The sequence below is a fragment of the Streptomyces sp. NBC_01198 genome (assembly GCF_036010485.1).
Lineage (GTDB): Bacteria > Actinomycetota > Actinomycetes > Streptomycetales > Streptomycetaceae > Actinacidiphila.
This window is the reverse complement of the sequence record NZ_CP108568.1, coordinates 1-56,565: the sequence shown is the minus strand read 5'-3', so window position 1 is coordinate 56,565 and position 56,565 is coordinate 1. Positions and strand designations below refer to the sequence as shown.

The 56,565-nt window shown below is 67.6% G+C and carries 56 protein-coding genes and 3 pseudogenes (1 of these 59 only partly in view); 32 read left to right on the top strand and 27 right to left on the bottom strand.

All coding sequences use genetic code 11. The features are described 5' to 3' along the window. From trpS to OG702_RS00280, 3 genes are all read left to right on the top strand, one after another. On the top strand, positions 1-895 hold the 3' portion of the coding sequence (gene trpS, locus OG702_RS00290; RefSeq protein ID WP_442814682.1) for a tryptophan--tRNA ligase. 206 nt of this gene lie to the left of the window's left edge; 895 of the gene's 1,101 nt are visible here — the last part of the coding sequence; its start codon lies off the left edge, out of view; its stop codon occupies positions 893-895. A gap of 757 nt (positions 896-1,652) precedes the next feature. After that, positions 1,653-2,042 (top strand): hypothetical protein, encoded by a 390-nt coding sequence (locus OG702_RS00285; protein ID WP_327286783.1) that lies wholly within the window; start codon positions 1,653-1,655, stop codon positions 2,040-2,042. Between the two features lie 292 nt (positions 2,043-2,334). Next, complete coding sequence (locus OG702_RS00280) at positions 2,335-3,540, top strand: IS256 family transposase (protein ID WP_327293037.1); 1,206 nt, start codon at positions 2,335-2,337, stop codon at positions 3,538-3,540. Between the two features lie 59 nt (positions 3,541-3,599). Here the strand turns inward: OG702_RS00280 and OG702_RS00275 are convergent, their stop codons facing one another. Both OG702_RS00275 and OG702_RS00270 read right to left on the bottom strand, forming a co-directional pair. After that, positions 3,600-4,364 carry an IS5 family transposase gene (locus OG702_RS00275; RefSeq protein ID WP_327286782.1) on the bottom strand — a complete coding sequence of 255 codons (765 nt, stop codon included), beginning with the start codon at positions 4,362-4,364 and terminating at the stop codon, positions 3,600-3,602. A gap of 174 nt (positions 4,365-4,538) precedes the next feature. Then, positions 4,539-4,651, bottom strand: a pseudogene (locus OG702_RS00270) (ATP-binding protein); the annotation flags it as partial. Here OG702_RS00270 and OG702_RS00265 point away from each other — a divergent pair. Further along, the gene (locus OG702_RS00265; protein ID WP_327286781.1) at positions 4,616-4,903 is read left to right on the top strand and encodes a hypothetical protein; all 288 of its coding nucleotides are present in this window, start codon (positions 4,616-4,618) and stop codon (positions 4,901-4,903) included. The pseudogene OG702_RS00270 and the gene OG702_RS00265 overlap by 36 nt on opposite strands. Here the strand turns inward: OG702_RS00265 and OG702_RS35325 are convergent. Further along, positions 4,815-5,129 carry a CPCC family cysteine-rich protein gene (locus OG702_RS35325; protein ID WP_442814263.1) on the bottom strand — a complete coding sequence of 105 codons (315 nt, stop codon included), beginning with the start codon at positions 5,127-5,129 and terminating at the stop codon, positions 4,815-4,817. The genes OG702_RS00265 and OG702_RS35325 overlap by 89 nt on opposite strands. Before the next feature lie 46 nt (positions 5,130-5,175). Beyond that, on the bottom strand, positions 5,176-5,490 hold the full coding sequence (locus tag OG702_RS00260) for a tyrosine-type recombinase/integrase (RefSeq protein WP_327286780.1): 315 nt from the start codon (positions 5,488-5,490) through the stop codon (positions 5,176-5,178). A gap of 166 nt (positions 5,491-5,656) precedes the next feature. Here OG702_RS00260 and OG702_RS00255 point away from each other — a divergent pair, with 166 nt between their 5' ends. Both OG702_RS00255 and OG702_RS00250 read left to right on the top strand, forming a co-directional pair. Further along, positions 5,657-6,220: a GNAT family N-acetyltransferase gene (locus OG702_RS00255; protein WP_327286779.1), complete on the top strand. Its 564-nt coding sequence runs from the start codon at positions 5,657-5,659 to the stop codon at positions 6,218-6,220. A gap of 222 nt (positions 6,221-6,442) precedes the next feature. After that, positions 6,443-7,236, top strand: a protein-coding gene (locus tag OG702_RS00250; protein ID WP_442814681.1) for an IS5 family transposase whose coding sequence is annotated in 2 segments (ribosomal slippage) — positions 6,443-6,772 and positions 6,775-7,236 — 792 coding nt in all. Because the reading frame shifts where the segments join, the coding sequence is not laid out codon by codon here. Here the strand turns inward: OG702_RS00250 and OG702_RS00245 are convergent. After that, positions 7,215-7,568, bottom strand: coding sequence for a DUF4158 domain-containing protein (locus OG702_RS00245; RefSeq protein ID WP_327286778.1), 354 nt, complete (start codon positions 7,566-7,568; stop codon positions 7,215-7,217). The genes OG702_RS00250 and OG702_RS00245 overlap by 22 nt on opposite strands. A gap of 534 nt (positions 7,569-8,102) precedes the next feature. Between OG702_RS00245 and OG702_RS00240 the strand changes: the two genes are divergently transcribed. Beyond that, positions 8,103-9,563 (top strand): aminopeptidase P family protein, encoded by a 1,461-nt coding sequence (locus OG702_RS00240; RefSeq protein WP_327286777.1) that lies wholly within the window; start codon positions 8,103-8,105, stop codon positions 9,561-9,563. A gap of 258 nt (positions 9,564-9,821) precedes the next feature. After that, positions 9,822-11,009: an aminotransferase class V-fold PLP-dependent enzyme gene (locus tag OG702_RS00235; RefSeq protein ID WP_327286776.1), complete on the top strand. Its 1,188-nt coding sequence runs from the start codon at positions 9,822-9,824 to the stop codon at positions 11,007-11,009. A 129-nt stretch (positions 11,010-11,138) separates the two neighbouring features. Here OG702_RS00235 and OG702_RS00230 read toward each other — a convergent pair whose 3' ends face one another. Further along, on the bottom strand, positions 11,139-11,744 hold the full coding sequence (locus OG702_RS00230) for a recombinase family protein (protein ID WP_327286775.1): 606 nt from the start codon (positions 11,742-11,744) through the stop codon (positions 11,139-11,141). Between the two features lie 358 nt (positions 11,745-12,102). Here OG702_RS00230 and OG702_RS00225 point away from each other — a divergent pair, with 358 nt between their 5' ends. Continuing rightward, complete coding sequence (locus OG702_RS00225; protein ID WP_327286774.1) at positions 12,103-12,606, top strand: hypothetical protein; 504 nt, start codon at positions 12,103-12,105, stop codon at positions 12,604-12,606. On the opposite strand, the gene OG702_RS00220 is transcribed toward OG702_RS00225, so the two are convergent. Next, entirely contained in the window at positions 12,563-13,354 is a 792-nt protein-coding gene (locus OG702_RS00220) for an IS5 family transposase (protein WP_327286773.1), read from the bottom strand. The genes OG702_RS00225 and OG702_RS00220 overlap by 44 nt on opposite strands. Positions 13,355-13,709: 355 nt before the next feature. Here OG702_RS00220 and OG702_RS00215 point away from each other — a divergent pair. Continuing rightward, positions 13,710-13,796: pseudogene (locus tag OG702_RS00215) on the top strand (hypothetical protein); the annotation flags it as partial. Between the two features lie 126 nt (positions 13,797-13,922). Here the strand turns inward: OG702_RS00215 and OG702_RS00210 are convergent. Further along, positions 13,923-13,997: pseudogene (locus OG702_RS00210) on the bottom strand (hypothetical protein); the annotation flags it as partial. A gap of 227 nt (positions 13,998-14,224) precedes the next feature. Here OG702_RS00210 and OG702_RS00205 point away from each other — a divergent pair. The 3 genes from OG702_RS00205 to OG702_RS00195 are packed head-to-tail and all read left to right on the top strand — an operon-like array spanning position 14,225 to position 16,602. Further along, positions 14,225-15,034 carry an ABC transporter ATP-binding protein gene (locus tag OG702_RS00205; protein WP_327286772.1) on the top strand — a complete coding sequence of 270 codons (810 nt, stop codon included), beginning with the start codon at positions 14,225-14,227 and terminating at the stop codon, positions 15,032-15,034. Then, positions 15,031-15,792, top strand: a complete 762-nt coding sequence (locus OG702_RS00200; RefSeq protein WP_327286771.1) for an ABC transporter permease — start codon at positions 15,031-15,033, stop codon at positions 15,790-15,792. Before OG702_RS00205 ends, OG702_RS00200 begins: the two co-directional genes overlap by 4 nt. Before the next feature lie 15 nt (positions 15,793-15,807). Then, a complete protein-coding gene (locus tag OG702_RS00195; RefSeq protein WP_327286770.1) occupies positions 15,808-16,602 on the top strand; it encodes a MerR family transcriptional regulator in 795 nt (264 codons plus the stop codon). Positions 16,603-16,778: 176 nt separating this feature from the next. Here OG702_RS00195 and OG702_RS00190 read toward each other — a convergent pair whose 3' ends face one another. The 6 genes from OG702_RS00190 to OG702_RS00165 all read right to left on the bottom strand — a co-directional run bounded on the left by OG702_RS00190 (position 16,779) and on the right by OG702_RS00165 (position 21,561). Further along, positions 16,779-17,576 (bottom strand): PAS domain-containing protein, encoded by a 798-nt coding sequence (locus tag OG702_RS00190; RefSeq protein ID WP_327286769.1) that lies wholly within the window; start codon positions 17,574-17,576, stop codon positions 16,779-16,781. 110 nt (positions 17,577-17,686) lie between these two features. Beyond that, a complete protein-coding gene (locus tag OG702_RS00185) occupies positions 17,687-18,082 on the bottom strand; it encodes a tautomerase (protein WP_327286768.1) in 396 nt (131 codons plus the stop codon). A gap of 35 nt (positions 18,083-18,117) precedes the next feature. After that, positions 18,118-19,473, bottom strand: a complete 1,356-nt coding sequence (locus OG702_RS00180; protein WP_327286767.1) for an amidase — start codon at positions 19,471-19,473, stop codon at positions 18,118-18,120. Continuing rightward, the gene (locus OG702_RS00175; protein ID WP_327286766.1) at positions 19,473-19,793 is read right to left on the bottom strand and encodes a hypothetical protein; all 321 of its coding nucleotides are present in this window, start codon (positions 19,791-19,793) and stop codon (positions 19,473-19,475) included. The genes OG702_RS00180 and OG702_RS00175 overlap by 1 nt, the downstream gene beginning before the upstream one ends. Positions 19,794-19,880: 87 nt before the next feature. Next, entirely contained in the window at positions 19,881-20,645 is a 765-nt protein-coding gene (locus OG702_RS00170) for a hypothetical protein (protein ID WP_327286765.1), read from the bottom strand. Between the two features lie 4 nt (positions 20,646-20,649). Continuing rightward, complete coding sequence (locus OG702_RS00165; protein ID WP_327286764.1) at positions 20,650-21,561, bottom strand: nitrilase family protein; 912 nt, start codon at positions 21,559-21,561, stop codon at positions 20,650-20,652. Positions 21,562-21,682: 121 nt separating this feature from the next. Between OG702_RS00165 and OG702_RS00160 the strand changes: the two genes are divergently transcribed. From OG702_RS00160 to OG702_RS00145, 4 genes are all read left to right on the top strand, one after another. Then, on the top strand, positions 21,683-22,171 hold the full coding sequence (locus OG702_RS00160) for a winged helix-turn-helix transcriptional regulator (protein ID WP_327286763.1): 489 nt from the start codon (positions 21,683-21,685) through the stop codon (positions 22,169-22,171). A gap of 185 nt (positions 22,172-22,356) precedes the next feature. Beyond that, positions 22,357-22,788 (top strand): MerR family transcriptional regulator, encoded by a 432-nt coding sequence (locus OG702_RS00155; protein ID WP_327293034.1) that lies wholly within the window; start codon positions 22,357-22,359, stop codon positions 22,786-22,788. A 7-nt stretch (positions 22,789-22,795) separates the two neighbouring features. Further along, positions 22,796-24,031: an ATP-binding protein gene (locus tag OG702_RS00150; RefSeq protein WP_327286762.1), complete on the top strand. Its 1,236-nt coding sequence runs from the start codon at positions 22,796-22,798 to the stop codon at positions 24,029-24,031. A 191-nt stretch (positions 24,032-24,222) separates the two neighbouring features. Next, positions 24,223-25,272 (top strand): integrase catalytic domain-containing protein, encoded by a 1,050-nt coding sequence (locus OG702_RS00145; protein ID WP_327286761.1) that lies wholly within the window; start codon positions 24,223-24,225, stop codon positions 25,270-25,272. 30 nt (positions 25,273-25,302) lie between these two features. Here OG702_RS00145 and OG702_RS00140 read toward each other — a convergent pair whose 3' ends face one another. From OG702_RS00140 to OG702_RS00130, 3 genes are all read right to left on the bottom strand, one after another. Beyond that, positions 25,303-26,205, bottom strand: coding sequence for an IS3 family transposase (locus OG702_RS00140; RefSeq protein ID WP_327286760.1), 903 nt, complete (start codon positions 26,203-26,205; stop codon positions 25,303-25,305). Between the two features lie 5 nt (positions 26,206-26,210). After that, positions 26,211-26,519 (bottom strand): transposase, encoded by a 309-nt coding sequence (locus OG702_RS00135; RefSeq protein WP_327286743.1) that lies wholly within the window; start codon positions 26,517-26,519, stop codon positions 26,211-26,213. Positions 26,520-26,677: 158 nt separating this feature from the next. Next, positions 26,678-27,064: a hypothetical protein gene (locus tag OG702_RS00130; RefSeq protein WP_327286759.1), complete on the bottom strand. Its 387-nt coding sequence runs from the start codon at positions 27,062-27,064 to the stop codon at positions 26,678-26,680. A gap of 1,032 nt (positions 27,065-28,096) precedes the next feature. Here OG702_RS00130 and OG702_RS00125 point away from each other — a divergent pair. After that, a complete protein-coding gene (locus tag OG702_RS00125) occupies positions 28,097-28,261 on the top strand; it encodes a hypothetical protein (RefSeq protein WP_327286758.1) in 165 nt (54 codons plus the stop codon). Positions 28,262-28,434: 173 nt separating this feature from the next. On the opposite strand, the gene OG702_RS00120 is transcribed toward OG702_RS00125, so the two are convergent. Then, positions 28,435-29,322, bottom strand: a complete 888-nt coding sequence (locus tag OG702_RS00120; RefSeq protein ID WP_327286757.1) for a DUF3800 domain-containing protein — start codon at positions 29,320-29,322, stop codon at positions 28,435-28,437. 545 nt (positions 29,323-29,867) lie between these two features. On the opposite strand from OG702_RS00120, the gene OG702_RS00115 reads away from it, so the two are divergent. Continuing rightward, a complete protein-coding gene (locus tag OG702_RS00115) occupies positions 29,868-30,659 on the top strand; it encodes an IS5 family transposase (protein ID WP_327286756.1) in 792 nt (263 codons plus the stop codon). Here OG702_RS00115 and OG702_RS00110 read toward each other — a convergent pair. Continuing rightward, positions 30,616-31,119: a hypothetical protein gene (locus tag OG702_RS00110; RefSeq protein ID WP_327286755.1), complete on the bottom strand. Its 504-nt coding sequence runs from the start codon at positions 31,117-31,119 to the stop codon at positions 30,616-30,618. The genes OG702_RS00115 and OG702_RS00110 overlap by 44 nt on opposite strands. A gap of 65 nt (positions 31,120-31,184) precedes the next feature. Here OG702_RS00110 and OG702_RS00105 point away from each other — a divergent pair, with 65 nt between their 5' ends. Further along, positions 31,185-33,221 (top strand): ATP-binding protein, encoded by a 2,037-nt coding sequence (locus OG702_RS00105; RefSeq protein WP_327293033.1) that lies wholly within the window; start codon positions 31,185-31,187, stop codon positions 33,219-33,221. A 284-nt stretch (positions 33,222-33,505) separates the two neighbouring features. On the opposite strand, the gene OG702_RS35320 is transcribed toward OG702_RS00105, so the two are convergent. Further along, entirely contained in the window at positions 33,506-34,255 is a 750-nt protein-coding gene (locus OG702_RS35320; protein WP_327293028.1) for an NUDIX hydrolase, read from the bottom strand. Here OG702_RS35320 and OG702_RS00095 point away from each other — a divergent pair. From OG702_RS00095 to yczR, 3 genes are all read left to right on the top strand, one after another. Then, on the top strand, positions 34,226-35,089 hold the full coding sequence (locus tag OG702_RS00095; protein ID WP_442814261.1) for a glutamate racemase: 864 nt from the start codon (positions 34,226-34,228) through the stop codon (positions 35,087-35,089). The two genes, OG702_RS35320 and OG702_RS00095, sit on opposite strands and share 30 nt — an antisense overlap. A 97-nt stretch (positions 35,090-35,186) precedes the next feature. Beyond that, a complete protein-coding gene (locus OG702_RS00090; protein WP_327286754.1) occupies positions 35,187-36,425 on the top strand; it encodes an MFS transporter in 1,239 nt (412 codons plus the stop codon). Positions 36,426-36,444: 19 nt separating this feature from the next. Then, positions 36,445-37,974, top strand: coding sequence for a MocR-like transcription factor YczR (gene yczR, locus OG702_RS00085; protein WP_327286753.1), 1,530 nt, complete (start codon positions 36,445-36,447; stop codon positions 37,972-37,974). Here the strand turns inward: yczR and OG702_RS00080 are convergent. Beyond that, positions 37,971-38,228 carry a hypothetical protein gene (locus OG702_RS00080; protein ID WP_327286752.1) on the bottom strand — a complete coding sequence of 86 codons (258 nt, stop codon included), beginning with the start codon at positions 38,226-38,228 and terminating at the stop codon, positions 37,971-37,973. The two genes, yczR and OG702_RS00080, sit on opposite strands and share 4 nt — an antisense overlap. 198 nt (positions 38,229-38,426) lie before the next feature. Here OG702_RS00080 and OG702_RS00075 point away from each other — a divergent pair, with 198 nt between their 5' ends. Continuing rightward, the gene (locus tag OG702_RS00075; RefSeq protein ID WP_327286751.1) at positions 38,427-38,930 is read left to right on the top strand and encodes a hypothetical protein; all 504 of its coding nucleotides are present in this window, start codon (positions 38,427-38,429) and stop codon (positions 38,928-38,930) included. Here the strand turns inward: OG702_RS00075 and OG702_RS00070 are convergent. Further along, on the bottom strand, positions 38,881-39,837 hold the full coding sequence (locus tag OG702_RS00070; protein WP_442814260.1) for an IS5 family transposase: 957 nt from the start codon (positions 39,835-39,837) through the stop codon (positions 38,881-38,883). The genes OG702_RS00075 and OG702_RS00070 overlap by 50 nt on opposite strands. 354 nt (positions 39,838-40,191) lie before the next feature. Between OG702_RS00070 and OG702_RS00065 the strand changes: the two genes are divergently transcribed. After that, positions 40,192-40,992, top strand: coding sequence for a hypothetical protein (locus tag OG702_RS00065; protein WP_327286750.1), 801 nt, complete (start codon positions 40,192-40,194; stop codon positions 40,990-40,992). Between the two features lie 562 nt (positions 40,993-41,554). Here OG702_RS00065 and OG702_RS00060 read toward each other — a convergent pair. Further along, positions 41,555-42,934: a hypothetical protein gene (locus tag OG702_RS00060; RefSeq protein ID WP_327286749.1), complete on the bottom strand. Its 1,380-nt coding sequence runs from the start codon at positions 42,932-42,934 to the stop codon at positions 41,555-41,557. A gap of 431 nt (positions 42,935-43,365) precedes the next feature. Continuing rightward, positions 43,366-43,572 carry a hypothetical protein gene (locus OG702_RS00055; RefSeq protein WP_327286748.1) on the bottom strand — a complete coding sequence of 69 codons (207 nt, stop codon included), beginning with the start codon at positions 43,570-43,572 and terminating at the stop codon, positions 43,366-43,368. Positions 43,573-43,722: 150 nt separating this feature from the next. Between OG702_RS00055 and OG702_RS00050 the strand changes: the two genes are divergently transcribed. Further along, entirely contained in the window at positions 43,723-44,502 is a 780-nt protein-coding gene (locus OG702_RS00050; RefSeq protein ID WP_327286747.1) for a hypothetical protein, read from the top strand. 144 nt (positions 44,503-44,646) lie between these two features. On the opposite strand, the gene OG702_RS00045 is transcribed toward OG702_RS00050, so the two are convergent. Beyond that, positions 44,647-45,309, bottom strand: a complete 663-nt coding sequence (locus OG702_RS00045) for a hypothetical protein (RefSeq protein ID WP_327286746.1) — start codon at positions 45,307-45,309, stop codon at positions 44,647-44,649. Positions 45,310-45,589: 280 nt separating this feature from the next. Between OG702_RS00045 and OG702_RS00040 the strand changes: the two genes are divergently transcribed. From OG702_RS00040 to OG702_RS00015, 6 genes are all read left to right on the top strand, one after another. After that, positions 45,590-46,666 carry an IS630 family transposase gene (locus tag OG702_RS00040; protein WP_327286745.1) on the top strand — a complete coding sequence of 359 codons (1,077 nt, stop codon included), beginning with the start codon at positions 45,590-45,592 and terminating at the stop codon, positions 46,664-46,666. 46 nt (positions 46,667-46,712) lie between these two features. Next, a complete protein-coding gene (locus OG702_RS00035; protein ID WP_327286744.1) occupies positions 46,713-47,039 on the top strand; it encodes a hypothetical protein in 327 nt (108 codons plus the stop codon). A 64-nt stretch (positions 47,040-47,103) separates the two neighbouring features. Then, positions 47,104-47,412, top strand: a complete 309-nt coding sequence (locus OG702_RS00030) for a transposase (protein ID WP_327286743.1) — start codon at positions 47,104-47,106, stop codon at positions 47,410-47,412. A 5-nt stretch (positions 47,413-47,417) separates the two neighbouring features. Then, positions 47,418-48,320, top strand: coding sequence for an IS3 family transposase (locus OG702_RS00025; RefSeq protein ID WP_327286742.1), 903 nt, complete (start codon positions 47,418-47,420; stop codon positions 48,318-48,320). A 153-nt stretch (positions 48,321-48,473) separates the two neighbouring features. Continuing rightward, positions 48,474-49,169: a DUF6308 family protein gene (locus OG702_RS00020; RefSeq protein ID WP_327286741.1), complete on the top strand. Its 696-nt coding sequence runs from the start codon at positions 48,474-48,476 to the stop codon at positions 49,167-49,169. A gap of 401 nt (positions 49,170-49,570) precedes the next feature. Further along, positions 49,571-52,864 (top strand): hypothetical protein, encoded by a 3,294-nt coding sequence (locus tag OG702_RS00015; RefSeq protein WP_327286740.1) that lies wholly within the window; start codon positions 49,571-49,573, stop codon positions 52,862-52,864. 289 nt (positions 52,865-53,153) lie between these two features. Here OG702_RS00015 and OG702_RS00010 read toward each other — a convergent pair whose 3' ends face one another. Further along, the gene (locus tag OG702_RS00010) at positions 53,154-55,604 is read right to left on the bottom strand and encodes a DEAD/DEAH box helicase (RefSeq protein WP_327286739.1); all 2,451 of its coding nucleotides are present in this window, start codon (positions 55,602-55,604) and stop codon (positions 53,154-53,156) included. A gap of 246 nt (positions 55,605-55,850) precedes the next feature. After that, positions 55,851-56,312 carry a hypothetical protein gene (locus OG702_RS00005; RefSeq protein WP_327286738.1) on the bottom strand — a complete coding sequence of 154 codons (462 nt, stop codon included), beginning with the start codon at positions 56,310-56,312 and terminating at the stop codon, positions 55,851-55,853. Positions 56,313-56,565: the final 253 nt, after the last annotated feature.

The window sequence follows — 56,565 nt, the reverse complement described above, 5'->3', positions numbered from 1 at the left end:
AGACCTGGGAGTGGAGATGTTCGTGCTCATCGCTGACTACCAGGTGCTGACCGACCGCGACGTCGCCGACCACCTGGTCGAGCACGTCGAGGGGTTGGTGCTGGACTACCTGGCCATCGGCATCGACCCCGACCAGAGCACTGTCTTCGCCCACAGTGCGATCCCGGCCCTCAACCAGCTGCTGCTGCCGTTCCTCAGCCTGGTCTCTGTCGCGGAGCTGGGCCGCAACCCCACCGTCAAGGACGAGATCGCGCATTCGCGGCAGTCCGCCGTCAGCGGTCTGATGTTCACCTACCCCGCCCACCAGGCTGCGGACATCCTGTTCTGCAAGGCCAACCTCGTCCCCGTCGGACAGGACCAGCTGCCCCACCTCGAACTCACCCGCTCCATCGCCCGCCGTTTCAACGACCGCTACGGTACCGGAGCGGGTCTCTTTCCCGAGCCCGACGCCCTGCTGTCGGACGCACCGCTGCTGCTGGGCACCGACGGCACCAAGATGAGCAAGAGCCGGGGCAATGCCATCGCCCTCGCCGCCAGCGCCGACGAGACCGCCCGGCTGATCCGCGGCGCCAAGACCGACGCCGACCGGCACATCACCTACGACCCGGTCAACCGCCCCGAGGTCTCCAGCCTGGTCCTCCTGGCCGCACTCTGCCTGGGCCGCGACCCCCACCAGATCGCTGACGACATCGGCAACGCAGGGGCAGCGACCCTCAAGAACACAGTGAGCGAGGCCGTCAACGAATACCTGGCCCCGATCCGGGCCCGCCGCAAGCAACTCGCACAAGACCGCGGCCTTATCCGCCAGGTCCTGCGCGAGGGAAACGAACGCGCCACCGCCGTCGCCGACGCCACCCTTACCGATGTCCGAGCTGCCATGAACAGCGTCTACTGAAGCCGGTTCGACAGCGCCGCCAGCCACAAGGCCACCATCTGGACCCTCACCTGGTCCACCGCAACGCCCTCGGGGCCCGACCGTCCACCGGCGGTCGAGCCCCCAGGGCGGCTTCAAGTTACCCGTAGGGGCGGGCTGTCGGAGATGCCCCAGATCCAGAGGGCGTGTTCGTGGGTCACTCCAGCTGCGGCCGGCCCGGTCGGGGTGGATCGGGCCGCTGTACGCGGGGTGGCGGAGGTCGCGCATGCCTTGGTCAACGGGCTCGCGGCCACCGTGACGGGGACCCCAGCGGCTGTCAACGTACCCGATGTGAACACCGCTTCGGTGCGGTTGATGGAACGCCTCGGCCTCAAACCGGGCCTTCGAGTGCGCCCGGATGTACACCGGTCCGGTGCCCGGCATCGACACGGCCGGCATCTTCGCCACGACCACCCTGGAACTCGGCTGACCACGAGCGGCCGGGAGCAGCCCGGGGGCCGCGGCCGGGCATCGGCCTTCCGGTGCTCGCCGGGTCTTCCGCTGCTCCCCGTTGGCCGTCGGATGTCCTGGGTATTCAACTCGACCTGGGAGGATGCTTGTTGACGACCGGGCGGGGGGAGCGGCCGGACCGTGCCGACCGTCGGTGCCCTCCCCGACGCAGCAGCAAGGGTGGGCCTGGTGGTCATCTGGCGGCTCGACCAGTTGGCCGGGTATCTCTGTAGGCTGCCGACTTGTCGTGATCACCGCACGGCTTGCTGCTGTAGGGAGGGTTTGGCGGGTGGCGGAGAAGGCCGTGCGGAACTCAGCGTCGCTGAATGTGTTTCTGGCTGTGGCAGCTCACCCCGGGATGCCGTTCGGCATCGTCGAACTGGCGGGTCGCGGTATCACCGCGGACGCGGCAGCGAGCCGTTGGGTGCTTGAGGTCGGGAAGCTTTCTCTGGACGGCTTCGCACTCGCCGACAAGTTGATCGACTTCGGCGAGCGGGAGCATCATCTCGTCGGACTGTGGCAGGAATCCAGAGCTGGCGAGATCGGTGTGGTGACCTTCGAGTCCCGGCTGGCGGAGATCGTGGCGGCCACGGAGACGTGGGCGCCGGTCCCGGAGGGGCCTGTGGAGGACTTCTCAGGCCGGCTTCGCCGGGTACTGGGTCCAGGCACGGATGGGTGACTCGGGAGCGAACGCTGTTTTCGGTTCGGCTCGGGCGTTGCGCCAGCGTATGTAGGCGGCGATGGCGGCGTTCTGCTCACCGTGCCTGCGGTGGTCGGTGCCGTTGAGCGCGAAGTAGCGTAAGGCGGCGAACTCGGACTCGATCCAGTTCAGCCATGATCCATAGGTGGGAGTGTCTAATAAACGGCGGATCTGTTGATCATGGAGACGCCAAGTGAGTGAGATGACGATCGAGCACGAGTCCGCGCCTGAGCTGGCCGGTGTGGCCTCGTCGGACGAGCAGTTGATCGCGATGCTGGTCGACCGGGCCCGGAGCGAGGGCGTGCAGTTGACCGGTGCCGGCGGACTGCTGCAGCAGTTGACCAAGCGGGTGCTGGAGTCCGCGCTGGAGGGCGAGATCACCGACCACCTCGGCTATGACAAGCACGATCCGGCCGGGAAGAACAGTGGCAACAGCCGTAACGGGAGCCGGGCGAAGACCGTGCTGACGGACGTCGGGCCGGTCGAGGTGAAGGTGCCACGGGACGTGGAGGGCAGCTTCGAGCCGCAGATCGTCAAGAAGCGGCAGCGTCGGCTGACGGGCGTGGACGAGATGGTGCTGTCGCTGTCCGCGAAGGGCCTGACCCATGGGGAGATCTCCGCGCACCTGGCCGAGATCTACGGCGCGGAGGTCTCCAGGCAGACCATCTCCACGATCACCGACCAGGTGATGGACGGGATGGCCGAATGGTCCAACCGGCCGCTGGACCGTGTCTATCCGGTCCTGTTCGTCGACGCCATCAATGTCAAGGTCAGAGACGGCAAGGTCGCCAACCGGCCGATCTATGTCGTGATGGCAGTCACCGTCGAGGGCACCCGGGACATCCTGGGCATCTGGGCCGGCGACGGCGGCGAGGGCGCGAAGTACTGGCTGCAGGTGTTCACCGAGTTGAAGAACCGGGGCCTGGACGACGTGCTGATGCTGGTCTGCGACGGGCTGAAAGGCCTGCCCGACGCGGTCGAAGCGGTCTGGCCTCGAACAATTGTTCAGACGTGCATCGTTCACCTCCTGCGCAACAGCTTCCGCTACGCGGCCCGTCAGGACTGGGACAAGATCGCCAAGGCGCTCAAGCCCGTCTACACCGCGCCGAGCGAGAGCGCCGCAGCCGAACGCTTCGGAGAATTCCAGGACGCCTGGGGGAGGAAGTACCCGGCGATCATCAGGCTCTGGGAGAGCGCCTGGGCCGAGATCGTACCCTTCCTCTCCTTCGACGTCGAGATCCGCACAGTCATCTGCTCGACCAACGCCATCGAGTCCGTCAACGCACGGATACGCAAGGCCGTCCGGGCCCGCGGACACTTCCCCACCGAGGCCGCCGCCCTCAAGTGTGTCTACATGGCGCTGACGAGCCTCGACCCGACCGGCAAGGGCCGCAAACGCTGGACCATGCGCTGGAAGGCACCCCTGAACGCCTTCCAGATCGCCTTCGAGGGCCGGCTCACCCCGACCAACAACTGAACCCCAACAACCAAGATCAGCCGTTAACTGGACACACCCTCACTGAGCCTTTTCCAACCTCAGTTTGAGCAGGTGAGGTGGAGGGTGAGGACAGCTTGGACGAGGCTGGTGATGCGGGTGGTCGAGCAGCGGAGCTTGCGCAGGAGCCGCCAGGTTTTGAGGGTGGCGATGGCGGGTTCGACCAGGGCTCGGATCTTGGCCTGTGAGCGGTTCACGGCCTGCTGGCCCTCGGAGAGGGTCTCCCATCGGCCTCGGTACGGCACGCGGACAGCAGGTCCGGCGCCCTGGTAGCCCTTGTCGGCCCAGCAGTGGATCTTTGCTGAGGTCAGGGCGTCGAGGATGCCGTGTTCGCGTGCGGCGCGGATGTCATGGACGGCTCCGGGCAGGGCGGGGGAGGCCCAGAGAAGACGTCCGGCCGGGTCGGCGAGGACTTGGACGTTCATGCCGTGCTTCTTGTGTTTGCCCGAGTAGAACGGTCGGTCGGCAGCGATCCGGTCGATGGGCAGGACAGTGCCGTCGAGCAAGACGAACGCCTTCGCTGACGCTTGGCGGACGGCTTGTTCGAGCGTGGGTGCCAGGGCGGCCAGGAGGTCGACGACTTCGGTGATGTACCGATACGCCGTCGTCGTGCCGATGCCGAACCCGGCTGCGAGCTGGGCGTAGGTGTGTCCCATGCGCAAGTGGGCGAGGGCAAGCAGCGCCTGTCGGCCGGCGCTCAACCGGCGCCACCGGCTGCCGATCGCACGGCGACGCTCGCGCAGACGGGCGGTGAGGAAGCGAAGATGCGAGCTGGACAGGTCCAGCCCGGACGGGTAAACAAACACGTGAAGCCTCTGGCAGCGCGGGTGATCTTGGTCGTGAACCCGTCTACCAAAGGCTTCACTCGTCTGTCACGCCAACTACCAGACCGGCAGGGCAGGTTGGAAAAGGCTCACTGCAGAACCTGGTGAGTTCCGGCACCGCCTGGCATAGGTTCGCCGGAACATGTGCGCTTTGCCGAAGGACTCGTTGGAGGCGATGGCGACGCTGTTCTTTCCTCGCGTTCCGTCAGGACCTGGAAGAGGAGTTCGGCGCCGTGGCGGTCGAGTTCCATGTAGCCGAGTTCGTCGACCTATGCGGATATCCGCATAGGTGGACCTATGCCGAGGCTGTGACTATGCCGAGTGTGCTGGCGTTGCACGAGGCTGTAGCTCCCGCGACGGCTGTTCTGTTCTGCATAGTTGCGGTGCCGGAGAGGGCAGAGAAAGAATTCCGGTGCGGTCTGAGATCTGCGCTCAGCCGCGACGACGCCTGGGGCGTGAGCGCCACCTGCCCGGCCCGCCGTTCGCTGCTGATCTCGGATCTGTTGTCCTCGTTGTCGTGACGTATTGCGCGTAGCGAAGACGGGCGTCCCTCAGGCTTTCCGACCCGTTGGGGCCGCCCCAGACCTCGTCGGCGTTCGGGTCGTCCTGGCCATCGTCTTCCCAACTGCACTCGTCACAGATCTGGAAGTGTCCGCGGGCTTCCAGCGTCAGGAGCTTGCAGCAGGGACAGGCATACGGGCTGGCGCCGGGCGGGCTTGCTGCGGGCGCTTCCTCGGGCGTTGTCACGCGTTGAGTGTGGCATGACCTGGAAGGAAGCTCTGGTCTGGTCGCGTCAGAGGCTGTCGAGGAACGCGAGGGTGGAGTCGGTGGGACGATAACGACCGGGCCGGGCTGTCGCGGGGGTCGTGAGGGCCAGGGCCTTCTCTTTGATGGTCATGTCGGCGTGGACGTAGGCGTCGGTGGATCGGACGCCGGCGTGGCCGAGCCAGAGCGCGATGACGGTTGTGTCGACTCCGGCTTGCAGCAGTGCCATGGCGCAACCGTGCCTTGTGTCCACAGAGGCCGTGTGCGGATGACTTCGTGTTGCGATTGAGCAGGCGCGTCGGCGGGAACAGTTTCGCGATGCAGTCCGGTGCGCGTGTTGCATTCCAAGAGCAACGATGCGGTGCAGATCACCTCTTCCTTGGCCCTGTGTCGGCCCCTGGTACGTATTGCGCAGATCGGTTCCTCGCGTCAGCGTTCTGTCGACCGTGCGACGCGCGGATCACAGCTCACGGGATGATGATCAGGTGAACCGTTCGGGGAGGACCTTGATGAGCATCACCTTGCAGGTGGACGCGACGCCGTCTGCCTCTGCGCTCTTCCTGCGCCCTTGGAATGATGACGACGTCGAGCCACTGGTCGAGGCGTATCGCGATCCCACATTGCGTCGTTGGACGAGGCTTCCTGTAGAGAGCATCGAGAATGCAGTAGAGCGGCTGGAGCTTCAGAGACGCGGCTGGGAGAGTGGAGACCGGCTGAGCTTCGCCGTGCATGAAGTTCAATCCGGCACCGGCGAAGGCCGGTTGGTTGGTGAAGTGGCCATGAAGCGGACCGGTCCCAGCCACGAATCCGCAGAAGTCGGCTACTGGACCGCAGCCCATGCCCGAGGCCAGGGTGTGGCCCCTCGCGCCCTCGAAGCTCTCACCAGCTGGGCCTTCGAGGTTTTCGCGGTCGAAGGGATGAAACGTCTCGACCTGCTCCATCAGGTGGATAACCTCGCCTCGTGCCGGGTTGCGGAGAAGGCCCGATACGGGTTTCACCAGGTCCTTCCGGCTCGGCCGCCTTTCCCCAGGGACGGCCACTTGCATATACGACGGGCCGACGCCCCGGCCTGATGCCGGGGAGCCGCCGCCGGCCCGCCCGCGTTGTCAGCTGCATGATCCGATCGCGGCGGTGCGGGCGCCAGGAAGGCGAGTCACGGATGCTGTCTCAGCGGCCCTGGTCCGGAGGTGGACGATCTCTTCGTGCTGGGCGGTGAGCCGGGCGAGGGCCTGTGCGCGGAAGTCCTTAAGAAGTCGTCTCATTTGGAAGTTCGGTAATCTGCGGTCGTGGGGATCGTGGAGCGCCTGGTGCCAGATGAACTGTGGGAGTTTTTCCAGAGGGTCGTGCCGCCTGCGCCGTCGCGGCCGCAGGGTGGCGGCCGGCGTCGGTACGGAGACCGCGAGGTGCTGGCGGCCATCGTGTTCGTCGCCACCTCCGGCTGTACCTGGAGGCAGTTGCCGCCTTCCTTCGGACCATCGGGACCCACGGCCCACCGCCGGTTCACCGAATGGAGCAAGGCCCGGGTGTGGGCCAAGCTTCACCGCCTGGTCCTGGACGAACTCGGCGCACGCGGCGGGCTGGACTGGAGTCGCTGCGCGATCGACTCGGTGAACATGCGGGCTCTGAAAAGGGGGACCTGACAGGTCCGAATCCTGTCGATCGGGGCAAGTACGGCTCGAAGATCCACTTGATCACCGAGCGGACCGGTCTGCCCATATCCGTCGGGATCTCGGGGGCGAACCTGCACGACAGCCAGGCCCTCATCCCACTGGTCTGCGGCATTCCGCCGATCCGCTCCCAGCGCGGTCCGCGTCGCCGGCATCCCGCCAAACTGCACGCGGACAAGGGCTACGACTACAACCACCTGCGCAGATGGCTCGCCTTACGCGGGATCACGCACCGCATTGCCCGCAAAGGCATCGAGTCCTCCCAACGCCTCGGTCGTCATCGCTGGACCGTCGAACGCACCATGGCCTGGCTGGCCGGATGCCGCCGTCTGCACCGCCGGTACGAACGCAAAGCCGAGCACTTCCTCGCCTTCGCCAGCATCGCCTGCACTCTCATCTGCTACCGCAGACTCACCAAATGAGACGACTTTTTAATGGCGTTCTGGTGGTCCCAGCGGGTCCGCTCGGACCCGTACCCGGCCAGCGCGCGCGGATCAAGGCCGAACTGTCCAGCCACATAGTCGACGACGACGGCAGGGGCCCGCTCCGGGTCGTCCAGAAAGGCGCCCAGAAACCGGACTGTGCCGAGCTGCACGCCGTAGCCCAGTTGTGAGCGGGCACCGCGGCAGGTCATCGCCCGGCGGCGGGCGTCCCGGTCCAGCAGGAAGTACCCGGCCAGCTGTCCATCATCGGGTGACGCACTGAACGTGCCGTAGCTGCGGCGTTGTTCTTCGGTCAGGAACGCGACAGGCACCTGTCCCTCCCCCTGGATCTTCCTGTGGTGTGACCGCGCTCACGATAGGTCACATGATCGGGCGACCGGATGCCAGGGGCAGGCGGGTGATCGGTCTTGGCTGAGCAGCCCAGCACACCTGCTCGAGAGATTCCTGACGCTCGCTGGGAAGGGGGGCCCGGCCGGCCCTCCCCTCGTGGATGCAGGTAAGTGCTGCTGCCGTATCCCTGCGCTCCTGACCTGCCCATCATGCGACGCCTACCGGCACCGCGCCCGCCGCAGACACAGCCCTGGTGCGCCTGCGCCAAGATTACTTGTCGTGATCATGATCTGCAGTTGCGGTATCGACGGGTGGGCAGGATAGTCTGCGACTGATGTGTTATTGCAAATGATGTGCAATAGAGGAATACTGCGCATCGTGAAACCCTGCTTCAAGGTCAGCTGTTCAGCGATGCTGCTGTCGTGCCCTCTTTGTATGGGATCGTCGGCGGCGTCCGTCTTCGCGTTCGGCGCTGGGGAAGCAGGTCACGCAGGCGGGCCGAGAGGGAGCAGATTGTGAACCAGGTTGGTGGGCAGAGTGAGACGCGTACGGCGTCGCATGACCCGGACTTCCCCGAAAAGTTGATGGAGTTCATGCGGATCGGCTGGCGAGATGATGCACTCGGCGTGCTGCCGCGGCCGGCGGTCCCCAACTACGCCCGGCGCCGCGCCGCTCTGTCGGCTGCGTTCCCCGGGGAGACGCTGGTGGTCCCCACCGGGACGGCCAAGGTACGTGCGAACGACACGCTCTACCCTTTCCGGCCAGGGAGCGACTTCGCCTACCTCACTGGCGACCATGACCCAGACGGTGTGTTGATCATGCGGCCGAGCGGGGAGGGTCACGACGCAGTCCTCTACACCCGGCCCTGGTCGCCCCGTGACACTGATGAGTTCTTCCGCAGCCGGGATGGGGAGCTGTGGGTCGGCCGTCGGCACACCCTGAAGGAGAAGGCCACCGAACTGGGCGTCGAGACGGCTGCGCTCGCCGATGTCGATGCCGCCCTCGCCGATTGCGCACCCGGCCGCACCCGGGTACTGCGCGGCTTGGACCGGCGTGTCGACTCCGCTGTACCGCCGCACGACCGGCAGTCGCGCGCCCGTGACCGGGAGCTGACTGCGTCGGTCTCCGAGCTGAAGCTGGTCAAGGACGAGTGGGAGCTGGCCCAGCTTCAGGACGCCATCGACGCCACCATCCGCGGCTTCGAGGATGTAGCCCGGGTGGTGCCGGCCGACCGCGGAGTGTCCGAGCGCCTGATCGAAGGGGTCTTCGGCCTGCGCGCCCGGCATGACGGCAACGATGTCGGGTACGGTTCGATTATCGGCGCCGGCGCACACGCCACGATTCTGTGCTGGAAGCGAAACCATGGCACCACCGTGCCCGGCGAGTTGCTGCTGATGGACATGGGGGTGGAGAACAACCATCTCTACACCGCCGACGTGACCCGCACCGTGCCGGTCTCCGGCTCTTTCACCCCGCTCCAGCGTCAGGTCTACGACATCGTGTACGCCTCGCAGCAGGCCGGCATGGACCTGATCAAGCCGGGCGTCAAATTCAAGGATGTTGACCTGACCTGCATGCGCGTCCTCGCAGAGGGCCTGGAGGAACTGGGCATCCTGCCGGTCAGCGTCGACGAGGCCATGGACCCGCAGTCCCTGGTCTACCGGCGTTGGACGTTGCACAGCTTCGGCCACATGCTCGGCATCGACGTGCACGACTGTGCCGGAGCCCGCGCGGAGAAATACCGCGAGGGAGAACTCCGCGAAGGCTACGTGCTCACCGTCGAGCCAGGGTTGTACTTCCAGCCCGAAGACGAACTAGTCCCCGCCGAGCTACGGGGGATGGGCATCCGGATCGAAGACGACATACTCGTCAGTGCCGAGGGCGCGGTCAACCTGTCCGCGGACCTGCCACGACAAGCAGACGAGATCGAGTCCTGGCTTGCCGTCCAGCGGGAAGCCGGACCGCGGCTGCCTTGAAGCAAGGAAGTCTCTGCTGGAGTACCGGCCATGTTCACCCCGCCGAACAGCACAAGGCCCCGCCGCACCCAGGCTTGACCAGCGAAGGCGCCTTGCACGCAGACAAGTAGCCGGTCGGTCCCGAACATGCCCCTGCCGACCGGCACGAGACCCTCTGGTGGACCTGGACCGCGCGTCCCCGATTGCCGGAGCGGGGATGGCAATGGCTCATCACGCCAGTGGTCCACAACCAGAAAGATGAACAGGAAGGCTGCGCCGATGACGCTGGATGTGGATCGCGCCCGCAAGGACACCCCCGGATGCACAAACGTCGTGCACTTCAACAACGCCGGCGCGGCGCTTGCACCCGCCGCGGTGACCGACGCCGTCATCGATCACCTGCGTCTGGAAGAGCAGATCGGCGGATACGAGGCCGCCGCTGCGGCGGCCTCCGAGATGAACAACGTCTATGACGCAATCGCCCGTCTGATCGGTTGTGGTCCGCACGAGGTCGCGGTGGTCGAAAACGCCACCCGCGCCTGGGACATGGCCTTCTACGCAATGCGCTTCGGCCCCGGCGACCGGATCCTCACCGCCCGTGCCGAGTACGCCAGCAACGTCATAGCCTTCCTGCAGGTCGCAGCGCAAACCGGCGCCCGAGTCGAAGTAGTCGACAACGACGAATACGGCCAACTGTCCGTGCAAGACCTGCAGCGTCGGCTTGACGACGACGTAAAGCTAGTCGCCGTCACACATGTGCCCACCCAAAGCGGCCTGGTCAACCCTGCGGCCGAGATCGGACGACTGACCCGTGCCGCCGGTGTTCCATTTCTGCTCGACGCGTGTCAATCCATCGGGCAGTTGCCCGTCGACGTCGAGGAAATCGGCTGCGATCTGCTGTCCGCCACCGGACGTAAGTTCCTGCGCGGGCCCCGCGGCACCGGCTTCCTCTACGTTTCAGACCGGCTCATCGAACAGCTAGAGCCGCCCTTCCTCGACCTGCACGCGGCGACCTGGACAGCCCCAGACCAGTACACAATACGGACTGACGCCCGCCGGTTCGAGAACTGGGAGACCAACTGCGCGGCCAAGATCGGTCTCGGAGTCGCAGTTGACTATGCGCTGGAGTGGGGCATCGAAGCGATCGAGGAACGGGTCACCGCACTCGCCAGGCAGCTACGGCAGCGTCTCTGGGATCTACCCAGAGTGACCGTCCAGGACCAGGGCCAGCGCCTCTGCGGGATCGTCACCTTCACCGTCAACGGCGTGCCCGCCGCCGAAGCGCAAAGCCGCCTGAGCGCAGCGGGCATTAACACGACAGTCTCCGCAGTGAGCTCGGCCCGCTTCGATCTGGCCCCCCGAGGCCTGCCCGACGTAGTTCGAGCATCGGTGCACTACTACAACACCGCCGATGAGATCGACAAGCTGTGCGCAACAGTGCAGTCATTCGGCATCACCCGCCCTTGAAGGACCTCTGACTTGGATAGGCGCAAATCGGTGCCTTGATGGGTGGGCAAGTAGGGCGACAATGCGGCCATGAAGGGGCCGCGGTATATGCCGCAAAACATCCTGGGGCGATGCACGTTGAACCGCTGGTCAGCCTTCTCTTCCGCAGTGTTCCGCGACAGTTCCCTCGCGGTGCTTGCGTAGTTCCCGGTACAGCGTGGAGCGGCTTACCCCGAGTTCGGCGGCGACCTGTTCGGGGATCGCGCCGTCCTTGATGCGCTGGGCGGCTCCGGCACGGGTGGTTGCGTTGAGCTTCGCCGGCCGCCCGGTCGGCAACCCGCGGGCTTCTTTGGACGCGCGGGCGCCGGCTGCCCGCTCCAGCATGTAGATCCGCTCCATCTGGGCGAACATCGCCAGCAGCGCGATTGCCATGTCCGTTCCGGGTCCCGACTCGCTGGTGTCCACGGCGAGTTTGTCGCCGAGCGTGCGCAGGAAGATGCTGCGCTCGGTGAGGTCGTGTACGAGGTTCAGGGTCTCGCGCATGTTGCGGCCCAGCCGGTCCAGGGTGAGTACGTTGATGCGGTCGCCGGGCCGCGCGAAGCCGAGCAGTGCGGTCAGGCCCTCGCGGTCCATGTTGGCGCCGGTGCGCTTGTCGACGTAGATGTGTTCCTCGGCGACACCGGCGGCGCGCATCGCGTCGATCTGCCGCGCGAGGTCCTGTGCGGTCGTACTTACCCTGCAATACGCCAAGTCCATGCGCGCCACTGTCCCATAACTTGACGCTGCAGCACGGGTTCTGACACGATGTTGTGAAACCATCTTTTGACACAGGTCGACCTGTGTCGACGTGGTCACCTCGCAGTCACCGGGTCCTGTGTCAAATTCATGCTTATGACACAACGAGAGGCAGGGCCCCGATCCGCCCCGACGGAGACGACCCAAGCAGGTGTCAACTCATGTGACACCAAACTGCACTCTCTGCGCGGTTCCTACTCGACCTGAGTCGCTGTTGTCGTTCCGAATTTGAGGGCGGCGTTTTCGCTGGTCAGGCATGGGTTGGGTGGTTCGGTGGGAGGTGTGGCCTGTCGGGTTGTCGCTCGCTGGGGAGGCCGGGATGGCGTCGGTTGTCGGACTGCTGGAACGGCACGAGGTTGCTGCTCGTCGTCGGGTCGACGGGCTGCGGGAGGAGGCCGACCGGATCCACGCCGAGTTGGCCGAGGCCGAGCAGGAATGGCGGGAGTGGTCGGTCGCCCGCAGGCGGGTCGACGCGGTGCTGGCTTCCGGCGGCGATGACCAGGCGGAAGCCTCCCCAAGCTCGCGGGATGCGGTGCAATCGAGGTCACAGGTGCCTGTGTGGCGCGAAGGGCTTGCCCGGTCGGTCCTGTCGGTGGACTACCAGCGGATCGTGCAGGCACTCGCCGACCGGTCCCGGCTTCGTCAAGGGCCCTTGACCTGCCAGGAGATGGCCGCGGTGTTCGGGATGGACGTGGTGCCGGCTCGGGTGGAGGCCTTGCGGGCGAAGGCGAAACGCCTGGTCGCGCGGGGATGGCTGACCGAGCCCTCACCAGGCCGGTTCACGCTGGCGAAGGGTGTTGCCGGGCCAGCCGGCGGGTCATGAGCAGGGTCATCGACCAGTAGACGATCGCCTCCGCGCTGGTGGTGCGGCGTTCGTAGTCGCGTGCCAGCCGGCGGGTGCGCATCAGCCAGGCGTTGGTGCGCTCAACGATCCACCGCTTGGGCAGGACCACGAAGCCGCGTCGGTCGTCGCTGCGTTTGACGATCTGCAGGACCAGCGCGAGGACGGCCAGGCAGTGCTTGACGAGGCTGCCGGTGTATCCGCCGTCTGCCCGGACCAGGACCAGACGGTGATGCGCCTCGGTCACCCGCTGGAGCAGGACCTTCGCGGCGGTGCGGTCTCCGACGTCCGCAGCGGTGACCATCACGCCCAGCAGCAGGCCGAGACTGTCGACGACGAGGTGCCTTTTGCGGCCGTTGATCAGTTTCCCGCCGTCGAAGCCGCGGCTGTCGGAGCCGACGACCGCGTCCGCCTTGACCGACTGGGAGTCGATCACGGCGGCCGTCGGCTCGATGTCCCGCCCGGCACGGGTGCGGACCCGGTCGCGCAGCCGGTCGTGGAACTCCCCGATCAGGCCGCGGTCGCGCCAGCGGCGGAAGAACGCGTAGACCCGGTCCCATGGCGGGAAATCGGCCGGCATCGCGCGCCACTTGATCCCGTTGTCGACCAGATACCGCACCGCGTCCAGTATGGCCCGGTGGCAGTATGCCTCCGGCTGACCGCCGCGGCCCCGCATCCAGCCCGGCAGCGGCAGCAGCGGCCGGACCACCGCCCACTCCGTGTCCGTCATGTCCGACGGATACCGAGGCCGGCGCGTGCCGTGGTCGGCGGCGTTTCCGAACCGGTGTGCCAGGCAGTCACACCCCGGAGTGACCGAACTGGACGGCCCAGCCATCGACACGGAACACTCCAACACCGGGGCCTCCTGACGTTGCTCGTTGATTCGACACCATCGAACTGTTCAGAAGGCCCCACCCTTATGCACCGACCATGCCGTCACCACCCAAACGGGAACCCCGGTTCGAAGCCCACTCCCCAAGGCCGGAACGACAACAGCGACTGAAGTTCCCCCAGTGAGTTGGACAGCCTGATACTGGGACGGTTCGTCCCGGAGGAAGCAGTCCAAGTTGAGTGGCAAGAGCAACATGAGCAAGCGGTACACGGCCGAGTTCAAGCGGGACGCGGTCGCGCTCGTCCGGTCGTCGCCGCATCGGAACGTCACCGAGATCGCCCGGGAACTGGGAGTGAGCCCCGAGGGGTTGCGTGGCTGGGTCAAGCAGGCGGACAGCTGCGGGCTGAGGAAGGAGTTCGGTTCTGATGCCCGTCTCCTCGAACAGCTCACGGGACGCCGCCTCACGCGGTGTCTCGCCTGCGTCGACCTTCCCCCCGGGCGAAGCAGGCGGGTTCGTCGATTTCTGGCCGGTGAGTCGCAGGAACCGACGCGTGAGTGGTTCACCGACAGCTATGAGTATGGCGGGTTCGCGGCCGAACGAGCTCGGGGCGAGCGGCCCGTCATCGCTGCAGTGTGTCTGGCCGGTCGGCGATCTGAGTGCCGTGGTCGGAACGGGCTTGACCTTGACGCTAGGTCAACCCTCCATCCTCCCGGGAGGAGCTTCCGCGCAGTCGCCTGGAACAACTCCGCGAAGGAGGCAGATGACCCATGACAGCCCAATCGATCGCCGGTCCGGCGATTCGCATGCAAGGTCTCAAGAAGTCGTACGGGAAGCTCGAAGTGCTGCGCGGTGTGGACTTCGACGTGGTGCCGGGCAGCATCTTCGCCCTGCTCGGTTCCAACGGGGCGGGCAAGACCACGACCGTGAGGATCCTCGCCACGCTCCTGAAAGCCGACGCGGGGGCGGCGAGCGTCCATGGCTTCGACGTCGCCACGCAAGCGGCGAACGTGCGGGAGTCCATCAGTCTCACCGGGCAGTTCGCGGCCGTCGACGAGATCCTCAGCGGTCGGGAGAATCTCGCCCTGGTCGCCAGGCTGCGCCACATCAAGGACCCTGGCGCGACTGCGGATGACCTGCTGAGGCGTTTCTCGCTGAGCGAGGCGGGCGCGCGGAGAGTGTCCACGTATTCGGGTGGGATGCGCCGCCGGCTGGACATCGCGATGAGCCTCATCGGGAATTCGCCGGTGATTTTCCTGGACGAGCCGACGGCCGGACTCGACCCCGAGGCGCGCATCGAGGTGTGGGAGGCGGTCAAGGAGCTCGCCGGCCACGGAACTACGGTGCTGCTCACCACGCAGTACCTGGACGAGGCCGAGCAGCTGGCCGACCGAATCGCGATCCTCCACCAGGGACGGATCATCGTGAACGGCACCCTCACCGAGCTCAAGCAACTCTTCCCACCAGCCAAGGTCGAGTACGTCGAGAAGCAGCCGACTCTCGAGGAGATCTTCCTCGCAGTCATCGGGGGCACCGACAAGAGCGACGTCACTGGCACGACAACTGGGGGACAAGGATGACCACGTACTTCTTCAGCGACGCTGCCGCGCTCACGGGGCGGACCCTGCGCCATGTCACACGCAGCATGGACACCATCATCACGACCGCCATCACGCCGGTCGCCATGATGCTGATGTTCGTCTACGTGTTCGGCGGCGCCATCGATACCGGGTCGGTTCCGTACGTGAACTACATGCTGCCCGGCATCCTGCTCATGACCATCGCCTCAGGCATCTCCTACACCGCGTACCGGCTGTTCACCGATGTGAAGAGCGGGATCTTCGAACGATTCCAGTCCATGCCGATCGCGCGGTCGGGTGTGCTGTGGGCCCACGTCGTCACCTCCCTGGTCGCCAACCTGATCGCCCTCGTGCTCGTCGTGGGCGTCGCTGTGCTCATGGGCTTCCGCTCAGGGGCAGGAGTGTCAGCATGGCTCGCGGTCACTGGCATCCTGCTCCTGTTCACCCTGGCGCTGACCTGGCTCGCCGTGATCCCCGGGCTCTCCGCGTCGTCGGTCGAGGGAGCTGGCGCGTTCGCCTACCCCCTCATCTTCCTGCCCTTCGTCAGCTCGGCGTTCGTGCCCACAAAGACGATGCCCGGCCCGGTGCGCTGGTTCGCCGAACATCAGCCGGTTACGTCGATCGTCAACACGATCCGCAACCTGTTCGCCCAGCAGCCGGTCGGCGACGACATCTGGACCGCCCTCGCATGGTGCATCGGCATCCTCGTCGTGGCGTACATCTTCGCGATGACCGCCTATCGCCGGAAGATCGCCTGAGGCAGGCTGAGACCCATGCTCACCATCAGCCAGCTTGCGGCGTACGCCGGGGTGACGGTGCGGGCCGTACGCCACTACCACCGGATCGGGTTGCTGCCGGAGCCCGAGCGCGACCGGTCCGGATACCGGACCTACGACGCTGCCGCGGTCGTGCGACTGATCCGGATCCGCACCCTCGCAGACGCCGGCGTGCCGCTGGCCCGGGTACAGGAACTCCTCGCCGCCGGCCCGGAGGACTTCGCCGGCGGCGTCCAGGAGATCGACAAGACCCTGCATGCCGAGATCCGGCGGCTGCAGGACACTCGCAGCCGACTCGCCAGGCTTGCCGCCGGAGAGCACCTGGCGCTTCCGCAGAGCGTCGTGGACTACCTCGACCGGCTGCGCGGTCTCGGAGTTGAGGAGCGGTACATCGAGATGGAGCGGGACGCCTGGATCATGATCGCCGCCCAGTTGCCGCACTCGATCGACGCCGTGATCGCCCAAAAGCACGTGGAGCTGGACGACCCCGACATGGTGAAGCTCTACAGCCTTCTCAGCGGGGCACTCGACTGGCCGACCGACGATCCGCAGATCGTCGAGGTCGCCGACATCATGGAGCGCTTGATGATTCGCGCTGAGGAGGCCGGCGAAGTGGGTGCCGACGACGGCATCGACGACCAGTTCGTCGACCTGCTGGACTCGACCACGGCCAACTCCTCACCGGTCGCCGAGCGACTCCGGGCGATCCTGGAGGAGCGGGGCTGGAGGGGCTGGATCCGCATCGAGCGAGTGCCTACCAAGGGACTAAACACTGAGCAGCCGCCATCGTGAAGGCATGTCAGGGTCCTGGAATGACGCTATTTGGGGGTGGACGTGCTTTCCGGGGGCGGGCCCCAGGGGGCCCGATCCGAGGACTTCGGGTGCGAGCGTGACAGCCTTACACCCGCCTGGATCTCACCGACCGTGGCAACGCGCCGGGTCTCCGGCCGACTGATCACATGGTCACCTCAGCTGAGAGCCTGCCGCCCCGTAACCGACGCGGGCCGGGCTCGTTGAGCACGGCAGCCCCCCCACGATGAAGCCCGGTGCCGGCGGCCCGGGCTTCGTGCTGTACCCGTCCCGTCAAGGCGGCCCGGGCGGCCCCGGGGCGGCGCTACCGTGGCATCCGGCCACGCATGATCCGGCCGGGTGACCATAGCTGCGCGCACCAGTCCCACATCCCCGGCAGCCCGTTCACGGGCAGGGGTGACCCCGAGGAACAGACCGGCATCCAGGTTCACCGTCACCATGTCGCCGAAGACCGGGGCGGAGGGCCCCAGCGCCTCGGCGAGCTGCTGCGCGATGGTGAGGAGATCGAGCGACGCCCCCAGCCGGGCCGCCCCTGTCAGCGCCACATCCATCCGCTGGCGGGCCCGCAGCTGCGTCCGGCGCGCCCCCCACCGCTCGGTGACGTCCGACATCACGAGCAGCAGTTGAGCGGCCTCGCCCGCACTCCCGCTGTCCAGGCGCAGCGCGGTCAGCTCGACCGCCTCCGCGCCACCGTCCTGCACCACGGCTTGCTCCAGATCGAAGAGCGGCTCACCACCGGCGAGCACGCCCTCCAGCATGTCCCGTGTGCTGTCCGCGTCCTCCAGGAAACTGTCCGTGACCGGCTTGCCCGTGGTGACGTGCAGCGTCCCCAGCTCGGAGATCACCTGCTCTACCCGCAGGTCCTCGTCCAGGACCAGCACGCCGACGTGTCGCTGCCGGGTCAGCGCCTCCACCAGCGCTGCGCCTACGCCCCCCGCGTCCGAGGCACCAGCCATGCCACCAGGCTATGCCTCCTGAACCTGCGGTGAAGACACAAGTGGCTCATCATCGAATGGACGGAAGGATCGCCCTCGGCGATGTCGGCGCTGCGCCCCCGGCGTCTCGGTCAGTCGCGCTCGTCACTTGTCCAGTCCTTGTTGAAGCCTCCGAGATGCGGGTGGTACATCTCGTCACCTGAGTGTTGCGTGAACTCGACCTTGATCCACAAGGTGTCGAGCGGGAGCAGGCCGGCGCAGGCGTCGATCAGTGACTGTGCGAGCGCTGCTCGGGTCTCGCGGGGACGTCCGCTCCGGATGTCGCACATGATGAGGGCGGACGGTGTGGGTGGGCCGTCCTCATGGCATCGCCAGACGCCGCCCTGTCCGAGATCGTGGACGGAGACGGTGAGCAGGTCGGCGTTCACCTTCATGAGGTCGGCGTAGATCTTTCCCACACGCCCCGCGAGTTCCTGCTTGGCGGGTGCCGGCACGTCGAGCGGCAGGTCGATCTGGATGGATGGCATGGGTGGTGTGCCTTTCGCTGGTGGTCCGGCGGGCGTCAGCCATGAACGGCTGCGGAGTGGTCCTCGATCATCGAGGCGATCCCGAAGAGCCGCTTCTCCTCACCTTCAGCACTGATGAGCTGGATCCCGACGGGCAGTCCGTCGAGGCGTCCCACGGGCACGCTCAGCGCGGGCACGCCGGCCATGTTCCACGGGCTGGTGAGCGACAGGAGGGCGGTGCGAGTTTCGAGCGTCGCGGAGCCGGCACGCACAGTTCGCTGATCGATCCGCGGAGCGATGATCGGAACGGTCGGTACGGCGAGGACCGGGTGCTGGTCGAGCAGGCGCAGAACGAGGTCCCGGAAGTCGCGCCGCGCACGATCGGCTGCCGCGTACTGCTCGGTGCTGACCGACTCTCCGGTTCGAAGCCGGGCGAGGACGTCGGGGTCGATCAGGGACTCCTCGCCGGGGAGGTGAGCGGCATGGACGGCGAACGCCTCGTGTCCCTGCAATGTCGAGAACGTCCGGAACAGGTCTTCGGTACGGCCCAGGACCCCGGAGACGGCGCGCGGGTTCGCTCCGCCGCGGATCAGGGAGTCGTGCGCGATCTGGGCGACTCGTGGATCGGTGGGCGCGATGTCCTCGGGGGGGATCCAGGCGACGGGCGCATCCGGGAGGTCGCTCGACGGAGTGCGTTCGGGGGAACGGGAGAGAGCGAGTGATGCCAGCAGCGCATCCTGGCTGGTCGCCGTGAACAGGCCGACGTGGTCGAGCGTAGGTGCCAGCGGATGGATTCCGCTCACCGGAAGTGCGCCGAAGGCCGGTTTGAAGCCGACCACACCGCACAGCGCAGCCGGCACCCGCACCGATCCGGCGGTGTCGGTGCCGAGAGCGAGCGGTACCATCCCGGCGGCGACGGCGGCGGCACTGCCGCCGCTGCTGCCGCCGGACATGCGTCCGGGGTCGACCGGGTTCCTGGACGGACCGTGCACCGAGCGATCGCCGGTGGCACCGTAGGCGAACTCGTGCAGCGTCGTCTTCCCGACGATCACGGCGCCGGCTCGCCGTAGGCGGGCGACGATCTCGGCGTCCTCGATCGCCCGTGCCGTGCCGAACGACGACGCTGATCCGCACGTCGTCGGCAGCCCGGCGATGTCGATGAGATCCTTGACTGCCACCGGCACGCCGTGCAGCGGCCCGCGATCGCGCCCGGCGGCGAGTTCGGCGTCCGCCTGCTCGGCGGCGGCCAACGCTCCGGCTGAGTCGACGAGGACGAAGGCGTTCACCGTCGGATTCCGGTCCTCGATACGCCGCAGCGCGGCGCGGACCAGCTGGACAGACGACGTCGTCCCTCGACGCAGCGCGAGACCGAGTTCGGAGATCGTGACGGGTGGGGTGTTGGCGCTGTTCATCAGGGGGCTCCCGGGAGGAAGGAGAGCAGCGGCACTATCAGCGCCGTGCAGATGCTCGTGGCGGCGACGTTGCCGACGAACGGGTGAAAACCGGCTGGGAGGCGGGCCGAGATCGCCGCGGCGGTCGGCGGCGAGACGAGCGCTCCGACGAGGGCGGCGACCACGGTCGGGACCATCGCGCCGTTGTAGGTGAGGACGGCGGCGGGTACGAGGGACACCACCGGTACGAAAGTCGGGTAGAAGCCGGCTTCCAGCCAGCGCTGCCGCCAGATGATCACACCGGTCAAGGCCGTGATGAGCTGTCCGATCAGGACCGTCACGAACAGGCCTGACCCGTAGACCAGTGACTCCGGTGCCGTCGCATAGGCGAGGAGCGACCGATGATGAGTGCCGCGCTCGCCCACTTGTTACCGAAGAACTGGGCCTCGGACAGGTCGGCCAGTGCGCGCCGGAGCACCCACACCGGTCCTTGCTGCGCCGGCCACCGCCCGAGAGCGGGCGCAGCAGACGCCATGGCCCGCCACGCCCATGGTTCGGGCATCCACGAAAGCCGGGGACAGATCATGAACGCTGTCGACGCGGCCAGCGCCATGCCGGCTGTCGCACCGGCGACCGGCGGCAGACCGCTCGGTCGGGCGACCCATGTGACCAGCCCGATTGCCGCCGGAGGTGCCTAGCAGCGCCCCGGACACAGCGGCCGTGAGGAACACTCGCCAGCCGGGCCCGTAGAGGGCGACGACCGCCGGTGCGACCGACACCAGGGGCGCGGACAGCGGCTGCCAGGTCCCGCCCGCCAGCGTCCCTCCCCAGAGCAGGGCACTGAGCACGACGCTGAGCAGTGCGGCGCCGGCGACCGACGGCCAGATCCCGGTTCCGCATGCCTGGACGAAACCCTGCAGGTACCAGCCGCGGTGGTGTGCGATGTGGCCGATCAGGCCGCCGGCGAGGAGGAGGGCGCTCGCCGATCCGACCGCGTAGAACTGCGGTTCGGAGATCGCGGCGAGCACCCACCGGGCCAAGCCCGGCAGGTCGCGGTAGTTGCCTTGCCAGCTTGGCCCGCCGGTCAGCGAGGCCCAGGCGGCCGCGCTCGCCACAACGACGAACGCGACCGTTACGAGGGCCAGGCGTGCGGCCCCGTGAGTGGGTTTCGTCGGATCGACGACGGCGCTCACGACGTCACCGCGGCAACGGCGGCGCGCCGCGGTAGCCGAGCATCTGGTCGTAGAGGTCCGTCCGCCGGTCCCGGTGCAGGTCGTTGAGCTGGTTCCAGATCGGCGCCGTTCTGGTGGCCGTGAGGTCCACGTCGGCGTAGATGATCGTGTCCTCGTCCGGACCGGCAATGCGGTCGATCGGCCACCCGTTGGTGCCCGCGATCAGTGAGTTGCCCATGAAGCCGGCCCCCCGCTCCTGTCCGATGCGGTCGGCCGTCGCGATGAAGACGTTGTTGACGTGCGCCGCCGTGATCGTGAGATGGGCGGCCATGCAGACGCCGCTCGCGTCGTAGAGCGGCGGCGGGGTCCACACCCAGCCGGTTGGGATGCAGATGATGTCGGCACCCAACTGGGACACGATCCGGGCGGTCTCGGGGAACCAGATGTCCCAGCACACAAGCAACCCGATGCGGCCGATGCGGGTGTCGAAGACCTTGAACCCCTCGTCGCCGGGGGTGAACCACAGCTTCTCGGTGTTCCACAGGTGCGTCTTCCGGTAGCGGCCTATGTAGCCTTCGGGCCCTACCAGCACCGCTGTGTCGTAAAGCCGCTCGCCATCGCGCTCGACGACGCAGCCGACGATGTACATGCCGTGCTGTGCGGCGGTCCGCTCGAACAGCTGCAGCGACGGCCCGTCCGGGATCGTCTCGGAGTGCGCGAAAGCCTCCTCACGGGTCTCGAATACGTAGCCGGTCGTCGCCAGTTCGGGGAGGACGACCAGGTTCGCGCCCGACTCGCCGGCAGCGTTCAGACGCTGCTCGACTGCCGCCGCGTTCGCCTTGAGGTTCTCCGCCCCGACCTGTGGCTCGAACTGGACAACTGCCACCCGGGCCGGGCTCACCCGGGCCTCGTTCTTCGCGGCCGCTCCGTCGGACATCAGTTACCCCTCAGTAGCTAGTTTCAAAACAAGACTGGATAGCAGGAGAGTAGGATGGGTGGTCTGGTTTTGCAACCACCTCGGAGCGGCTTGTTCCGACGGGCACAGACAGGAGGACCAGATGGGGGCGTCGAAGCCGGCTCTCGCGAAGGCGGCGTGCCCGGTCGCTCGCGCGGTCGACGTGGTCGGGGATCGGTGGTCCCTGCTGATCGTCCGCGACGTGTTCGACGGGATCCGCCGTTTCGGGGAGCTGCAGCGCAGCCTCGGTCTCGCGCGGAACATCCTCACGGAGCGGTTGCGCACCCTCGTCGCGCAGGGAGTTCTCGAGACCCGCCCAGCCTCGGACGGCACGGCCTATTACGAGTACGTCCTCACCGAGAAGGGCGCTGACCTGTTCGCGATCCTCGTGGCACTGCGGCAGTGGGGCGAAGGGCATCTCTTCGAGGAAGGGGAGCAGCACTCCGTGTTGCTGGACGTCCACACCGGGCGGCCGCTCCGTAGGCTTGAACCGACCGACGACGAAGGCCTGCCGGTCACGTATCGCGACTCCTACGTTCTGAAAGCGGCGGAAGGGGCTGACGGCGAAGGCGGCCGAGAAGCCCAGGCGTGATCGCGACACCCCGAACAGAACGTCTCCACCCACCCCGGTGAACCGCCGTTGTCGGCGATCGACCGCCGACAGCGACCTGGCCGGCGGTCGAAGCCTGCCGTCGCGCAAGCCCGCTAGGGTCGTGACCCTCACAGGTATGTGAAGGTCAAGCCATGGCCGACGAGACGGATTGCGAGGCCGCACCGATGCGCATCGGAGAACTGTCCACCCGTACCGACACCCCTCACCGCCTCCTGCGCTACTACGAGGAGCAGGGCCTGATCGTCGCCGGCCGCCTCGGCAACGGCTACCGCGATTACGACGAGGCTTGCGTCGACCGGGTCATCCAGGTCCGCGGCCTGCTCGACGCGGGCCTCCCGACCCGGATCATCCGCGTGCTGTCACCAGCGACACCGCCTTGGCTGCGATGTCTCGGTTTTGTGGCAGTGGTGGTGAGAGACAGTTGGTTGTGGGGTTGTTGTTGCTGGTCAGTGGCTTCTTTGTGGGCTGTTGGTTGCTGTTTTTGGGGGTGGGAGTTCGGGGGTGGAGGACTGTCCGGGGTGCGTTATCTGATGGGGGGTGATGCTGTCTCAGGTTCGAGGGTTCTGATGCGGTGGCGGTGGTGGCTGGGGGTGTGATGGGGGGATGGACGAGCGGGTTCTGGGCGCGGGGCGGGTGGGGTTGCCGAGGGGGTTGGTGGTGGGGCGTCTGCTGGAGCGGCAGCGGGCGGGGGAGTTGTCGACCCGGCATGTGGTTGCGGTCGCTGAGACGGTGGGTGTGTCCGAGCGGACGGTGTGGCGCTGGCTGGAGCAGGCGAACGCGACCGGGCGGGTGGAGCCGGGGGTCCGGCAGGGGTACGCGGTGTCGGACGAGGTGTGGGAGCTGCTGGGTGAGGCGGGGGGAAACGTCTCGGAGTTGCGGCGCCGGCTGTTGGCCGGTGCGGGCGGGGACAGCGGGGTGCCGGTTCCGTCGATGTCGACGTTGAGCCGGGTGGTGCGCAGGGACCGGCGGGCGGGGCGGGTGCTGGTGACCGGGCGGGAGCCGGAGGTTGCCGGGCCGGGGCGGCCGGATCCTCTGGGTGAGTTGGGTCTGGATGTCGTCACGGGGGCCGGCGGGCGGGTGTTTGTGCGGGAGCAGAAGCATCTGGCGCAGGTTCCGGTGCTGGTGGCGGGTGCGCAGGTGGTGGTCACGCCGGTGGTGGAGTCGGTGGTGCGGACGGTCGCGCACGCGGCGGCGCTGGGTGCGGTGGTGTGCGTGTACGGGGACGCCGGGCAGGGCAAGACGGTCGCCCTGCAGTACGCCTTGTCGCAGTTGCCGCGCCCGGCCCGGGTGCGGCGGGTCCAGGTCGGGGTGCATTCGTCGGTGGCGGAGGTGCGACGGGCGCTGGCCGAGGCGCTGGACCTGCGGGGGCGGTTGCCGCACGGGACGGGGGAGGCGGACGCGGTGCTGGTGGAGGCGTTGCGGCAGCCGCGGGTACTGGTCCTGGACGAGGCGCAGCGGCTGTCGGTGTCGGCGCTGGAGTTCCTGCGGGGACTGTGGGACCACCCGGACACCGACACGGCGCTGGTCTTCGCGGGAGCGGGCAGTGAGCGGGCGCTGCGCAGGGTTCCGGCGTTGGCGTCGCGGGTCCTGACATGGGAGCTGGTCCCGCGCATGGCCCCGGGCGAGGTCGCCACGGTGATGCAGGCCTTCCATCCCCTGTGGTCCCAGGTGGCCGATCAGGACATGGCGTGGGTGGAGGAGTACGTAGGGCACGGCAACTTCCGGACCTGGGCGAAGGTCACCTCGCACCTGACGGCCGAGACATCGGGGCGCTCCGCCGCGGTGGTCGACCGGCGGATGCTTCAGCGGGTCTGCGGCCGGCTGGCAGGACCGCTGTGAGCGCGCGCCCGGGGCCGGGCCGGCAGAACCCGGCGGCAGGACGCGCGCCTGTTCCCGATTCCGGTGCCACTCCCGCACCCCCTGATGCGGGTCTGCCCGCGGCATCGCTGTCGGCGCTGCGTGGACCGGCGGTGCGCCGGCTGCAGGAGGTGCGCCGTCAGGGCAGGCCGATCTCTCGGCAGGTGAGGGTGGTGGCCGAGGCACTGGGGGTGAAGGAGCGGGCGGTGTGGCGGTGGCTGGCCGACGCCGAGCGGGGCGGTGCCGGCGTTGTCGTGACCGGCCCGCGGGAGCAGACCGGCACCCGGTACACGGTCACTCCGGAGGTGCGGCACCTGTTCGCGCTGTGGAAGGGGAACGTGGCCGCGGTCCACCGCGAACTGGTCGCGCGGTCTGCCCGGCGCTCTCCGCCCGGGTACGTACCTTCGCTGCCCACCCTGCACCGGGCGATCCAGCGGGATCTGGATCCGGGGGAGCGGGCCGGTCTTGCGGCGGGGGAGCGGGCGGCGCGCAAGCACGACGTGTTCCTGGCGAGGCCGCGGGGCTGGCGCAACCAGGTGTGGGAGACCGACCACGTCCAGGCGCCGGTGCTGGTCGACGTGGAGGGGACCGCACGCAGGCCGTGGATCACGTGGTTCACCGACTGCGCGACGAACGCGATCACCGGCCTTGCTGTGACACCGGGGCATCCGTCGCGGGAGTCGGTGCTGGCCGCTCTGCGCGCCGCGGTCCTGCGCGAGGACCCCTACGGGCCGTTCGGCGGGCTGCCGGAGAAGGTCCGTATGGACCGCGGCAAGGACTTCCTGTCGTCCATGGTGATGGCCGTGTTCGACGTTTTGGACGTGGGTGTGGAGGACCTGCCCGCCTACACCCCGCACCTGAAGGGCACGGTGGAGGGGGTGAACCGGGCGGTGGAGTCGATGTTCCTGGCGGCCCTGCCCGGCTACGCCCGCCAGCCCCGCCCCGGCAAACGCCCCTCCCGCCCCAAGGACGAAGTCCTGCTGGACTTCGAGGACTTCACCGCCCGGCTGCTGGAATGGGTGCAGTGGTGGAACACCTCCCACCAGCCGGCGCCGCTGGCGGGCAGAACCCCGCTTCAGGCGTGGCAGGCCGATCCCACTCCGCTGCGGGACGTACCGGCCACGGACTTGTGGACCTTCACCTTGGAGGACGCCGGCACCCGCACGCTCACCACACGCGGGGTCCGCTTCCGCAAACGCGACTACGTCGCGGCGTGGATGTGAAGTTCCCCCCTGATCTTGGACAGCGGATGCTTACGCTGCGGGGGTGAGGTCGTGCCGCAATCTAGCTCGGGTTTCGAGTGGGGTGAGGTACCCGAACTCGGGGTGCTTGCGGAGCCTGGTGCGGTTGTACTCGACTTCGATGAAGCAGAAGACGTCGGCTCGGGCCGCCTCACGGCTTTCCCAGACGGTGGTGCCGATCTCCGCTTTGAGCAGTCCGAAGAAACTCTCGGCTGCAGCATTATCATAGCATATGCCGGTTCGTCCCATACTCTGCCTCAGATTCAACTCCCTTATCACGGTGCGAAATTCGCCACTGGTGTACTCGCTGCCGCGGTCGGTGTGCATGATGCAGCCGGGCTGCAGGCCGCCGCGGCCGGCAGCCATGCGCAGGGCGTCGGTGACCAGTTCGGCGCGGTGGTGGTCGGCCATCGCATACCCGATCACCTCACGGGTCGCCAGGTCGATGACCGTGGCCAGGTACCACCAGCCCTCGACCGTGGGGAGATACGTGATGTCGCCCACCAGCTTCCGGCCTGGCTCGTATGCGGTGAAGTCGCGGCCGACCAGGTCCGGGGCAGGGGCTGCCTTGGTGTCCTGCTGCGTCAGGTAGCGGCGCCTGCGGCGGGTGACACCGCGAATGTCGCGCTCGCGCATGATCCGCTCGACCCTTTTCCTGTTGATCGCGAGGCCGCCCCGCCGCAGCTCCGCATGGACGCGCGGGGCGCCGTAGGCACCTCGCGAGGTGGCGTGGATCTCACGGATCCGGTCGGTCAACCCGTCTTCGGCGCACTGCCGTTCGGCGGCTGCGGGCCGTGAAGCGAGCCAGGCGTAGTAGGTGGAGCGGTGGAAGCTCAGCACTCGGCACAGCCGGGCGACGCTGTAGCCATCGGGGTTCTCCTCGGTGGCCTTCTCCGCATCGATGAAGCGGCACACAGCGCCTACTTCACGATCTCCTTCGCGAAGAAGGCCGCGGCTTTTACCAGGATGTCGTTCGCCTTCTTGGCCTCAGCCAGCTCGCGGCGCAGGCGCCGCAGCTCCTCACGTTCCTCGCTGGTCAGGGCGCCCGCCGGCCCCTCGCCCTGGTCGATTTTCGCCTGCTTGACCCAGCCACGCAACCCCTCGGGGCTCACTCCCAGTTCCCGGGCGATCTCGGTGACGTTCCGATGCGGCGACGACCGGACGAGCGCGACCGCGTCCCGCTTGAACTCGGCCGTGTACCGCTTGCTCATGTTGCTCTTGCCACTCAACTTGGACTGCTTCCTCCGGGACGAACCGTCCCAGTATCAGGCTGTCCAACTCACTGGGGGAACTTCAAGACGAGCAACGGTCATTGAAGACGATCCCTGGCACCACCCGGGTCGGGCCAACCTTGAAAGCGGTTTCAGAGGCCCGCACTCAAGGCGTTCTACGCCTGGCAGAGGTTGCGCCGGATCGCGTCGATGACGCGGGTGCCCTGTTCGCGGGTGAGCTGAATCTGCTCGTTGCCGAAGCTCAGCATCGTCTCGACCAGGAATTTTTGCGGGTCCCGGTTTTTCGCCAGGGCCCGGCAGCGGCCCAGGCTGTTCGACAGCAGGGACCCCATGGTGGGGCGCCCCGCCACGATGGCAGGGTCAATCGCGTTCAGGTCGGCGAGGAAGGCCGCGACCGCTTCGGGGCTGGGGGCGGGTACTCCGGCGGCACGCGCGGCAATCGCCACAGTGCGGGTGTCGACCGGCGGAGGGCCAACCGTGGCCGCGTGAGTCGCAGTGCCGGTCGGCACGGGGTCGACCGGGGAACCGTGCTTGGAACCCACCGACGGCACCGTGCTTGCTGCGGTCGTCGGTGCCGCCTCGGAACTCTCTCCGCCACCGCACCCTGCAGCGGCCAGAGACCCGGCGAGAACGAGACTGACTGCTGCGGTGCGAGCGCGCACGGTTGCTCCTTGGGTAGGACTGGTTGGGCGGCGGCTTTGCGCCCTGCCTCAAACCGCGAGAACTGTACCGTTGGGCGACGTGGGCAGACGCCTTGGGCGGGCACCACCTTCCACGAGGCCGCCCACCCAGGGGCAACCCTCGCCTGCTGCCCCGGGGCGAGGTTCAGACACAGGCACTGACCTGGACGCCCTGGAGCGGGATCTGATCCGGGCGGCCCGGCAGCGCCGCGCCTCGTGGCAGCGGATCGCCGACGCCGTCGGGTTGGCCACCCGGCAGTCGGCTGATACCAGGGCGCTGCGCCTGGAGCGGGCCACCGCACAGGTCGGCGGCCGGGATGTCGCAGCTCAGCGCCTGGAGAAGGCACGTCAGCGGAACGCTGACGCCTGGTGTGAGGCGCACCGCGACCGGTTCCGCGAGGCCGGTGAGCGCCTGGTCGACGCCTCGGGCGCGTGGTCGCGGCTCGAAGGCGACCCGCTACTGCACATGCTGGCAGCCATGTTGGCCGCTGGGGGAGACGGACCGCAGCTTGCCCGGCGGCTGGAAAGCCCGTGTTCTGTCGTCGCCCCGCCCGGCCGGGAGTTGTCGGAGCCACCGGGCCGCGAGCCGCGACGGCGGCCGCCGCCCGAGAAGTGGTACTCGGGCTGCTCGCCGAGGTCGTTGCCGGTCCGAGCGGCGGTCGGACCGGCCCGCGACGCCTCGGACCCGCTCCCCTCCGGGTGAAGCGGTTCCGCTCCGGCGGCGGCGCAGCAACCCGGCCGTCGCCTGCCCGCGCCGTCGATGCGCCGTCAACCGCAAACTTTTGGCCGTCCGGCAGCCGGACCCTCACCAGTGGCCCTTGGCCGCCGGCCGTACGCAGCGGCCGGTTGGGCCGGCACGTCTGGCCCGATCCAGCGTCGCGCTCGGGCTGCGCCTTGAGCATCAAGTGTTCAATCCTGCGGGCCTCCAGGACTCCCACCCCGGCAGCCCGGCCGGGCCGGGCCGCGGGGCGCGGCAAGCCCTCACCACAGGACCAGGAGACCGCGACCGTGCTGTACCAGCAGCTGGCGTTCGACGTCGCCGACGACGTCCAGGACTAGGGCCAGGACGACGACCAGGAGCAGAAGTTCGTCATCAGCCCGGAGCGGCGGGCGTGGCTGGAAGAGCTACAGCGCCGGGTCGGTGAGCTCGCGGGGGACGCCCCCAAGGCGAAGTCGAACAAGAACCCCGGAGCTGCTGCCGCTTCGCACCGGCCGGGCTATCGGCGTCGCCGCTAGCTCCTTGACTGCTGTGTTCCCATATCGGCCGGATCATCCATGCCGTTGTTGCCTGCAAAGATCCACCCGCCGTAGGGAAGCGTCATGCCCATGGAGCTGCCGGTGTCAGGGATGACGTAGGCGTCTTCGCCGAACACCCAGTGGGCGAGGTTCATCAGCGCCCTTGAGTTGTACGAGGCGCTGGGGATGAACTTCAGACCTGTCCCGCCGGCGTAGTCGCGGTAGTTCTTCATGAGCAGCTTGTAGACCAGGTCTTTGTAGCGGTCGGCCGTGGGCGCGCCGGCTATGAGCGCGGTGGTCGCGGCGGCCACCAGGTCCGCGAGCTGCAGGTGGTCCACATGGTCGGAGCGTGTGGTGATGATGGGCAGCAGGATCTGCTTGTCCGCGGGCTTCACGTACTGGGTGCCGTCGGTGTCGAGAGCCAGTGCGTCAGCCAGCCACCGGGTCTCGTCTGACCGGCCGCCGCCTGGCTGGTCGGCGATCACCACGCCCTTTTCCTCGCCGAACGCGTAGGTGACCCGCTCGTAGAGGTACTCCAGCATCTCGCTCTTCAGCTCGGATTCGGACCAGCCGGGCATCAAGTGGGGCGCGCAGACGACGACGCACGCCCGTACTCCGAGCGCTGCTGCTCCTTCCAGCATCCGCACGCGGGCTGTGTGGATCTCGTTCCATTTCTTGTGCAGAGGCCCGCCGTCCGGTGCCCACTTGAATTCGGTGCCGGTCGGGATGCCCAGCTCCTTGCGAAGCTGGGCGAGCTGCTCGCGGTAGGGCTGCAGTGCGTCCTGGGGAAAGATCACCGCGCCGTAGGCGTGAAGATCCTCAAGGCCTTGCCGGGGGACGTCTTTTGCCTTGCGTGCGCTGTCGTCCATGAACGCGAAGTACATGGCGCGGAAGCCTAGCCCGAGCGGGTTGGGAGGATGCCAGCGCAGCATCCGGCCTAGGGCCCTGCCAAGCCGCTGGCCGCTGCATCAGCCCTGAGAGTGGTTCCCCATGGCACGCCGACCCCCTTCACGCACGGCGAGGTGTACCGCACTGAGTGAAACCGGTACGGTCACCGCATGTCTGGGGAGAACAGCACAGAAGGCGCTGCCCGCAACGGAGTTGGCGTGGACGTGGTCAGCGCCCACCTGCCGGCGCAGAGCGAGCCGCCGCTGACTGAGTCGCTGTTGTCGTTCCGGCCTTGGGGAGTGGGCTTCGAACCGGGGTTCCCGTTTGGGTGGTGACGGCATGGTCGGTGCATAAGGGTGGGGCCTTCTGAACAGTTCGATGGTGTCGAATCAACGAACAACGTCAGGAGGCCCCGGTGTTGGAGTGTTCCGTGTCGATGGCTGGGCCGTCCAGTTCGGTCACTCCGGGGTGTGACTGCCTGGCACACCGGTTCGGAAACGCCGCCGACCACGGCACGCGCCGGCCTCGGTATCCGTCGGACATGACGGACGCGGAGTGGGCGGTGGTCCGGCCGTTGCTGCCGGTGCCGGGCTGGATGCGGGGCCGGGGCGGGCAGTCGGAGGCGTATTGCCACCGGGCCATACTGGACGCGGTGCGGTATCTGGTCGACAACGGGATCAAGTGGCGCGCGATGCCGGCCGATTTCCCGCCATGGGACCGGGTCTACGCGTTCTTCCGCCGCTGGCGCGACCGCGGCCTGATCGGGGAGTTCCACGACCGGCTGCGCGACCGGGTCCGCACCCGTGCCGGGCGGGACATCGAGCCGACGGCCGCCGTGATCGACTCCCAGTCGGTCAAGGCGGACGCGGTCGTCGGCTCCGACAGCCGCGGCTTCGACGGCGGGAAGCTGATCAACGGCCGCAAAAGGCACCTCGTCGTCGACAGTCTCGGCCTGCTGCTGGGCGTGATGGTCACCGCTGCGGACGTCGGAGACCGCACCGCCGCGAAGGTCCTGCTCCAGCGGGTGACCGAGGCGCATCACCGTCTGGTCCTGGTCCGGGCAGACGGCGGATACACCGGCAGCCTCGTCAAGCACTGCCTGGCCGTCCTCGCGCTGGTCCTGCAGATCGTCAAACGCAGCGACGACCGACGCGGCTTCGTGGTCCTGCCCAAGCGGTGGATCGTTGAGCGCACCAACGCCTGGCTGATGCGCACCCGCCGGCTGGCACGCGACTACGAACGCCGCACCACCAGCGCGGAGGCGATCGTCTACTGGTCGATGACCCTGCTCATGACCCGCCGGCTGGCCCGGCAACACCCTTCGCCAGCGTGAACCGGCCTGGTGAGGGCTCGGTCAGCCATCCCCGCGCGACCAGGCGTTTCGCCTTCGCCCGCAAGGCCTCCACCCGAGCCGGCACCACGTCCATCCCGAACACCGCGGCCATCTCCTGGCAGGTCAAGGGCCCTTGACGAAGCCGGGACCGGTCGGCGAGTGCCTGCACGATCCGCTGGTAGTCCACCGACAGGACCGACCGGGCAAGCCCTTCGCGCCACACAGGCACCTGTGACCTCGATTGCACCGCATCCCGCGAGCTTTGGGAGGCTTCCGCCTGGTCATCGCCGCCGGAAGCCAGCACCGCGTCGACCCGCCTGCGGGCGACCGACCACTCCCGCCATTCCTGCTCGGCCTCGGCCAACTCGGCGTGGATCCGGTCGGCCTCCTCCCGCAGCCCGTCGACACGACGACGAGCAGCAACCTCGTGCCGTTCCAGCAGTCCGACAACCGACGGCATCCCGGCCTCCCCAGCGAGCGACAACCCGACAGGCCACACCTCCCACCGAACCACCCAACCCATGCCTGACCAGCGAAAACGCCGCCCTCAAATTCGGAACGACAACAGCGACTGAGTTCGAGCTCTCGGTCGGCGAGCGCAAGATCCTCCAGTTCAAGAAGAGGCCCCAGATCACGGCGGTCGCCGAACTGGTGTGGAACGCCCTGGACGCCAATGCCACCGAGGTCGACGTCGAGTTGCGGCGCTCCGGGTGGAAGGCGATCACCGACGTCGTCGTGACCGACAACGGCCACGGCATGACACCTGAGCGGGCGCGCACCGCCTTCCAGGCGTTCGGCACCACCTGGAAGACGAGCAGGACACATACCGAAGGCGGAGAACGCATCCTGCACGGCCGTAACGGCGAAGGCCGCCTCTTCGCTTTTGCCCTGGGAGACCAGCTCACCTGGGAGTCTGCAGCCGTGGCCGACGACTCCTTGGTCGGGGTCCGGATCCGCGGCAACGCCGACCACGCCACCATCTGGCAGGTGGAGGAGACAGGGCCAGCGCGGGAGAAGCCCGGCACGGTCGTTCGCATCTCTGTACCGCAGGGCAAGCCGCTGAGCAGCCTGGAGCGTGACGACGCCGCAGCGAACCTCACCGCGAAGCTGGCGTTCTATCTCCTGGCGTACCCGCACGTGCGCGTCACGTTCGACGGCAAACAGCTCGACCCCAGCGACATCATCGTGGGCGACCCCGTCGACCTGGAGCTGGACCTGCCACCGGAATACGCAGGCGAGGATCCGCCCCCGGTCGTCACCTTTGTCGAGTGGAACAAACGCATGGGTGACCGCGCCATGCTCCTGTGCAACGCTGCCGGCATCGCGCTGGGCGAGCACGGCAAGGACTGGTCCGACGGCATCATCAGCTTCACCCCCTACCTGCGCGCCAACCTCTTCAACGGCCTGTCTGTCGACGACCTGCACGGCCTGACCATGGCTCACTCCGGCCTCTTGGACGCAGCCGTCAAGGCGGTCCAGCAGCACCTTGCCGTTCGCGGGGCCCAGATCTCCGCAGAGGTCGTGCGGCAGCTCAAGTCCGAAGGTATCTACCCCTACGATGACGAGCTGGCGACCGGCGCTCTCGCCGTGGAGCGCCAGACCTTCGATGTCGTCGTCACCGCCGCCCGGCACGCGCTGCCCAGCAAGGGCGCGGCCCGCAGCCTGTCGGTCAACCTCATCCGCACCGCCCTGGAGAGCAGCCCCGGTGATCTCCACACCATCCTGGAAAAGGTCCTGGCGCTCAGCGACGACGATCGCCGGCACCTGAAGAATCTCCTGGACAGCACTGACCTGACGCACGTCATCGGCGCGGCCACCACGGTCACCAACCGCCTGAACTTCATCCGGGCACTCCGCGGGATCCTCGCCGACGAACACCGCCGGAAGGACCTGCGAGAGGTCGACCAGCTCCATCCCATGGTCAACAAGAACCTCTGGCTGTTCGGCGAAGACTGGAACATGACCAGGAGCGAGCTCGGGCTCACCAACGTCCTGCGTGCGCACCTGGAAGACCACCTCGGTGAAGACGTGGTCCTGGAACACGAGCTCGAGACTGTGACCCAGCCGGACGGGCGCGGCGGCCGGGTCGACATTCTGCTCTTCCGCAGTCGCCGGGATGACAACTCCACCGAGCGGCTCGTCATCGAACTCAAGCGACCCACGGTGAAGGTCGGCCCGAAGGAACTCGACCAGATCAAGAGCTACGCACGAGCCATCATCGATGACCCCCAGTACAGCGGGGTGGGCGCCAAGTGGCGCTTCTACCTCATCACCTACGCATACTCCGACAAGATCCTTCGCGACATCCGACAGAAGGACCGGCCGCCCGGTCTCGCTGACATCCAGGAGGACTACGAGGTCTGGGTCAAGAACTGGGGCGAGATCCTTGACGCCGGGGAAAAGAAGCTGCGGTTCTTCCAGGAACAGCTCAACTACGAGGCGACCGACGACCGCGTTACCCAGCACCTGCGCGAGAGCTACTCGCACTTCATTCCTGACGCTTGGACGCAGCCAGACGAGGCCGAAGAGTCCGAGCCGGCGGTCTCCCAGCAGCAGGACTGAATGCTGTGCGCGGCGGGGGTGGTGGCAGAGCGTCCCGAAGCCGAACTCGAAGCAGATGCGGCGGCACCAACCCGGTGCCGCCGCAGCGCCCGGGCTACCGGCCGCGCCACTGCTCCGCCGCGGTGCTGCCGGCGCGATCTGTTAGTCCCGGGCGGCGTACTGGCAGCCGATGGTCCACCAGCTGGTGAGGTCCAGGCCCGCCCCAGAGCCCGCCGAAGCGGGGCTCCAAGTCCAACGACCGCCCGCCAGGTCGGGACATCCCAGGCCCCGACAGCGTCGGCCGCTCAGCCCGGGTGGGGCGATCTGCTGGGCAAGCGCGTGAGCTCGGCGAGACAGGCGTCCAGGCGCTGAACATGCCCTGGGAGTGCTTCGTGAAGATCCCACCAGTGAACGGCTGCGGTCTCCTCGTTGGCTTGAAAGGCGCGGGCTCCGGCACAGTGACCTGCGAACACGGCCAGGTATTCGACTCGCTGGTCGGGTGCCAGTACAAATTTTGCATAGCCGACGAACCGCAACGGTCCGTCAGGCTCCTGCCCGCTCTCCTCCAACAGTTCACGCAGAACTGCCTGACGAGGCGATTCACCCTGCTCGATACACCCGCCCGGAAGTTCCCAGGACTGACGGTACCGATCGAAGACCATGAGGACCCGGCCCGCACGCCAGAGGGCGACGAGCGCCGCCGGCAGTGGCGCGTCTCCCGGCGGCGTTGCCTCGTCGTCCCACGTAACGCGAGCAGTGCTGGCGGGCCGGGAGACGTCGCGTACGGCGCGGCCGGCGGGATCCTGGCCGGACGACGCCTGCGGGGCCGGGAAGGCGACCACCTCTACCTGCCAGGGCACATTCGCGTGTACGCGGGCACCACCGGACGCGCCGCCTTGAATGTCGGCAGGCGGGATGTGGGGTACGGCTCGACCACTTGCTGCGGATTGGCTATGTCTCGTGAGTTCGGGCCGGCTTAAGACTTGGCTTCTTCGGCGTGCGTGGCGCCTGTGTGGAGGTGGGGCATGGTGGAGAGCGTGGACAATCTGCTGCATGGCGTCAGCGCGTCGAGATGGCGGGCTCGTAGCGGCGATGGGCCGCCACGCGTTGCGGTCATGGATGTCGGGCTTGGGCTGCTGGCCACCGCGGCTGCTGTGCGGCGGCTTCGTCCTGATGTGGATCTGGTGCTGTCCACAGATCCTGATGGCATGCCCTGGGGGGTGCGCACTCCCGAGGACCTCACGGCACGTGCGCTTTTGGTAGCTGAGGCGGCGGCTGCCTTCCAGCCGGATTTGCTGATTGTCGCGTGCAACACGGCCACGTTGCTTGCCATGCCCGCTATCCGGGCCAGCCTGGGAACCAGCGTGGTGGTGGTCGAGACCCTGCCCGCCGTGGCAGAGGCCGCTGCTGGCGGCGGCCCGTTCGCTGTATGGGGCACGCCGACCGGGGTCCGCAGCGAAGGGCTGCAGCGTCTGCTCGGGCGTTTCGCAGCGGGCGTGTCAGTGGCCGAGGTCGCCTGCCATGGGCTGTCGGACGCGATCGAAACCGCGGACGCGGAAGCGACGACTGCCGCCATCACTGCCGCGGTTGCCAAGACCCCCATCGCTGTCCGCTCGGTTGTCCTTGCATGTACGCACTACGAGCTGGTCGCCCCTCAGATCCGTGCTGTGCTGCTGCGAGGCGGTGGCGGGGCCGGGCCCGCGCTGCACGGCTCGGCTGATGCTCTGGCCCGCCGGGCACTGGCAAGCGTGGGCCTCAAACCCCAGCCGGGGGTCGCCGCTACCGGCAGTCTCACCGTGCTGCGCAGTGGGCGTGTGGAGGAACTGCCTGCGGCGGCCTCAGCGTATGTCGAAGGTCGGCTGCTGCACGGGTCGGCAGTCCCTGGATAGTTGCTGCGCTCGAACCACAAAGGGTGCCGGGTCGGCTGAGCCGTGCCGCTATCTGGGCGTCCTCGTGTCGAGGGACTGCAATACACGGGAGTTCGATGTGACTGTCACGGAACACGCGGAGCGATCACGCAGCGCTCGGCGGTCCGGCTATCGCTGGGTGGTCCTGGTGATAGCGACGTTCGCCCAGGCGTGTGCCTGCTTCTTCGTCCAAGGGCTCGGCTCGATCACCGTCTACCTGCAGCGGGAAATGCATCTGAGCACTACGCAGATCGGGCTGCTGGTCACCGCGGCGCAGCTGGTGCCGCTGGCCGGACTTCTGGTGGCAGGCGAGCTGCTGGACCGCTACCCGGAGCGATGGGTCGTGGGCGCGGGCAGCGTGATCGTGGGCGCGGGGCTGCTGGGAGGGAGCGCCGCACCGGGGTACGGGTGGCTGCTGGTGGGTCTGCTGGTCGTGGGGGCGGGATACAGCACAGCTCAGCCCGGCGGCAGCAAGTCGGTAGCCTCTTGGTTCGCGACGTCGCAGCGCGGTTTCGCGATGGGTATCCGGCAGGCAGGCCTGCCCCTGGGAGGTGCGCTGGCGGCGGCCCTGCTCCCTTGGCTGGCGAGATCCTACGGATGGCGGGCACCGCTTGTGGCCTCCGGCGCACTGGCATTGGTAGGCGGTGCGGTGTTCATGGGCTTCTACCGCTCGCCAGATCTCCCGTCGGCGGATGCGTCCCGCAGCGCTTCGCTGCGGGTGCAGTTGGCAGCCCGTTTCGAAGTGGCTCGGGCACCAGCAATGATCACCATCATCTTGTCGGGGGTCAGCATGACGTCACTCCAGTACGGACTGTCGCTGCTGACGGAGCTATACCTCCACACCAAGGCGTCGATGCCGGTGGGTCAGGCCGCCTCGTTCCTTCTGCTGATGCTCGGTTGCGGTGTGGTCGGTCGTATCGTCCTGGCCGCGTGGAGTGATCGCAGCACCGGCCGTCTGGTTCCAGTGCTGACCTGTATGAGCTGTGCCGCAACCGGGCTGCTCGTGTGGGCCGTCGCTCCTTTGCACTCGGCGTTATTCGTCGGTGGGCTGGTGGCCTGGTTGGGGTTCTTCGGATTCGGCTGGTACGGACCGTGGGTCGCCTACGTGGCGGACTGCTCGCCACCAGGGAAGTCGGGGTTTGCCCTCGGCCTTGCCATGGCTGTCAACCAGATCGCGGTGATCCTGGTCCCTCCGGGGCTGGGACTACTCAAGGACTCGACTGGCAGCTTCGTCCCCGACTTCAGCATCCTGGCGCTCTTCGCCATGAGTGCCCTTGGGGCGGTCCTGTGGAGGACGGCCATTCGACCATCGACCTGACGGCCTACACAGGGACGCCTTGCAGCAACTGACCGTTCTTCTGGGTGTTCCTCCGCTCGAAAGGCGAGCCATGCGCAGTCCAAATCCGCGACCGGCCCCGGCTCCCCAAGCCCAGCAGGCGTTGGGGAGCGGACAGCTCGCTTCGCTGCTGCCAGCCCTGCACGGACGCGACACCCCCTATCGTCTGCTTGCACAGGCCATCAGCCAGCTTGTTCTGGACGGGCGGATCGCCTTGCACGTCAGGCTGCCCTCCGAACGGGCGCTCGCACAGGCTCTGGGAGCCAGCCGCACCCTGGTCAACTACGCCTACAACCTTCTGAAAGAGACCGGCTTCGCCCGCAGCCACCGCGGCTCGGGAACCTTCACATCCCTGCCTGAGGGACGCACGCCCACCAACGTCGCCCGCACTGTCCGCGCGGAGGACAGCGTGATCGACCTTGCCCGAGCCTCGCCCGGGCTCCCGCCACAGGAGCTCGCCGAGGCATTGCGATCAACTGCCCAGCAGCTGATCGCACAGTCCCCAACCCCGGGCTACCACCCCTACGGGCTGCCTGATCTGCGAGCCATGGTCGCCGCACACTTCACCGAGCGCGGGCTTGCCACCATCCCGGAGCAGATCCTGATCACCTCCGGTGCGCAGCACGCAGTAAGCCTCGCCCTGGGGCTGCTGTGCTCTCCTGGAGACAGGGTCCTGGTGGAGACACCGACCTACCCCAACGCCCTGGAGGCGCTGCGTCGGCAGTGTCTTCACGCCGTGACGGTTCCCGTCGGACCGGACGGCTGGGATCCAGACATCATGGACGCCACATTGCGGCAAACCGTCCCTCACGCGGCCTTTCTGATCCCCGACTTCCACAATCCAACTGGACTGGTGATGCCTGCCCAGACGCGCACGCGGATTCTGCGCACGGCGCAGCGCACCGGGACTTGGCTCCTGGTCGACGAAACCCTGGCCGACCTCGCCCTCGACGTGGCGCCGCCGACGTCGTTCGCCTGCCACGCCTCACCCGCCGAAAGCAGCCGAATGATCACTATCGGCTCGATGAGTAAGTCCTTTTGGGCGGGGCTACGGGTCGGATGGCTCCGCGCGCCGGCCAACCTCATCGACGAACTGGCCTCGTATCGCATCGCCACCGACCTCGGGGGTTCGGTTGTGGATCAGCTCCTAGCACAGCACCTGCTCGGACGCCGAGGTGATCTCCTCCCTTCGCGGCTGGAGCAACTGCGTGCGCAGCGCGCCGAGCTCCAAGCAGCTCTCAAGGAGCACTTGCCTTCTTGGTCGTGGCGGCAACCCGAGGGTGGGCTGTCGCTGTGGGTGGACGTGGGCCGGCCCGCAGCCTCTGTGATCGCGGAGCGGGCCGGTGGCCTGGGCGTGCGGATCGAGAGCGGCTCCTGGTTCTCGGCCGATCCAGGCGTCTGCGAGACACGCCTACGCATCCCCTACACCCTGCCCCCCTCCGTGCTCCGTGAGGCCGCCCGGCTCCTCGCCGAAGCCCACGGCGAGGATCCCTGCCGCTCCAGTCACCGCCGCCCTCAATGGATCGCCTAAAGCTCGGGCATCGACTCGGTCCGAACAGGCACGTCACGGTCAACAGCGGCGGCGTCGCGCTTCAGGGCGGGGCGAAGCGTGTCAGCCGCGGGGGCTGGGACCGCATCGCGAAGTCGCAGCCGCTCCTCAACCGCGTGGTCGATGTGTCGCATGGCGATACGGATCAGCGGCGGGGCCATGGCGGACGTGGAGATGGCCACAAGGATGATGACGGTGTAAGTCCGGCCGGTCAGGACGCCCAGATGCAGTCCCACAGTTGCGATGACGATTTGGATGACTCCGCGCGCGTTCAGTCCTGCCCCGACGGCGAGAGCCTCCCACCGGGTCAGAAGGTGTCCTCTTTCCGCATCTGATGTGTGGGTTTCCGCAGGTCAGGGGTGATGTCTGTGGGGCTGGGGCAGGCTGGTCGTGTCGTGTTCTCCTGGCGGGTGTGGAGGTCGTGGATGCCATCGATGCGGGCAGTGCTGGAAGGTCGTGAGAAGGCCGCCCTGGTGCGGGTTGAGGAGCTCCGGGCCGACCTCGTGCGGGCGGAGGAGGTGCTGCGGCGTCGGGCGATCGGCCTGGAGGAGTATCTCGAGGCGCTGGCCGGGACTTGTGATGCGGTGCCTGTCGTTGCGGAGCACGGCGGGCCGGCTGCGGCCGGGGGGGCGGTGTCGCGTGCTGGGCGTGAGCCGCGCAGGTTGGTGGCCCGCAGGGACAGCGGGGTGTCGGTTCAGGTTCTGGGGCAGGACTACCGGCGGATCATGGAGGCCTTCGACGGCCCGGGTGGGCCGGGGCTGACGGCGAAGCAGGCGGCGGTGCATCTGGGCTGGGACACGGGCCTGGCCTCGCGGGTCGAGGGCGTGCGGGGCAGGATGAAGCGGCTGGTGGAACGGGGCTGGCTGTGTGAGGACCGGCCGGGTGTGTTCACGCTGCCGTCGCCGTCGCCGTCTGGGCTGGGTGCTGCTGCCGGATAGTGGTGGTGCGGCGGGCCAGGCGGCGGCTCATGAGCATGGTCATGGACCACAGGATCACGGCCTGGGCGCTGGTGGTGTGGGTCTCGTAGTCGCGGGTCAGGCGGCGGGAGCGCATCAGCCAGGCGTTGGTTCGTTCCACGACCCATCTGCGGGGCAGGACATGGAAACCGTGCAGGTTGTCGGTGCGTTTGACGATCTCCAGGGTGAGGCCGAGCGTGTTGGCGGCCCAGTCGACGAGGTGACCGGTGTAGCCACTGTCGGCCCAGACCAGCCGTAGGGTCCGGAAGCGGTTGCGCAGTGCGGGCAGTATCGCTGTGGCGGCGTCCCGGTCGGTGGTGGACGCCGGGGTGACAGCCGCGGCCAGCAGCAGCCCGAGGCAGTCCACGACAAGGTGCCGCTTGCGGCCGTTGATCTTCTTGCCGCCGTCGAAGCCGCGCGAGTCGTTCTTGACGGTGGCGTCGGCCTTGACCGACTGCGAGTCGATCACGGCCGCGGTCGGTTCGGTGTTGCGGCCCTCCGACGCGCGCACCTGCTCGCGCAACCGGTCGTGGAGTTCACCGATCAGCTGGTTGTCACGCCAGCGGCAGAAGAACGCGTAGACGCGTTTCCAGGGTGGGAAGTCCGCGGGCAGGTTCCGCCACTTCACACCGTTGTCGACCAGGTAGCGGATCGCATCGAGCATCTGGCGGTGGCAATAGCCTTCCGGACGGCCGCCGCGCCCGTCCATCCACGCCGGCACCGGCAGCACGGCCCGGACCACCGCCCACTCCGCGTCCGTCATGTCGCTGCCGTAGCGGAGCCGGCGGCCGGGATGGTCGGCCGCGTTCCCGAACCGGTGCGCGAGACAGTCACACTCCCGGGCCGGCCAACTGGACTGCGCGGATCCGACCACGTACAACTGCGACACGGGGCCTCCTGTGGTGCCAACGGATTCGACACCCGCGTACTACCAGGAGGCCCTTCTTTCATGCGCGGAAGACGATCAACTCACCCGATCCATCACGCCGTTCCGAACACCAGCACCAACCCACACGGTAAGAGGACGCCTTCTCAGCCGTTGAAGGCCTTGCGGAGCCTCGATGCGGCCTCAGTGAGGATGTCCTGTTCCTTGCAGAGGGCGAGGCGGACTTGGGTGCGGCCGGCGGCGTAGAAATCGCAGAAGCCGGCCGAGGGGCGCCGAAGGGCGCCCGATCCGGCCGGTGCCGGTAGACGGCCGGCCTGGCGGGGAGCTGGCCTCGACCGTTCGCTAGGCTCCCGAGGCGTGTCTGACCTTCCGAACGTTCAGGGCGCGACCATCGACGCCATCATCGACCACGCGAGCCGCGCGACGCTTCCCTTCCAGCGGGCGCACCGGGAGGAACAGCACGCGACGGCCTTCTGGTTCAACGAGCTCGTGGAGACCACAGACGAAGGCGAGGCCATCCGGCAGTACCTCGTGACCGCCGGCGGGCCGACTCGGTTCGAGATTGCCGAGTTCACCCTCCGGCCGGACCTGTGCGATCCGGCGATGAGCGCGGAGAAGCTGATGATGGTCGACTTTGCCGCGGGGTGGACCCACCTTGAGGACCTGGGCGTCGCAGTCATGCCCACCGCCGGGCTGCACGCGCACGGCGCTCGCAAGGGGTGGAGCTGGACGACCGACGAGATCACCGACGGCATGGCGGCCAAGGAGGAGGACATTGCCGTCCTCGGCGCGGAGCCTGTCGCGGCCTATCTATTGGGCCACGAAGTCGGAGCCGAGACGGGTGCCCGGGACCTGGTCGTCGTGGTCGGTGCCGTCACGCGTACCGAAAGCGGCGGCGTCCGCTGGGTCGGCGACGTACCGCAGGGGTGTGTCGGCGCACCGGTGTTCATCGGCGCCCAGCTCGGCGGGGACAGCTTCAAGCTGGTCTGTGCAGGAGTGGTACTGGCCGGCGACGGTCATCATCCGATCGCAACCTTTGACCGCGTCCGCACCGCCCTGCGCGCCCTCGCTCCGGCAGCCGTGTCAGTTCCCGAGACGGACGGACCGAATCCTCAGGAACCCGAACTGAAGCGGCGCTGGTGGCAACGACGCGGCTGACGCGCACAGGCGCCCCGGCAGCTCAACTGCGCCTGACCGGCTTCCCGATGGCCCCTGCCGTCGCGGACGAGTGAACTCGGTCCCCTGGGAACTGACCCCCCGCTGAACGGAGTTGACGCCTCGATGCTGACCGTCGCACCGGCTCCCGGTGTCCGCGTGTGATCACGTGGTCGCGGGCACGAGGCCGGCGCCGTCAGGTGCTCCCGCGCGTCCCCGTGCCGCCTCGGCCAGCGCGGCATCGATCCGCTTGTTGCTGTGACAAATCCGCTGTTGATCACTGAGCGAGTGGTGTTCTGGCCTGCGGATCTGGTGATCGTTTCGGGATTTTGGCCTGTGATGTGGTGTTGTTCTGAGCGGGGGTTTTCGTAGGACGGGGGAGTCGAGGTGGGTGCTGGGCTGCGAGTGTGGTGATCGTTTCGGATTGTGGTGATCGTTGCAGGATTTGGTTATGCCTGCGCGGTTAGGTTCGGTAGGTTTGCCCTGTTCAGGGCTAGTCGGACGCCTTGTTGAGTAGGAGGTCTGACGGACGCGTGCGAGCCCGGATGATGGCATGTCCCGCAGGTCACCATGCAGATTCCTCTTCCTTCTTCTCTACGTGGGTGAGCGAGGTCCGATTCGGTCGGCTATGGCCCGGGTCCACTGCCGGCTCAATCAACACCTTGACCAGAACGTCATTGGCGACCTGTGCCAGTCGGCCAAGCTGCACCGCCTCGAACTGGAAGTACGGGTTGGCCTGGAAAGGCCCCGCGTGGCCGCCGTAGCCGAGGACCTGCTCCGATCCGAACAGCGTCCCTCGGTGCCCCGTATGCGAGCGCTGGTCGTACAGCGGGCCCGCGAGCTCCTTCACCTGCTTTTGCGTCAGCACGGTCTTGAGTGCTTTCCGGAACCGCTTCTCGGCAACTCCCTTGCGGTGCTTGCACTCGGGATGGCAGTCGCACATGGAGTCAGGGACGGACCTCATACCGACGCCCTCGATCGCGGCTACGAAGGTGAGCAGCGAGAGCGACGGATGACGTCTCCCCAGGCGTACGGCCTCGTAGTACGCGCTGAGCGCGGTCTCGAGTTCGGGGTCGCCGTCCAGCCTCTCCCACGCCCCAAGCACCCACGGCGGCAGCCTCCAGTTTCCTGTCCCCGGAGGGACCTCCCCGGTCCACTCCTCCCCGTGCGGGCTCGGGAATTCGGGACCGACCGAAGTCGGGATCTTCAGAACCGACCCGTCGGGGCCCTGAGGCCAGGGGAGCGTCCGGGGCTCCCACAGCTGCCTCCGGTGCAGCGTCAGGAGAGCGCAGAGACGGCGCAAATGCGCCTGAGCGACTGGGACAACGGGGTCCCAGTGGTAAGTCTCGACCTGACCGGTGACGACGACGGGGAAGCTGCGGGAGATCGTGATGAACTGCGAGTCGACTCGGTCCTGCCCTCGGAACTCGCGCATGTGGACACCACCGGGGGCGAGGGTCAGCGGCCCTACGTCTGTCGCCCTGATCTGCCCCAAGGGGTGGAATCCCTGTACGGCGGACGGGCTGACCCCAACGAGCGCATCCCATATGTGAGTCCGCTGGTGGTGCCCAATCTCGCCCAAGGCCTTCCGCGCGCCAGTCCGCCAGGGGTCTACCTGGTCCGATGACGGGGTGCCGACGCCGCCGACGACCGTGCAGCTGATGCCGTCGGGGTGAGGACGGACGCGCAAGATGCTCGTCATGGAGTCGTCGAGGGGCGGCCCCATTTCCACCGGGCCGCCGTGGCTGTCAGCGCCGCTGATGCTGCGAAAACCTCCGCCCATGGCGTTCCCAAGGTGGTGAGCCCACTCGTTGCCTTGCTCGGTGAAGTCCACGGGGAAGGTCCCGATGCTCTGTTCCCACACGATGGCCTCCAGCCACTTCGACGACGTCGAGGGTCGCTGGCCACAGCTGCCAGGACCTCGACGTCCCACGATCAAGGTCATCGTCCCGTTTGTGTCCAGAGCGACGCCACTCAATACAGCCGTCACAGGCCGCCCCTGCCAGCGTGAAGCGCGTGACGCCCCGGTGTGCGGTCGCCCACCCGCCCCCGGCTTGGAGGGAGCGATGGCGATCTGACGAATCCGCTAAGGACGACTGCCTGCGTAATACGCTGAGCTGCTAATCCAGTGATCGCGCTCCTAAGGTGTGGACATAACGTCAGCGAGGCCCACGCGCCCGGTCGGTGAACTCTCCGTCGATCTAGCCCGGGTTGCAGTGCACTACGGTCACGGGCATCCCGCGGTGTCGTACGACTTCGAGGACACTGATGACGGGTTACGGAGGAGTGGAAGGACGAAGACGGCGAGGAGAGCCGTGCTCCGGCTGCGGGTGCCGAGGTCGGGCCAGCGACCGTCGGCGGATGTGCACACGTCGTTCAGGATCGGCTGACCACGAGATCATTCAAGGTGAGCTTGAGGCGGCGCCGGTTGGCGTCGAAGCCGTACATGGCAGTGGGCCGGTTCAACGGGTCGGCGCCGCAGCGTGGGGCTTCCAGAGCTGAACCCTCGGCCGCCGCGTCCACCTCAAGATCGAAAAGAACGGCTTCCGCCGAGTGCGGCTCAATCGAAGCGAGCCAACCCACTGGTGCGCCACGAACGTCACCGAGGCCCGTCAATGAACATTGCGGTTCCCTGCGGGAAGGTCGGCGGTCGCAAGTACAGTCGGAGCATGGCTCCCGATGAACTGATCGCCCTCGCCGAACGGCCGCGCGCCTGCAGGCGGGAGGTGTCAAATGCCTAGTATCAAGGGTCGTTTTGAATACTCTGATGGCCTGACTCCTGGGAGATCAAAGGACGGCGGTCTCCATCAAAATCTCTACGACGGCCAAGGACGCCTGGTAGACCACGGCACGTTCATTCCCGACGATGAGAACGAAGAAGATCCACTAACTGACCCGCCGCCAGTTTTCATCTACGTCACCGACGAGAACAGTTCGGATTCACGCTCAGACAAGCACGACGACCTTGCCGAGGCGATCTCTGATCTCGTTGAACTGCTTATTCTTGTCGCCGAGGCCTACCCACACGTCAAGAGATGGTGGAACAAGGCACTTCCGATCATCAAGTCTCAGTGGAACAGACTTTCTAGAACTCGCGTGGTCGGTAGCCAACCTGCCACTGACGAGGCGTCGACTGTGGGTGAGGCTACAGTCATAGATTCCTCGCAAGAAGTGGTTACTCTGCCCGATGTGTATAGAGTCAGCATGAGTAGCGCAGAAGCGCGAGCGTGCCTCCTGCTGGCTCTTGTGGCTAAGGCATTCAGCGAGGAGCAGGTAAGAATAGTTTCCAATGTCCACATCAAAGACGATGACGGCCTTGTGGAACTGAAACGCACAGTTGGCGAGCTCATCCCTCAACAAATTGCTAACATCGTTAAGGCGCTTAGGGCGAATCCGTCGTTTCTTGACGATGAGACATTGGCTGAACTTGGAAATATTCTCGGGAGAGACGAGCGGAACATTGAGATGCTTTGTCTGACTGGCCCTGAGAAGCGGCTGCGTAGCCTCGAATAAAACTGAGGCCTCTTGCACGGGCAGGGCCTCAAGAAATGATCACTGCTGGGGAAGCGTCAATCAGCACAGACGTGCCCCGCTCGTCAGTGACACACCAAGCCTGAGTACCCCCGCGGCGTCGCGCGAGGGCAAGGAACCCCGGTGTCACCACGGAGCAGACGGAGATCCGTCCGCTGTCAGCCCGTACCGTCTGATCGCCATGGCCTCGTCGGGACGCCCGGCGCTCTCCCGCACTCGGGCAAGCTCATGCAGTGCGTCCGGGTGGCCGCCGTTCACGGCCTCGCGAGCTACCTGCTCGGCTCCCGCCTGATCTCCTGCCCGTACGCGCATCTGGACAAGATCCCCGAGAAGGTAGGGGATACTCGTGTGGCTGATCGCGATGCCTTCGGCTCGTTCGCGCTGCCCGGCTTCCTCCAAGAGCCGGAGGGCCTCCTCCAGGCCCTCGATGTCACCTTCGCGGGCAGCGTTCATGGCGTACTCAACGGCTTCGTCCCAGCGGCCGGCCTCCTGCAGTCGGCGCATCTCCAACTCCACCGCACTCGGCTGAGGGGCAGAGGTCTCCGACCACTGCCTTCGAGTCCACGCAAACGCGATCGTCTCTATAGAGTTCCGGAGCTCGGTGAGCTCCTGTGGGAGGTGTGGCTGTCCGCTGCGCTGCGCGACGGCCGTGGCGTCATCCGCGCGGCCCAGGATCTCAAGGAACTCGACCAGGTGCTTCCATGCCCCTGGGTGGCCGTCCTGGGCGGCCAGCTCGAACAGGAGGGCGGCGTAGCGGTAGCGGCCGTACTCGTGGGCTTCCTCCCCCATGGCGAACCGGTCGGCGGGGGTCCGCGCGTGCAGCGCTGCCGCCTTCCAGAAGCCTTCCGGGGGAAAGCCCCAGCCCCGCCCGGAATTGGCCCACCGCACCAGGACACCGGCCAGGCGGTAGCACGCCTCATCAGGGCGGCCTGGGAGGGGACGCCGCCGGACGAGAGGTCCCGGGACGCCCAGGCAGTCCCGGCCGAGGTACGTAAGAGCGTCCTCGAACCAGCTAGTGTCGCGTGAATGAAGTTCTTGGACGGTGGCTTGGTGTGCGGTTGAATGGCGTATGCCTGTCGCCCTGCCGCTGGTCGTCTCCGATGCGGACCGTGAGGTCCTGCGCTCGTGGATCCGCTCGCCGTCGTCCCCGTCGGGGCTGGTGATGCGGGCCCGGATCGTGCTCCTGGCCTCGGAAGGCGCTTCGAACACCGAGATCGCGCGGCGTCTTGAGCTGTCCCGGCAGACGGTGGTGACCTGGCGGGGCCGTTACCGTTCGGCCGGCCTGCCCGGGCTGGAGGACCGGCCGCGCTCGGGCCGGCCCGGCACGGTGGACGAGACAGAAGTGGTGGTGCGGACCCTGGAAGGCCCGCCGGACAAGCTCGGCGTGACCCACTGGTCCTCCCGGCTGCTCGCCGCCGAGCTGCGACTGTCCAACGTCGCGGTGGCCAAAGTGTGGCGCAAGTGGAAGATCCAGCCCTGGCGCAGCGAGACCTTCAAGTTCTCCACCGACCCGGAGCTTGAGGCGAAGGTCCGCGACGTGGTCGGGCTGTACCTGGCCCCGCCGGAGAAGGCCGTAGTGGTCTGCGTCGACGAGAAGAGCCAGATCCAGGCGCTGGACCGGACCGCCCCGATGCTGCCGGTCCGGCCGGGCCTGGCCGAGCGGCGCACCCACGACTACGTCCGGCACGGCACCACCACCTTGTTCGCGGCCCTGGAGGTCGCCACCGGGAAGATCACCGCCGACGCCTGCTACAACCGGCATCGCAGCGATGAGTTCCTGCGCTTCCTCAAGCAGGTCGCCAAAGCCCACCCGAGGGTGAAACTGCACGTCGTCGCCGACAACTACGCCACCCACAAGCACCCCCGCGTGAAGGCATGGCTCGCGAAGAACCCCCGGATCACGCTGCACTTCACCCCGACCTCGTGCTCCTGGCTGAACCTGGTCGAGATCTTCTTCGGCATCATCACCCGCCAGGCCATACGCCGCGGCACCTTCACCTCGGTCGCCGACCTCACCGACGCCATCCGCCGGTACATCGACGCCTACAACGACCGCTGCCAGCCATTCACATGGACCAAAACTGCCGACGAAGTCCTCGAACACGCAACCCCCAAGCGTCCAAGGACTTCATTCACGCGACACTAGGCGGAAGTCCGTCCCACTCCTCCCTGCCGAAGTAGGCACTGGCCGCGTGTCCAAGCAGGGCGTACGGCAGGTTCTCCGGGTCGTGGCCATAGCGGCAAAGGTCAGCGGCTGCCTTAAGGACTGCCTCAGTTGGCGCCTCGGCGTGCCGGCAGCGCTCCAGGAGCGCGGGAACCCCGGCCAGGTACTGGGCGATCCTGCCGTTCGCTGCGTGGACGGTTGCGGCCTTCAGGCGCGGGTCACTGTCCGCCACCGTGCGCGCCGCATGCAGGTCCGCTCCCGTGAACGCGTGCGGCACGGCGATGACTTCGGCGTCCGTGGTGAGAAGACCCCGGGCGTGCTGGTGGATGTCGTCGCTGATCTGCCGGGAGGGTGAAGTTCCCCCAGTGAGTTGGACAGCCTGATACTGGGACGGTTCGTCCCGGAGGAAGCAGTCCAAGTTGAGTGGCAAGAGCAACATGAGCAAGCGGTACACGGCCGAGTTCAAGCGGGACGCGGTCGCGCTCGTCCGGTCGTCGCCGCATCGGAACGTCACCGAGATCGCCCGGGAACTGGGAGTGAGCCCCGAGGGGTTGCGTGGCTGGGTCAAGCAGGCGAAAATCGACCAGGGCGAGGGGCCGGCGGGCGCCCTGACCAGCGAGGAACGTGAGGAGCTGCGGCGCCTGCGCCGCGAGCTGGCTGAGGCCAAGAAGGCGAACGACATCCTGGTAAAAGCCGCGGCCTTCTTCGCGAAGGAGATCGTGAAGTAGGCGCTGTGTGCCGCTTCATCGATGCGGAGAAGGCCACCGAGGAGAACCCCGATGGCTACAGCGTCGCCCGGCTGTGCCGAGTGCTGAGCTTCCACCGCTCCACCTACTACGCCTGGCTCGCTTCACGGCCCGCAGCCGCCGAACGGCAGTGCGCCGAAGACGAGTTGACCGACCGGATCCGTGAGATCCACGCCACCTCGCGAGGTGCCTACGGCGCCCCGCGCGTCCATGCGGAGCTGCGGCGGGGCGGCCTCGCGATCAACAGGAAAAGGGTCGAGCGGATCATGCGCGAGCGCGACATTCGCGGTGTCACCCGCCGCAGGCGCCGCTACCTGACGCAGCAGGACACCAAGGCAGCCCCTGCCCCGGACCTGGTCGGCCGCGACTTCACCGCATACGAGCCAGGCCGGAAGCTGGTGGGCGACATCACGTATCTCCCCACGGTCGAGGGCTGGTGGTACCTGGCCACGGTCATCGACCTGGCGACCCGTGAGGTGATCGGGTATGCGATGGCCGACCACCACCGCGCCGAACTGGTCACCGACGCCCTGCGCATGGCTGCCGGCCGCGGCGGCCTGCAGCCCGGCTGCATCATGCACACCGACCGCGGCAGCGAGTACACCAGTGGCGAATTTCGCACCGTGATAAGGGAGTTGAATCTGAGGCAGAGTATGGGACGAACCGGCATATGCTATGATAATGCTGCAGCCGAGAGTTTCTTCGGACTGCTCAAAGCGGAGATCGGCACCACCGTCTGGGAAAGCCGTGAGGCGGCCCGAGCCGACGTCTTCTGCTTCATCGAAGTCGAGTACAACCGCACCAGGCTCCGCAAGCACCCCGAGTTCGGGTACCTCACCCCACTCGAAACCCGAGCTAGATTGCGGCACGACCTCACCCCCGCAGCGTAAGCATCCGCTGTCCAAGATCAGGGGGGAACTTCATGCCCCCACGCTGGGGGTCCGGAATGCTCACCACGTCCTTCACCTTGATCAGCGAGGTATGGGCGGCCCAGCCGGCGCCACCGGCCTCAACTGACACAGATGAGGGCACTGGTATCTGAGATGAACGAGCTCGTCGCGGGGCCTGGTTCCTCCGGCGTGGAACCGTCCGTGGTGGGGCAGCGCCTGCGAGTCTTCCTGGATGCGGAGCGAGTGGTGGACGACCTGCGCCGCTATTTCGCGATCGACCTGCCCCCAGGTGCCGGCGCGTTCACGGGGGGCCGGTTCGAGCACCTGGCGGGCGGGGGTGACCGTCGGCAGGTCGCGGACCAGTTCACCGCAGAGGACCTGGTGGCGGTGCAGACCCTGTCGGTGACCGTCCCTCCGCGCGTCGCCCTCGACCTGCTGGAAGGCCCGTTGGGCACCCAACTGTCCGAACTGCTGCGAGACATCCCTTCTGACACCGACCTGTCCGACGCCGATGCCTCGGTCATCGCGGACGGCTCGCCGGCGTACCGGGCCTGGCGCTTGCTGGAGGGCCAGTACAAGGTCGGGTGGGCGATCGCCGGGAAGCTCTTGGCCCGTAAGCGGCCGCGGCTGCTGCCGGTCTACGACCGGGTCGTGCGCTGTGCGCTCGGCCACCCGCCGTCGTTCTGGACCGATCTGCGCACCGCCCTGCGCGAGCACGGCGCAGCCCTGCACCACCGGCTCCTTGGCCTGCGGCAGAACGCGGGCCTGCCCGAGACGGTCAGCGCCCTACGTGTCGCCGATGTCGCGGTATGGATGGCTCACCCCGCCCCGGGCCACCGCTGCCCCTGAGGACCCGTCGCAGGGACGGCCAAGCGCTGACGCTCGGAGAGGGCTCGGCTGGAGTGTGGGGTGCTGGCCGGCCTGGCGGTGCTGTGGGTTCGGCTCCAGCCCTACGCCGACTCCGTAACTGAGTCACCGCCGACCCCTGCGACGCCGTGCTACTGGTGGTGGGAGACATCTGTGGCGTCTCACTGCGTCTGAGGGATGAGCTCAGGTTGGCGACCCCGGGATCTGTGGTGCCTTTCGCCTGGGGGCTGTGGCGTGGGGGATAGGCTGGCTGACAGAGACCTGTCTGCAGCCCAAACGTGGGGCAGTTGGCGCAGTGCCTGGCGGAGAATCTTGGGCTTGGGCGCGGATCGGTGTGGGGGTGCTGGGTGTCGCAGGTGTCTGGGTCTGAGGGGTCCGCTGGTGTGCAGGTACCGGAGGCGGCGGGCGCGGTTGATGCAGGGCGTCGTGAACGGATCCGCAGTCGGCTGAGCCGCTTCGGGCCGGGCCCGGTGGGCTGGTTCACCGACATCTGCACACTGCTCGATCAGGACCTCCCGCTTGTGTCGGCCGGGATGCTGGTGTCGCATCTGTTCCGGGAGCTGGAGAGCGCGGTACGTGAGGTTCTGCTGCCGGATAAGGTGCGCCGCACCCCGGAGAAGGACATTCCCAAGGGTGGGAAGCACCTGTTCCAGGTGAACGGGATCCTTGGGTCTTTGGGTATCGACCCAGACAGCCACGCGGGTGCTCTGTGGTTGGGCGAGGCGAAGAACTTGCATGCGTATGCTCACCGGAGCCGCATGGATCTGTTTGCGCTGGATGCCCCGACGCGGGAGCGGTTGGTGGCGTTCGAAGACATGCTCGAGGTGGTCCTGGACGCGTTCGAGGCCCGCTATCTCACGGTCATCGAACGGTTGGAGGCATTGGCGGCGAAGACGTCCCCCAACCAGGGGGACGTCGACTTGCTGCGCAAGACCTTCCCCCAGGACTTCTTGACGCAGGAGCGGTTCTTCTCCCTGCTCGGCAGCGCGGCGTGGCTGCGGCACCTGGCTGAGGCGGGCCTATTCTCGGCCCCGGTGGAACCGGAAGTCGATGACGAGGCCGGCACGGTGGCGTTCCCCGCCTGGCCTGCGTCGGCGTATCTGGTGCGCGTGGCAGGTGCCGCCCCCGACGAGGCGCTGCGGGTGGCCGAGGCGATCCCGTCCACCGCCAATCCGCGGATCAACCTCAACCTGGTCGAGGTGGCGCTGCTCCTTCCACCCGATGATGCGGTGCGGTTGGCCCCCCGTATCGCCGAAGCCGCCCGTAGCAGTTACCTGATCGCCCCCGAGCGGTACGCACAGCTGGCCTTCCAGCTTGCCCGCGGCGGACACCGCGACCAGGCCGTGGAGGTGATGCAGGCCCTGCTGGCGGCGGCGACCGGCCGGGCGCGGACCGGGATCGACGCCTACGAGCTTTCCGAACTCCTGCAGGAGCACAACGCCGCCCTGGCCGAGCACGCGGGTCTTGCCTGGCTTCAGGCGCTGGCCGCCGCGCTGTCTTCTGCCGTGGACGCCGACGCGCCCCAACGCAGTACGGCTGCAGTCCCGGAGGCGCCCGGCGAACCCGGCACGCCGTCACTGGTGTTCCGCGAGGACATCTCCAGCGTGTGGTTCCGCGATCTGGAGGCCAACGGCCCCCGGCACGCCACCGACACCCGTGAGTTGCTGTCCGAGGCCGTCCGGGACACCGCCCGGCCCCTGGCGGCAGCAGACCTCACCGGTGTGCTCGATGTCCTGGACGCCTACCCGTGGCTGATCTTCCGGCGCCTGCGCCTGTATGTGCTGGAGCACTCCGCCACCGCGGCGGCACTGCCAGTGGTGGAGACGCTGGCTGACGCTTTGTGGGCCGACACTGGCGGGGCGAGCCGGGAGTGGCTGCGCCTGGCCCGCGCCCACGCCACAGCTTTGACCCCGCCCGACCTGGGACGGGTACTGGCGGTGATCGACGCCGGTCCGGACACCGAGCGGCTGCAGCGCCTCACTGGCCAGGAGCCCGGCCCGGAGTCGGCAGCGCTGGTGGAGAAGTGGCAGGACCTGTGGCGCCGTGACCGGTACGCGGCGCTGGCCGCCGTGCTTCCCGAGGCCCCCAACCTGCGGCTGCAGGAGCTGAGCGAGCGTCTCGGCTCGGCGCAGTCGCTGGACGAGCCCGCCAGCTCGCGTATGGTCTGGCGCGGCGACAACGACGGTGGCGGGGAGGACCTGGCCGGCAAAAGCGCGGCCGATCTCGTCCACCACGCCCAGCAGTGGAAGCCGTCTCGCACCATGTTCGGCAACGATGCCGCCGACTTCGCGCTCCGGCTGCGCGCCGCGGTGACCGGCGACGCCGTGCGCTACCAGGCAGACGCGCAACTGTTCGCGAACCTGAGCGACGAGCACCTGGCCGCTGTCGTGGAGGGTTTCACCCGCGCGGTCGAGGAGCGGCAGCCGGTGGACTGCCCGCCCCTGGTGCAACTGGCGACCCAGATCCTGCCGCGCGCTCACAGCGACGGCAGCCACCAACTGCACTGCGCACTGGCCCGTTTGTGGCTCGCGGTACTGGCTTACACCGGCGCTGGCATCCCCACCAGCTGCGGTGACGAACTGTTCGACATCCTGAGCACGCTCGTGCGTATCCCCGCGCCGCTACCCACCGGTACGAGCCCCGCCGACGACAGCGCGAGCAGGTGGAGCCAGGCCAGCGAAGCCTCGGTGTGCGCGCTCATCCTCTGGGCCAGTTGGCAGAAAGACCGTGACGGCGACACCGCCGCCTCCTTCGCACTCCTCGATGAGCAGCTGACAGCAGCCCGCCAGCCGGACTCTGCCGCCGCGCACCCGGTGGGCACCGCACTGGGGGCATACATCGGGCGGCTGACCACCCTGAACCCGGAATGGGCCCGGTCGCAGATCACCGCCTTGTTTGACACGGGCACCACGCTGGGGCGCGCCGCCTGGAACGCCCATCTGAACTCCTCACACCTGGAACAGACCTCCGTCGGCCTGCTGATGAACACCTACCGCGCCCAGGCGCGCACCGCACCCGACAGCGACAACCATCGCCAGGACCTCCACCGCAGGCTGGGCGAACACCTGGTCGCCCTGTATCTGGCAGGGATGATCACCCTCGACGGGCCCGACACGACCCTGGCGGACTTCTTCGCCCACTGCTCCGCCGAGACCGCCGCCGACCTCGCCTCCTCCGTCGCCCGCACCCTCCGCAGCGGTGACGGCCTGCCGCCCCAGACGCTGCAGCGGATTCAACGCTGGTGGACGTGGCGCCTGGAGGCCGCCGTTGGCACCCCGCGCCCGGCTACGGCAACCGGCCGCCGCAACGATGACGTCGCGATGCTCCTCGGCGCGCTGCTGACCAGCGACGCCTTCACCATGGCCTGGCGCCTGGAGCAGCTGCAGGCCGCCTTCACAGTACGGGGCGACCTGGGCGGAGACCTGAGGGTCTTCTCCTTCCTGGCCGAACTCGCCGGAACAGACCCCGGTCCGGCCCTGGACCTGCTCGCTGCGTGGGTGCACACCCTTGACCAGCACACCTGGGTGCCGCAGGCCCGCGAGAACGAGATCCGCCTGGTCCTGCTGGCGGGACGACGCTCGGCAGCCCACCGCGACACCGCCGGCGAGATCATCAACCGCTTCGCCTACCGCGGATACCTGCAGTTCTCGCCCCTGCTCAACGACGCCGCCAACTGACCTCCTGCGAGGCACCCCGCCGTCGCACTGGAGGAGAGCAAGCACAGCGTGACCCTCAACCTCAGCGTTCATGCCTTTCCAACGAACGCCGGCCGTGGTGTCCTATCCCCGTGTTCTTGGATCTCGGAGCAGGGCAGGACGTCGTTAGGGCCTGCATGCGAGCGTCACGTGGGGGCGTCCCAGAGCACCTCATCGTAGTGCGGCGAGACCTCGGACAGGTAGGACGCCCGCGCAGCGGCGAGCACGTTTCACACGCCACTGGCATCCATCGGCGAGTCCATTTTGCCCGTCAGTTCCATCTCATGCCGATCACGGTCAGTTCCTCGACCCGCTCGGGCGCGAGGCCGCTCTTGCGTGCCCGGGAGTTGGCGATGAACACGCCGAGTGCGTGCTCGGTACCGCCGATGTTCTCGATGTGCGATCGGGGTACGTTCAGGTGTCCTTCGCGTTGCGCGTATTGGCGTGCGGCCGTGAGGTTGTCGGCCCACATCTCGGCCCGGCTGCGCCGCGGCACAGGCGTCCGAACAGCAGCCGGCTCCGGTTCGTCGAGCGGTCCGAGGCCGAGGATCTCGGTGAGCAGCCACTGCTGCGGAGGAGCCAGCGTGTCCCACTCGGCGCGCTGGACGCGGGCCCAGCGTCCGATGTCCTCGCCCTGGACGATGAGCAGGCCGTCCTCCTCGGGCAGGAACCCGCCACCGGCGAGGTGGGTGCGAGCGAGGTGGAAGCAGCGTTGCCATGCGATTGGCCACACGGGGCACCATGCCGGGTAGATATCGTCCAGCCTTCGACGCCGTTCCGCACTCAGGGCACCTGCTGCCGCACCGTCCGCCCGTCCCTCCTCTTGGGACCGGGCAGGGCGCCGGGCGGCGGCGCGCTGGTTCTTGAGCCAGATGCCGAGCGGGTAGCCCTGCCAGGTGGCTTCGGTGGGAGGCAGAAGGTGCCCGTGCTCGGCGGCCCACCCGCGTGCCGCGGCCAGTCCTTCGTCGAAGGCCACCGCGTGGTGGGACCAGATCATCGAGAGCTCGTCGAGCTGCCGCACCCTTTCCTCGGCGAGGTCCCCGCGCTGGTGCGCGTGCCGCTGCCGGCCGATCCATGCCCCGAGGGGGAATCCATCGGGCGCCGTGTGCCCGATGGGAACGTTCAGGTGCCCATGGTCTTCGTAGTAGGCAAGTGCGGCCTGCAGCCCGCGGCGCCAGTATTCGCCTTCAGGCTTGAGGACCCGCGCGGTGATGAACGCCGCCAGTCTCACCGGATCCCGCGGTGTGGAGAAGGTCAGCAGCCCTTGAGCCGGCCCGCTGACCCCTCCTTCACCGTCCGCCGCCATCGCGGTTCCACCGGCGGTCGGACGACTGGGAGCCTGAGGGACAGCGAGCTGCTCGACGGCCTCGGTGTCGTGTGCGCGCAGCGCGGTCAGCACCTTGGCCAGGTCGGTATAGGCCCTGGAGACAAGCATCTCGTCCGGTTCCTCACCCGGCCCGAGGAACACCGGCACGACCAAGGATGCTGTCTTGCCCTCCCCGGGCTGCATCCGCAGCGCCCGCCCCACGGCCTGAACGACATCGGGCGTGGACCCCCGGACATCGGCGAAGACGACGGCATCGCAGTTCTTGGTATCGACGCCCTCGCCGAGCACACGTGCCGACGACAGCACACAGCGCTCCATCACCGTCTCGTCCACGATCCCCGTCGAGAACTCCTCAAGCACCTGGCGCCGGTGCACCGTCTTATGCTCCCCGCACAACCAGTCGGCCCACACCAGCCCCGGCTCCGTATATACCTCCTGATCGCTCTCCCACAGCGCCTTCGCAACCCGACCCAGCCCGCTCGCGAAAGCCTCCGCTTCGCTGGTGCGATGGTGAAAGGTCAAGATCCTGCGCAGCCGGTGTTCCGCTCCGGTCTTCAGCACAGCCGTCTGCAGCGCCGCCAGCCGCACTCCGCGCACCGCATCCGTCCGGGCCTGCTCACCGACCAGCTGCGCGGCTTGGACCTGGGGGTCGGCGATGTCCACACACACCACCTGGTACTGCGCGATCAGGCCCCGCTCGATCGCCTGCGACATCGTCAGCCGGTACACCACCGGCCCGAAAACCGCCGCATCGTCCATCGACGCCACCAACCGCGCGGGGGCGGCCCCCCGCCCCCCACCATCCGTAAGCTCTTCCGCCGGCACCTCCCACAACCGCGGAGTCGCCGTCATATACAGACGTCGCACCGCCGGCACCCGGCCATTGTCATGAACAGCCGCCCACGGCTTACCCAGCGCACCCGACGTCCGATGCGCCTCATCCACCACCACCAGATCCCACCGGCCGACCCCGGCCGCATGCGCCCGCTCGACAACCCCGAGCCCCACCGCCGCATACGTGGCGAACACCGTGCACCGGTCCGCATCCCTGAGCCACCCGGCCAACTGGGCCGCATCAGTCGAGCACGGAACCCCGAGCCCGGCGCCCTCCCGCTGCGAGCACACGCCGAACATCTGCCCGCCACGGCCGCCCGCCCGCCACATGTCCAGCATCTGCCCCAGCAGATCAAGAGTGGGCACCAGCACCAGCACCCGCCGGGCACGCAACCGCCGTGCCCCCTCGACCGCGATAAGGCTCTTGCCCGTTCCCGTGGCAGCGATGACCTGAGCGCGCAGCCCGCCCTCCGAGAGCACAGGACTCGCCGGCTGAGCCAGCGCGCGCACTACCGCGTCCACCGCCTCGACCTGATGAGGACGAGGCCGCTGCCTAGCCATACGATCCGCCCTGCCTCTCTTCGCCCCTCGGGGGCAGTAGGCCCTGAGAGAGAAATCTATCCCGCACCATTATGATGCAGACCTCTCATCTTCGAACGACCTTGGCCCTCCGGGAACACTCTCATCACGGTTGCAGAAGCCGCCCGGGACCCACACCGGAACCAGGGCATACTCACACTCAAGAGGCCGACCATGGGATACTGCACGACTTCCCCCGGGCTGTGTCCGGCAACGAGTGAGCCACCGTTAGAACGGGGGAGCAGGAGAGCCCTGTTGGCCCCCAGGCTCTTCCACCCCCAGCTTCGTCAGCCGCGAACGAATCGCACTCGGCTGACGCGAAAGCCGTCGAGCAAGAGCCTCGAGGCCATGCCCCGAGGAATGAAGCTCGACGAGCAGCTGGTCATCTTCCTGCGTCCAGCGCTGGTACGCATTGCCGTGACGCTTCCTGACCTCGTCCACTGCGTACGCACGAGCGGCTGCCGAAGGAGCGCTCGAAGCCAGTTCCACCGCGCGCACCGCATTCCAAGGGAAGGTTGCCACCTCAACCCCGCGCAGCCAGAGGGTAACTGTGCCCTCGTCAAACGTCAGAACATCCGCTTCCACCGTCAGGACCTTGCGCATGACGTCCGGGTCCTTCGCGTCGAGCACGAAGTCATGGAGCTGTAAACGAACCTGAGGCTGAGACACATCAGTCACAACGACCACCATGCCCCAACAGACACCCGCTCAAGCGCCCCCTACTAGCTAGCCCGGCCGCAACGCGGCCGATAGGCAGGGAGCGAAGCGGACCTGCCAGGGCTCCGCAACGCGGAGCCCACCGCCGGCTTGCCGGCGGCACTTCAGGGGGCCGCAACGCGGCCCCGTTTATGGGCTGTTGGAGCGAAGCGGAGACAGCCTGGCGCGGCTTGCCGCGCCCCGCCCCGCAACGCGGGGCGCTTTCACTTCCCAGCGCGCAGCGCTG

Excerpts from the sequence above, each read along its gene's own strand:
- OG702_RS00190 (WP_327286769.1), bottom strand. The coding sequence starts at position 17,576 with ATGGCTGGTGCCTCGGACGCGGGGGGCGTAGGCGCAGCGCTGGTGGAG.
- OG702_RS00220 (WP_327286773.1), bottom strand. The coding sequence starts at position 13,354 with ATGACGGACACGGAGTGGGCGGTGGTCCGGCCGCTGCTGCCGCTGCCG.
- OG702_RS00180 (WP_327286767.1), bottom strand. The coding sequence starts at position 19,473 with ATGAACAGCGCCAACACCCCACCCGTCACGATCTCCGAACTCGGTCTC.
- OG702_RS00260 (WP_327286780.1), bottom strand. The coding sequence starts at position 5,490 with ATGCAACACGCGCACCGGACTGCATCGCGAAACTGTTCCCGCCGACGC.
- OG702_RS00160 (WP_327286763.1), top strand. The coding sequence starts at position 21,683 with ATGGGGGCGTCGAAGCCGGCTCTCGCGAAGGCGGCGTGCCCGGTCGCT.
- OG702_RS35320 (WP_327293028.1), bottom strand. The coding sequence starts at position 34,255 with ATGCAGCAGATTGTCCACGCTCTCCACCATGCCCCACCTCCACACAGG.
- OG702_RS00040 (WP_327286745.1), top strand. The coding sequence starts at position 45,590 with ATGCCTGTCGCCCTGCCGCTGGTCGTCTCCGATGCGGACCGTGAGGTC.
- OG702_RS00230 (WP_327286775.1), bottom strand. The coding sequence starts at position 11,744 with ATGGACTTGGCGTATTGCAGGGTAAGTACGACCGCACAGGACCTCGCG.
- OG702_RS00185 (WP_327286768.1), bottom strand. The coding sequence starts at position 18,082 with ATGCCATCCATCCAGATCGACCTGCCGCTCGACGTGCCGGCACCCGCC.
- OG702_RS00195 (WP_327286770.1), top strand. The coding sequence starts at position 15,808 with ATGCTCACCATCAGCCAGCTTGCGGCGTACGCCGGGGTGACGGTGCGG.
- OG702_RS00045 (WP_327286746.1), bottom strand. The coding sequence starts at position 45,309 with ATGGGGGAGGAAGCCCACGAGTACGGCCGCTACCGCTACGCCGCCCTC.
- OG702_RS00280 (WP_327293037.1), top strand. The coding sequence starts at position 2,335 with ATGCTGGTCGACCGGGCCCGGAGCGAGGGCGTGCAGTTGACCGGTGCC.
- OG702_RS00060 (WP_327286749.1), bottom strand. The coding sequence starts at position 42,934 with ATGACCTTGATCGTGGGACGTCGAGGTCCTGGCAGCTGTGGCCAGCGA.
- OG702_RS00150 (WP_327286762.1), top strand. The coding sequence starts at position 22,796 with ATGGACGAGCGGGTTCTGGGCGCGGGGCGGGTGGGGTTGCCGAGGGGG.
- OG702_RS00120 (WP_327286757.1), bottom strand. The coding sequence starts at position 29,322 with ATGTACTTCGCGTTCATGGACGACAGCGCACGCAAGGCAAAAGACGTC.
- OG702_RS00165 (WP_327286764.1), bottom strand. The coding sequence starts at position 21,561 with ATGTCCGACGGAGCGGCCGCGAAGAACGAGGCCCGGGTGAGCCCGGCC.
- OG702_RS00020 (WP_327286741.1), top strand. The coding sequence starts at position 48,474 with ATGAACGAGCTCGTCGCGGGGCCTGGTTCCTCCGGCGTGGAACCGTCC.
- OG702_RS00010 (WP_327286739.1), bottom strand. The coding sequence starts at position 55,604 with ATGGCTAGGCAGCGGCCTCGTCCTCATCAGGTCGAGGCGGTGGACGCG.
- OG702_RS00225 (WP_327286774.1), top strand. The coding sequence starts at position 12,103 with ATGGCGTCGGTTGTCGGACTGCTGGAACGGCACGAGGTTGCTGCTCGT.
- OG702_RS00110 (WP_327286755.1), bottom strand. The coding sequence starts at position 31,119 with ATGCCGTCGGTTGTCGGACTGCTGGAACGGCACGAGGTTGCTGCTCGT.
- OG702_RS00205 (WP_327286772.1), top strand. The coding sequence starts at position 14,225 with ATGACAGCCCAATCGATCGCCGGTCCGGCGATTCGCATGCAAGGTCTC.
- OG702_RS00005 (WP_327286738.1), bottom strand. The coding sequence starts at position 56,312 with ATGGTGGTCGTTGTGACTGATGTGTCTCAGCCTCAGGTTCGTTTACAG.
- OG702_RS00075 (WP_327286751.1), top strand. The coding sequence starts at position 38,427 with ATGCGGGCAGTGCTGGAAGGTCGTGAGAAGGCCGCCCTGGTGCGGGTT.
- OG702_RS00155 (WP_327293034.1), top strand. The coding sequence starts at position 22,357 with ATGCGCATCGGAGAACTGTCCACCCGTACCGACACCCCTCACCGCCTC.
- OG702_RS00095 (WP_442814261.1), top strand. The coding sequence starts at position 34,226 with ATGGTGGAGAGCGTGGACAATCTGCTGCATGGCGTCAGCGCGTCGAGA.
- OG702_RS00235 (WP_327286776.1), top strand. The coding sequence starts at position 9,822 with ATGACGCTGGATGTGGATCGCGCCCGCAAGGACACCCCCGGATGCACA.
- OG702_RS00200 (WP_327286771.1), top strand. The coding sequence starts at position 15,031 with ATGACCACGTACTTCTTCAGCGACGCTGCCGCGCTCACGGGGCGGACC.
- OG702_RS00255 (WP_327286779.1), top strand. The coding sequence starts at position 5,657 with ATGAGCATCACCTTGCAGGTGGACGCGACGCCGTCTGCCTCTGCGCTC.
- OG702_RS00050 (WP_327286747.1), top strand. The coding sequence starts at position 43,723 with ATGCCTAGTATCAAGGGTCGTTTTGAATACTCTGATGGCCTGACTCCT.
- OG702_RS00115 (WP_327286756.1), top strand. The coding sequence starts at position 29,868 with ATGACGGACGCGGAGTGGGCGGTGGTCCGGCCGTTGCTGCCGGTGCCG.